42 protein-coding genes and 2 tRNA genes are annotated in these 57,671 nt (G+C 60.2%); 18 read left to right on the top strand and 26 right to left on the bottom strand.

The genetic code is table 11. The annotated features are described in order from the left end of the window. Window positions 1-28 precede the first annotated feature (28 nt). Complete coding sequence (locus G7Y52_RS00210) at window positions 29-2,962, top strand: molybdopterin cofactor-binding domain-containing protein (protein ID WP_165064282.1); 2,934 nt, start codon at window positions 29-31, stop codon at window positions 2,960-2,962. A 168-nt stretch (window positions 2,963-3,130) separates the two neighbouring features. On the opposite strand, the gene G7Y52_RS00205 is transcribed toward G7Y52_RS00210, so the two are convergent. The 13 genes from G7Y52_RS00205 to G7Y52_RS00145 all read right to left on the bottom strand — a co-directional run bounded on the left by G7Y52_RS00205 (window position 3,131) and on the right by G7Y52_RS00145 (window position 22,754). After that, window positions 3,131-3,207: transfer RNA gene (locus G7Y52_RS00205), tRNA-Pro, on the bottom strand. Between the two features lie 59 nt (window positions 3,208-3,266). Then, the gene (locus G7Y52_RS00200) at window positions 3,267-5,312 is read right to left on the bottom strand and encodes an alpha-amylase family glycosyl hydrolase (protein WP_165064279.1); all 2,046 of its coding nucleotides are present in this window, start codon (window positions 5,310-5,312) and stop codon (window positions 3,267-3,269) included. Between the two features lie 355 nt (window positions 5,313-5,667). Then, window positions 5,668-6,564 carry an NAD(P)-dependent oxidoreductase gene (locus G7Y52_RS00195; protein ID WP_241159536.1) on the bottom strand — a complete coding sequence of 299 codons (897 nt, stop codon included), beginning with the start codon at window positions 6,562-6,564 and terminating at the stop codon, window positions 5,668-5,670. 16 nt (window positions 6,565-6,580) lie between these two features. Continuing rightward, the gene (locus G7Y52_RS00190) at window positions 6,581-8,299 is read right to left on the bottom strand and encodes an SUMF1/EgtB/PvdO family nonheme iron enzyme (RefSeq protein ID WP_241159535.1); all 1,719 of its coding nucleotides are present in this window, start codon (window positions 8,297-8,299) and stop codon (window positions 6,581-6,583) included. A 94-nt stretch (window positions 8,300-8,393) separates the two neighbouring features. Next, window positions 8,394-9,674, bottom strand: coding sequence for an FtsX-like permease family protein (locus tag G7Y52_RS00185; RefSeq protein WP_165064271.1), 1,281 nt, complete (start codon window positions 9,672-9,674; stop codon window positions 8,394-8,396). Between the two features lie 3 nt (window positions 9,675-9,677). After that, window positions 9,678-10,493, bottom strand: a complete 816-nt coding sequence (locus G7Y52_RS00180; RefSeq protein WP_165064269.1) for an ABC transporter ATP-binding protein — start codon at window positions 10,491-10,493, stop codon at window positions 9,678-9,680. 18 nt (window positions 10,494-10,511) lie between these two features. Beyond that, on the bottom strand, window positions 10,512-12,503 hold the full coding sequence (locus G7Y52_RS00175; protein ID WP_165064266.1) for a vWA domain-containing protein: 1,992 nt from the start codon (window positions 12,501-12,503) through the stop codon (window positions 10,512-10,514). Between the two features lie 34 nt (window positions 12,504-12,537). Then, a complete protein-coding gene (locus tag G7Y52_RS00170) occupies window positions 12,538-13,575 on the bottom strand; it encodes a sel1 repeat family protein (protein WP_165064263.1) in 1,038 nt (345 codons plus the stop codon). Between the two features lie 3 nt (window positions 13,576-13,578). After that, on the bottom strand, window positions 13,579-16,209 hold the full coding sequence (locus G7Y52_RS00165) for a virulence factor SrfC family protein (protein WP_165064261.1): 2,631 nt from the start codon (window positions 16,207-16,209) through the stop codon (window positions 13,579-13,581). A gap of 12 nt (window positions 16,210-16,221) precedes the next feature. Further along, complete coding sequence (locus tag G7Y52_RS00160) at window positions 16,222-19,386, bottom strand: virulence factor SrfB (RefSeq protein WP_165064259.1); 3,165 nt, start codon at window positions 19,384-19,386, stop codon at window positions 16,222-16,224. Between the two features lie 2 nt (window positions 19,387-19,388). Then, complete coding sequence (locus G7Y52_RS00155; protein WP_165064256.1) at window positions 19,389-20,756, bottom strand: SrfA family protein; 1,368 nt, start codon at window positions 20,754-20,756, stop codon at window positions 19,389-19,391. Then, entirely contained in the window at window positions 20,753-21,838 is a 1,086-nt protein-coding gene (locus G7Y52_RS00150; protein WP_165064253.1) for a serine protease, read from the bottom strand. Before G7Y52_RS00150 ends, G7Y52_RS00155 begins: the two co-directional genes overlap by 4 nt. 91 nt (window positions 21,839-21,929) lie before the next feature. Then, on the bottom strand, window positions 21,930-22,754 hold the full coding sequence (locus G7Y52_RS00145) for a glycine zipper domain-containing protein (RefSeq protein ID WP_165064250.1): 825 nt from the start codon (window positions 22,752-22,754) through the stop codon (window positions 21,930-21,932). Window positions 22,755-23,063: 309 nt separating this feature from the next. Here G7Y52_RS00145 and G7Y52_RS00140 point away from each other — a divergent pair, with 309 nt between their 5' ends. The 3 genes from G7Y52_RS00140 to G7Y52_RS00130 all read left to right on the top strand — a co-directional run bounded on the left by G7Y52_RS00140 (window position 23,064) and on the right by G7Y52_RS00130 (window position 26,962). Beyond that, a complete protein-coding gene (locus tag G7Y52_RS00140) occupies window positions 23,064-24,014 on the top strand; it encodes a TAXI family TRAP transporter solute-binding subunit (RefSeq protein WP_165064247.1) in 951 nt (316 codons plus the stop codon). Between the two features lie 124 nt (window positions 24,015-24,138). Continuing rightward, on the top strand, window positions 24,139-24,690 hold the full coding sequence (locus G7Y52_RS00135; RefSeq protein ID WP_241159534.1) for a DUF1850 domain-containing protein: 552 nt from the start codon (window positions 24,139-24,141) through the stop codon (window positions 24,688-24,690). Between the two features lie 169 nt (window positions 24,691-24,859). Beyond that, a complete protein-coding gene (locus G7Y52_RS00130; protein ID WP_165064244.1) occupies window positions 24,860-26,962 on the top strand; it encodes a TRAP transporter permease in 2,103 nt (700 codons plus the stop codon). Window positions 26,963-27,007: 45 nt separating this feature from the next. On the opposite strand, the gene G7Y52_RS00125 is transcribed toward G7Y52_RS00130, so the two are convergent. From G7Y52_RS00125 to G7Y52_RS00100, 7 genes are all read right to left on the bottom strand, one after another. Beyond that, on the bottom strand, window positions 27,008-28,453 hold the full coding sequence (locus G7Y52_RS00125; RefSeq protein ID WP_165064241.1) for a sodium:solute symporter family protein: 1,446 nt from the start codon (window positions 28,451-28,453) through the stop codon (window positions 27,008-27,010). A 2-nt stretch (window positions 28,454-28,455) separates the two neighbouring features. Further along, window positions 28,456-28,578: a hypothetical protein gene (locus G7Y52_RS15445; RefSeq protein ID WP_277424269.1), complete on the bottom strand. Its 123-nt coding sequence runs from the start codon at window positions 28,576-28,578 to the stop codon at window positions 28,456-28,458. Window positions 28,579-28,904: 326 nt separating this feature from the next. Beyond that, window positions 28,905-29,480: a TetR/AcrR family transcriptional regulator gene (locus G7Y52_RS00120; protein WP_165064238.1), complete on the bottom strand. Its 576-nt coding sequence runs from the start codon at window positions 29,478-29,480 to the stop codon at window positions 28,905-28,907. Between the two features lie 136 nt (window positions 29,481-29,616). After that, entirely contained in the window at window positions 29,617-32,058 is a 2,442-nt protein-coding gene (locus tag G7Y52_RS00115; RefSeq protein WP_165064235.1) for an ATP-binding protein, read from the bottom strand. An 11-nt stretch (window positions 32,059-32,069) separates the two neighbouring features. After that, window positions 32,070-33,005: a hydroxymethylbilane synthase gene (gene hemC, locus G7Y52_RS00110; protein ID WP_165064232.1), complete on the bottom strand. Its 936-nt coding sequence runs from the start codon at window positions 33,003-33,005 to the stop codon at window positions 32,070-32,072. Window positions 33,006-33,143: 138 nt separating this feature from the next. Further along, window positions 33,144-33,377 (bottom strand): zinc ribbon domain-containing protein, encoded by a 234-nt coding sequence (locus G7Y52_RS00105; RefSeq protein ID WP_165064229.1) that lies wholly within the window; start codon window positions 33,375-33,377, stop codon window positions 33,144-33,146. A 2-nt stretch (window positions 33,378-33,379) separates the two neighbouring features. Further along, entirely contained in the window at window positions 33,380-34,012 is a 633-nt protein-coding gene (locus G7Y52_RS00100) for a D-sedoheptulose 7-phosphate isomerase (protein WP_165064226.1), read from the bottom strand. A gap of 347 nt (window positions 34,013-34,359) precedes the next feature. Between G7Y52_RS00100 and G7Y52_RS00095 the strand changes: the two genes are divergently transcribed. From G7Y52_RS00095 to gatB, 3 genes are read left to right on the top strand one after another with little or no spacing between them, the layout of a single operon-like run. Beyond that, the gene (locus G7Y52_RS00095; protein ID WP_165064223.1) at window positions 34,360-35,232 is read left to right on the top strand and encodes an NAD(+)/NADH kinase; all 873 of its coding nucleotides are present in this window, start codon (window positions 34,360-34,362) and stop codon (window positions 35,230-35,232) included. Then, window positions 35,229-36,980, top strand: a complete 1,752-nt coding sequence (locus G7Y52_RS00090; protein WP_165064220.1) for a hypothetical protein — start codon at window positions 35,229-35,231, stop codon at window positions 36,978-36,980. The genes G7Y52_RS00095 and G7Y52_RS00090 overlap by 4 nt, the downstream gene beginning before the upstream one ends. A gap of 51 nt (window positions 36,981-37,031) precedes the next feature. After that, window positions 37,032-38,468 (top strand): Asp-tRNA(Asn)/Glu-tRNA(Gln) amidotransferase subunit GatB, encoded by a 1,437-nt coding sequence (gene gatB, locus G7Y52_RS00085; RefSeq protein WP_165064217.1) that lies wholly within the window; start codon window positions 37,032-37,034, stop codon window positions 38,466-38,468. Between the two features lie 93 nt (window positions 38,469-38,561). Here the strand turns inward: gatB and G7Y52_RS00080 are convergent, their stop codons facing one another. The 6 genes from G7Y52_RS00080 to G7Y52_RS00055 all read right to left on the bottom strand — a co-directional run bounded on the left by G7Y52_RS00080 (window position 38,562) and on the right by G7Y52_RS00055 (window position 44,940). Next, window positions 38,562-40,589: a methyl-accepting chemotaxis protein gene (locus G7Y52_RS00080; protein WP_165064214.1), complete on the bottom strand. Its 2,028-nt coding sequence runs from the start codon at window positions 40,587-40,589 to the stop codon at window positions 38,562-38,564. 14 nt (window positions 40,590-40,603) lie between these two features. Further along, entirely contained in the window at window positions 40,604-40,870 is a 267-nt protein-coding gene (locus tag G7Y52_RS00075; protein ID WP_165064211.1) for a hypothetical protein, read from the bottom strand. Window positions 40,871-41,040: 170 nt separating this feature from the next. Further along, window positions 41,041-41,781, bottom strand: a complete 741-nt coding sequence (locus tag G7Y52_RS00070) for an RNA methyltransferase (protein ID WP_165064208.1) — start codon at window positions 41,779-41,781, stop codon at window positions 41,041-41,043. 7 nt (window positions 41,782-41,788) lie between these two features. Further along, window positions 41,789-42,400, bottom strand: a complete 612-nt coding sequence (locus G7Y52_RS00065) for a DUF456 domain-containing protein (RefSeq protein ID WP_165064205.1) — start codon at window positions 42,398-42,400, stop codon at window positions 41,789-41,791. A gap of 22 nt (window positions 42,401-42,422) precedes the next feature. Then, on the bottom strand, window positions 42,423-43,721 hold the full coding sequence (locus G7Y52_RS00060) for a phenylacetate--CoA ligase (protein ID WP_165064202.1): 1,299 nt from the start codon (window positions 43,719-43,721) through the stop codon (window positions 42,423-42,425). 130 nt (window positions 43,722-43,851) lie between these two features. Then, window positions 43,852-44,940 carry a DUF1786 domain-containing protein gene (locus G7Y52_RS00055; RefSeq protein WP_165064199.1) on the bottom strand — a complete coding sequence of 363 codons (1,089 nt, stop codon included), beginning with the start codon at window positions 44,938-44,940 and terminating at the stop codon, window positions 43,852-43,854. Between the two features lie 121 nt (window positions 44,941-45,061). Between G7Y52_RS00055 and G7Y52_RS00050 the strand changes: the two genes are divergently transcribed. The 11 genes from G7Y52_RS00050 to G7Y52_RS00005 all read left to right on the top strand — a co-directional run bounded on the left by G7Y52_RS00050 (window position 45,062) and on the right by G7Y52_RS00005 (window position 57,547). Further along, window positions 45,062-45,146 (top strand) — tRNA-Leu (locus G7Y52_RS00050). A 474-nt stretch (window positions 45,147-45,620) separates the two neighbouring features. Continuing rightward, window positions 45,621-47,165, top strand: a complete 1,545-nt coding sequence (locus tag G7Y52_RS00045) for a class I SAM-dependent DNA methyltransferase (RefSeq protein ID WP_165064196.1) — start codon at window positions 45,621-45,623, stop codon at window positions 47,163-47,165. Continuing rightward, window positions 47,162-48,196 carry a restriction endonuclease subunit S gene (locus tag G7Y52_RS00040; RefSeq protein WP_165064193.1) on the top strand — a complete coding sequence of 345 codons (1,035 nt, stop codon included), beginning with the start codon at window positions 47,162-47,164 and terminating at the stop codon, window positions 48,194-48,196. Before G7Y52_RS00045 ends, G7Y52_RS00040 begins: the two co-directional genes overlap by 4 nt. Window positions 48,197-48,218: 22 nt before the next feature. Continuing rightward, the gene (locus G7Y52_RS00035; RefSeq protein WP_165064191.1) at window positions 48,219-49,352 is read left to right on the top strand and encodes a Fic/DOC family N-terminal domain-containing protein; all 1,134 of its coding nucleotides are present in this window, start codon (window positions 48,219-48,221) and stop codon (window positions 49,350-49,352) included. A 567-nt stretch (window positions 49,353-49,919) separates the two neighbouring features. Then, window positions 49,920-50,186 (top strand): hypothetical protein, encoded by a 267-nt coding sequence (locus tag G7Y52_RS14800; protein ID WP_206215145.1) that lies wholly within the window; start codon window positions 49,920-49,922, stop codon window positions 50,184-50,186. Continuing rightward, on the top strand, window positions 50,183-50,416 hold the full coding sequence (locus G7Y52_RS00025) for a hypothetical protein (RefSeq protein WP_165064174.1): 234 nt from the start codon (window positions 50,183-50,185) through the stop codon (window positions 50,414-50,416). Before G7Y52_RS14800 ends, G7Y52_RS00025 begins: the two co-directional genes overlap by 4 nt. A 9-nt stretch (window positions 50,417-50,425) precedes the next feature. After that, a complete protein-coding gene (locus tag G7Y52_RS00020) occupies window positions 50,426-53,581 on the top strand; it encodes a type I restriction endonuclease subunit R (protein ID WP_165064185.1) in 3,156 nt (1,051 codons plus the stop codon). Between the two features lie 27 nt (window positions 53,582-53,608). Beyond that, complete coding sequence (locus G7Y52_RS14795; RefSeq protein ID WP_206215144.1) at window positions 53,609-53,767, top strand: hypothetical protein; 159 nt, start codon at window positions 53,609-53,611, stop codon at window positions 53,765-53,767. 56 nt (window positions 53,768-53,823) lie between these two features. Continuing rightward, window positions 53,824-55,104 (top strand): diaminopimelate decarboxylase, encoded by a 1,281-nt coding sequence (lysA, locus tag G7Y52_RS00015; RefSeq protein ID WP_165064545.1) that lies wholly within the window; start codon window positions 53,824-53,826, stop codon window positions 55,102-55,104. 82 nt (window positions 55,105-55,186) lie between these two features. Beyond that, window positions 55,187-56,587, top strand: coding sequence for an MATE family efflux transporter (locus G7Y52_RS00010; RefSeq protein WP_165064183.1), 1,401 nt, complete (start codon window positions 55,187-55,189; stop codon window positions 56,585-56,587). Between the two features lie 66 nt (window positions 56,588-56,653). Then, window positions 56,654-57,547 carry a phosphatidylglycerol lysyltransferase domain-containing protein gene (locus tag G7Y52_RS00005; RefSeq protein ID WP_165064180.1) on the top strand — a complete coding sequence of 298 codons (894 nt, stop codon included), beginning with the start codon at window positions 56,654-56,656 and terminating at the stop codon, window positions 57,545-57,547. Window positions 57,548-57,671 lie beyond the last annotated feature (124 nt).

Here is a 57,671-nt window from a genome sequence, read left to right as displayed (position 1 = left end):
CGCAGGGTTTTCGGATAGGAGAAAGATAATGACAATTGATATTTCGCGCCGCAATTTCATCAAAATCGGCACCATTGCCGGTATTTCCGTGTTGATCGGGCGCTTGCCGACCGCGCATGCGCTGGAGGCGCATTCGGGCCCCAGCGCGCCGGGCTGGCTGTCGCCGGACGGCAAGGCGCGCTACCGGTGGGATGCCGTGCGCAAGGTGACCGGACAGAAAGAATTCGCCCTGGACTTTCGCGCGCGCGATCTGCCCGGCTGGCCCAGGGAGCAGGCGCACGCCTTCTTCATCAAGGCGACGCGGGCCGACCGGATTTTTGAAGGCGTTGATCCGGGCATTCTGGGGCCCGATTTGCAGCCCGACCGCCTTGTGCTGCATGAGGATCTGGCCCGCGACGGCCTGACTGTCCCTCAGCCTGAGGGTTTTTCGGTCGAGTTTTACGGCAAAAATTTTTTGGTTCCCACAGGGCAGACCCCGCCAATGCTCGGGCATCCCGTGGCCCTGCTGGTATATCGCGATTTCGACAGATACGAGGCAGCCAGGCGCATGCTGCGCTTTGAAACAAAAGTGGTGAAATACGGCGCGGTCACCGGCCCGAAGACTCTGCCCAACTATGGCGCGGCACGCTATGTGCGTATCGGCGGCAGCAGCCCCACGGCCTCATCGGCGTTTTCGCCCATGCAGGATGCGGTTATCTGGGGCGCTTTTGACGGCGATAAACCGGTTTGGCCGCCGGACAGTCCCACAGGCGTTTTCGTGCCCGCCTGCGTGAGAAGAAAAAATCGAGGCGGCGGCGGCGTGCGCGATCCGCGTGCGGTGGCGCGCGAAACCTATGAGCCCATGCGGCGCGGCATGGCCGCGGCCGCGGAAATCGAAAAGGCCATCGAAGCGGCGCGCCATGACAGGAGCAAGCTGGTGCTGGAGCGGCACGGTTTCTCGCAATCCATCGACCCTAGCGCCCTGGAGCCGGACAACGGCAATGCCTGGTATGACGCGAAAACGCGCACCCTGCACCTGATCACTTCGACGCAGTCGCCGTATGAGGTCGCCCGCGCCGCCGCGGTGATGGTCAAGGACAATACGCGCTTCCCGGTCAAGACCATCAAACTGCTGACCGGCACAACGGTCGGCTATGGTTCCAAGGATCATTCCATCTTTCCGTTCTATGCCGTTGCGGCGTGCTTTTACGGCGACGGCCTGCCGGTGAGGCTGGCCAACAACCGCTACGAACAGTTTCAGCTCGGCATAAAGCGCCACTCCATCGAAATGGATGTGACCATCGTGGCCGACCGTCAGAGCGGCAGGTTTGAAATCCTGAAAGGCTTTTACAATCTCAACGGCGGCGGGCGCGCCAATTTCTCCTTCTCGGTGGCGCAGGTGGCCGCAACGGCCGCGCAGTCGATTTATTATTTTCCCAAATCCGATCTGGCGACCATTGCGCTGGCAAGCCGCGCGGTGGAGGCCGGGTCCATGCGCGGCTACGGGACTCTTCAGGCAATGAGCATCACGGAGCTGATGGTCGATGAAGTCGCGGCTGAGCTGGGCATGGATCAGATCGAGCTGCGTCGTCGCAATGCCCTGCAGGCCGGGTTTGAAAACTCCCAGGGCGCGCAGCCGCAGGGCGAACTGCGCAACATTGCCATTCTCGATCTCGCGGCAAAGCATCCGCTGTGGGTGAACCGGCACAAGACCAAGGCGGCATTCGACAAGGCCAACCCCGGCAAACTGTACGGCGTGGGCTTCGCGCAGGTGCAGAAGGATTACGGCACCGGCGCGGATACCAGCGCGCTGGCGCTGCAATTCGATGCTGACGGCACAATGCGGATGCGCCATTGCGTACAGGAGATCGGCAGCGGCGCGACCACGGCGCAGCAGGTCATTGTCCGCGAGATGCTGGGCAAGGCGCCCGATTTCGTTGAATTCGGGGTCACGAAATTCGCCGAACTGCCGGTTGTCAGCAATTGCTCTCCCTACGCAACCACGCAAAAAGAGCAGGATGAACTCCAGAAGAATCCTTACTGGGTTCCGTTCGTGCTACCGGCCATGAGCGCTTCCAACAGCGCGTATTTCATCGGCTTTGCCACACGGCAGGCGGCCCGCTTTCTGTTTGAGAACACGCTCTGGCCCGCGGCGCGCGCCATCTGGAGCGAGGGACCGAGCGGCGGGCAGATCGCCGGCGGCTTCATGACTGTGGACAAGCTGCGTGTGGTGGAGGGTGGCATCGGCGGCGACGGCCTGGAAACCCTGCCCTTTGAGCGGCTTGCCCGAAAAGCGCACGAGCTGGGGTTGGTGACCGGGGTTGCCTTGCACTGCTTCAGCCGCTGGGAATGGGCCACGGCCACATTCGACATTCCGACCGTCGGTTCCGTTGAAATGCCGGCGGATGCGCTCTCCGTGCGGTACGGCGATGGCGCTCCCGCCAAACTCAAGCGGCGTATGAGCAACGGCGGGTATCATTTCATCAGGAGAAGCAGCGTGAAGTTTCCGCCGGTGCAGCGCAATGACGCCGGCGTGACGACCTATACGCCCGCGGGCTGCATCGTGGAGCTCAACGTCAATACCTTCACGGGCGAGGTGAAACTTATGCGCCACCATTATATACTTGACCCCGGCAGCGTGATTGTGCCCGAACTCGTGTCCGGCCAGTTGCAGGGCGGTTTGGCCATGGGCATCGGCCATGCCCTGATGGAAGAATTGCCGCTTTACGAAGACGGGCCGGGCAACGGCACATGGAACTTCAACCGCTACACCCTGCCGCGAGCCAGGGATGTGGCGGTCTGGAATCAGACGGTCGAATATCTTGCGCCCCTGTCCGAAAGCTCGCCGCCAAAAGGCATGGCGGAATTGGCGATGATCCCCATTGTTGCGGCCATCGGCAACGCGATCACCCATGCCACCGGCAAGCGTTTTTACCGGCTGCCCGTGACGCCGGAAAAGATCAAGAACGCTCTGGCTTCGTAAACCGCGCCAAAGCCTTCCGGCGGGAGAGAAGAGCATGGGGCCCGCGTTCATGCTTCCGGGAACCTGGAGCGTTGAGCTGATTTCATGAGCAAAACGCTCTCAGCGCCGGAAAACGAGAAAGGGAACCAACGTTCGCTGGTTCCCTTTGTGAAAAAAACTTGGAATTTCTGGTCGGGATGAAAGGATTTGAACCTTCGACCCCTTGAACCCCATTCAAGTGCGCTCCCAGACTGCGCTACATCCCGACGCGGAAAGAATAACTACGCGGGCAGAGGCGATCTGTCAAGGTTTTTTTGGCGCGTGGTCAATCTTCGCGCCGCAGCACAAGCGCGACGAGAGGCGGCAGGTACAGGGTCACATCCTGCTCCTGGCGCTGGGGCAGCACGCGGGTAAAGTGCTCCACAGGGCGCGGGGCAACGACAAGATTGCCGTGCCCGGCAAAGCGCGTTTCATCGGAAGAGAGCATTTCCACATACTTGCCCGGGGTGACGGCGAAAGCCAGATCCTGTTGCGCGTCGAGTTCATGGAAATTAAAGGCAAAGAGCAGCCGCCCGCGCTCAAAGGCCAGCAGGCGTTTTTCCTCATGGATGAAGCGGAAAAGCGGGGCCTGTTGAAAGTCCTCCAGATGTGCGGCAACCAGATCTCGCAACTGAGCTTTGTCCCAGGCGGCCAGTTGCGCGTATTTGAGATCCGCGCGCTCGGCCAGATGCCATTGGCGGTGCGCGTAGGCTTCCGCATCCAGCCATTCCGGGTGTCCGAATTCATTGCCCATGAAATTCAAGTAACCCGCGTCCGCGGTCGCAAGGGTGATCAGCCGCATCAGACGGTAAAAGGCCAGCCCGCGCGAGACCTTCCAGGTATCTGTGAACACGGACATGCTGGCGTACATGTCGTCGCCCAGAAGCCGCCAGATCATCGCGTCGTCGCCGTTGATGCACTGGTCGTGGCACTCCACATAGCTGATGGTGCGATCATAGGGGCGGTGGTTGGTCATTTCATGCCAAAGGCTGCCCATGTCGCGCGGGGCCTCAATGCATTTGCCCCAATAATCCGGAATGCCCATGGCAAAACGGTAGTCAAAGCCCAGACCGCCTTGCGCGGGCGGGCAGGTCAGGCCGGGCATGCCGGAAAACTCCTCGGCTATGCTTGTGGAATGCGGCGCAAGCTCGTGGATCAGGGCATTGGCCAGGCAAAGGTACAGCTCGCCCGGCTCGTCGCCGCGCGGCAGGCCGTCCTTGCCGTAAAAGCAGCGGCCCACATGTGAAAAATCGTCGTCAACGCCATGATCGCGGTACAGCATATTGCCCACCGCGTCAAAGCGAAAGCCGTCCACACGGTATTCCTCAAGCCAGTAACGGCAGTTGGACAGCAGAAAGCGCCGCGTCATTTCCTGGCTGTAGTCAAAAGAAGGCGTGCCCCATTGATTATATTTTTCACTGAAGAAATATGTGCTGCCGTCATAGCGAGCGAGACCCTGCTCCGTATTGGGGCAGGCGTGGCCATGGGTGATGTCCAGAATCACGGCAAGGCCCAGGCCGTGAGCGGTGTCCACCAGCTCCCTGAATTGATCCGGGGTGCCGTAACGGGAGCTGGGCGCAAAGTAGCTGCTGACCTGATAGCCGAAAGAGCGATATAACGGATGCTCCAGAATGCCCATAAGCTGCACGGCCGTATACCCGTCAGCCTTGATGCGCGGCAGGATCATCCCGGTGAAGTCCGCGTAGCTGCCCACGCTTTCTCCCTTGTGGGTCAGGGCTGGCTGCGCCATGCCCACATGGGCTTCGTAGATACGGGGAAAAACCAGCGCGCGCGGGCGGCGGTGCCTGAAACGGTAGGGTGTGTCCGGGGCCCAGAGACGGGCGCACCATTGGGCAGGCACGATCGGATCCTGCTCGACCCATTGGGCAAAAGCGGGCACCCGCCGCAGCGGAGGGTTGGCGCTCTCCGGCCCGGCGCTCTCGGGCCGGGCAGCGCGGCTGAGCACGCGCAGTTCCAGATAGACGCCGTGAGACAGTGCTTCTTCAGGCAGCGTAAGCTCAAAGATATCGTTTTCAAGCCGGGTAAAGCGATAGTCGGCATGGCGCTGAAAGTTAAGCCGATTCGTGGTCAGCCAGACAGCCTCGGCGCAGGGCAGGTATTCCCGCACTCGCCAGCGGGTTTGGCCGGCGGCATTGGTGACGCGGTGAATGCCGAGATCTTTGTGCAGATTCGCGTAGGCGCGCAATGAGCCGTAATGGGCGATGATGCGATCCAGCTCTTCGGTAAAACGGCGGCTGCGCCGCAGCAAAAAGTCGTGGTACGCTTCCAGCGCCGGGTCTTCCAGGGGATTTTGGGGGATAAGCTGTGACATGGGGCCTCGCAGGGCAGGGGAGAGGTTGCCCCAACAAGAGCAGGGCAGAGGCGCAGCAGGCAAAGGATATCCATTGCGGCGGCTGCAAAGGCCGCAATGAGCGGCAGGATACGGCAGATCTCTTCTGTGGCGGCGGCGTGAGGAGCACAAGGCAAAAATCGCGTTTTTTGCCTTGCTCCGACCGCTGCCAGTGGCGCCGGGCATTCTCTTCCTGCGCCGGATCACGCGCCAGCGAGACCGGAGCAGAGCGCGGTTGCAATACCGCCCCCGGTGCTGTGGGCGAAAGCCGGTTCCGCCGCAACGGCTGCGCAGTCGCTGCTCGTCAGGGCATTTTCAACGTGGAAATGCTCAGACGCTACTTGCGCCACTCCTTGCCCGAGAGCGCCGCAAGGCATTGGATCAGGGATTGAGTGCCCTGGCGGCCCTGGCCTCGGGCCTGCATCATGCGGTAAAATTCTTCGGCCAGGGTCACGCCCGGCAGCACCAGTTGCATGCGACGGCACTCCTCAAGGCACAGGCCCAGATCCTTGACAAAATGCTCAATATAGAAGCCGGGCGCGTAATCGCACTGCAAGAGGCGGGGGCCCAGGCTGGCCATAGCCGCGCTGCCGGCCGCGCCGGGTATCACCAGCTCCAGCCATTGCGCCACGTCCAGACCGGCTTCTTGGGCAAAAAGCATGGATTCGCAGACGCTGAACATCACCCCGGCCACGGCAACCTGATTGGCCAGTTTGGCTTTCTGCCCGGAACCGGCCGGACCGCAATGCAGCACGCGCTGGCCCATGGCGTCAAGGCAGGGCCGGGCCTGTTGCAAGGCCGCTGCGTCCCCGCCCACAAAAATGGAAAGCCGGGCTTCACGCGCTCCCACGTCGCCCCCGGTCACGGGCGCGTCCAGGGCGGCGCAGCCGCGGGCAGCGGCCGCCTCGGCTATGCGCCTGGCCAGAGCCGGGCTTGAGGTGGTCATATCGCAAAGAATGCCGCCCGGGGCAAGCCCGCGCAAGGCGCCCTGCTCGCCCAGCAGCACTTCTTCCACATCTCTGGGGTAGCCTACCATGGAAAAGACCAGATCAGAGGCCGCGGCCACCTCGCGCGGGCTGTCGGCCCAGCGCGCGCCTTTGGAAAGAAGGGGCTCGGCTTTGGCCCTGGTGCGGCTGTAAACCGTCAGGGGCATGCCCGCGGCCAACAGATGCCCGGCCATGGACAGGCCCATGACGCCGGTGCCGATCCAGCCGAGACGCTTGTTGTCAGCCATAACTACCTCACTTGTGCTACTGGAAGCGGCGTTCCAGAATTTCTTTTTGCAGGTTTTTGCGCGACAGGGGTTTGTTTTTCCGAAAAAGATGCACATGCCGCCCATATAATTCCAGATTGCGGCGCATGTTCTCGTTAAAGGGATCGTCGCCGCTGAAGTCCCTGGCCAGCGAGGCAAAGGCCGCGTCCAGCGTTTCCGGCGTCGATTGCGCCCCGTCTTCCACCTTGCTGCGGTAGAAGACGAGGGATTTGTCAAGACTGGTATCCAGCATGACAAGCCCTCTGCGCGCAGTATCCATGATTCGGCGCAGTTTTTCAAGCGCCGCGCCTTTGGCGCTTTTGGCGTCGCGCTCCATGCTGGCCAGTTGGGTCTTGAGACTGTTGCGACGGCTGGCATAATTTCGGATGGTTTCAATCATGTAGACCCCGGTGCGCAACAAGGTCAGGGCTTCCAGCTGCTTTTGGCGCTCCAGGGCGATATTGTTTTCCTTTATGGTGTCGCGCAGTTTTTGCAAATTGTTCTTGATTTCGGCAGTGGGAGCCAGAGCAAGCAGGCGGTCCAGTTCTTCCAGGGGATTGCGGGCGGCCCGCAGGGCGGGGGCCATGCTCTCGCCGGCCTTGTTCCATTCCGCCAGAAGTTCTTGCGGGCGATTGCCGCCGGGCGTGTTGATCCCGGAAATGACGGGTCTGAAGCCGAGATCGCGGGCATGGGCCGGGCCGTCGGCCATGAAAAAGGGCACTTCTTCGCGGCGGCCCGGCAGTATTTCAGCCGCGCCGGAAAGAAAGGAACCGCCTTTGCGCACAAAACCGCCGGCCGAGCCGTGCAGACGCCCGGCCACGGAGAAGCGAAAGGCGTCCAGCGCCATTTCAGCGGCATTGCCCGCCATGTCATACAAGCCCAGGGGGTTGGGCTTGCGCGAACCGATCCGGGCCAGGCTTTCAACGCCGTGGGCCGCGCCCTCGGGCCGGTAGACCGCGTAATCGGCCTTGGAGGCTCCCGGCGGCAGGGCGAAAAAATCCTCCTGCAGCAATTGCTGGCTGCCTGCGGTCTGGCCGCCGCGCGCGGCATATTCCCATTCCGTTTCCGTAGGCAGGCGCACGAAACCCACATTGCGGCTGTCGCCCGCAAAGCGGGGCAGGGCTTCGGGCGCGTTTTTCAAGAGCCAGGCGGTGTAGCGACGGGTAAAGTCAACGGCGTCATACCAGCTCACGTCCGTCACGGGCAGCGCGGCGTCAGGCGGCGGATTCTGCGTATCCGGGCAGGCCGCGTCCATAACGGCCCGCCATTGCAGCCTGCTGACCTCGTATTTGGCGATCAGATAAAAGTAATGCTTGCCCTGCGGCGCATGCTTTTGCCATTCCGGGGGCAGATCCGCCAGGGCAAAGGGGCCGGAAAGAGCCGCATTGAAGCGCCGGTCATAAAAGGCCCGCTCGGCATTGGCGCTGTCGTCCACACCGGGACGCATGGGCATATCCCAAAGAAAGCCCCTGGACGGCACGGCTGCCAGCTTGAATGTCATGGAAAGGCCGCAGGGCATGGGCAGCACGATGTCGTCCCGCGCCGGTCGGGGATTGCAGGCATCGGCCAGGCTTGCGCCGCCTTTGGCCTTGAGCGCGGCCCATGCCGGGGAAGGGGGAAAGCCCGCGAGAACCGCCAGCAGAAGCAGGCAGAGGGGGAGGCGGAACGCAAAACCCTCAAAACGGATCAGGGCAGTAACGCGCCGGAGGCATTGCAACACTGCCTCTCGGCGGCGTGGGCCGGAAAATCCGGCTTTGTGTTTCGGCTGGGGGCAACGGCGGCCCTGCTTCCTCCGCCAGGGAGGTTCAGGCTCAGACATCACGGATTACCTCCGAAGGTTGGATGCGCGCGGCGCGTAGCGCAGGGCCCAGCGCGGCCGCAAGGGAAAGCGCGACGACAGCCGCCAACGCCAGCAAAAAATGTTCGGGCAGGAGACGGCAGACTTGCTCCAGACCGCGCAAATCCGCGCTGAACAGACGGTTGATCACCGTTGCGGCCGCCATGTAGATTCCCGAGGCCAGCGCAGTGCCCAGAATGGCGGTGCACAGGGCCTGGACCAGTGGAAAGAGCATCAGCGCGCCCGTGGAAAAGCCCGTGAGCCGCAAGAGCCCCAAAATTCTTTCCTTGCGCTTGACTCCGGCCAGGGCGCTGCTGGCCGTGGACGCCAGAAAGCCCGCGGCCGCGGCCGCGCAGATCAGGGCAAAAATCAGATCCAAGGCTCGGGCCAGGGTGGTGACCTGCTCGATCTCTTCCGCGTGGGTGTAGACATCCAGATTTTGCGCGGCAAAAGCCCGGCGCAGAGTCATGACGGCGTCCAGATTGCGCGCATAGAGCCTGAAACCCGGATACACGCGTGGCTCTGCGGGGCGCGCTTCGCCAGTCCAGCCGTTGTGAGCGCCCAGCTCGGGCACGGCGCGGCCGTCGCGAAAATCCTCGGTGGCTTCCAGCAAAGCAAGGGGAACATAGGCTGCGTCTTTTTGCTGCGCGGCCAGAGGCAGAACAGAGATGACCCGCAAGGTTGCCTCGGCGCTTTGGGTGCGGCCCTGGTAGCGGCGTTCCACCCGGCCCCGCAAAACTGCGCCCCGGCGCACGTCCAGTTTTTCGGCCGCGGTGGCCGAAAGCGTCACGCCGATGGGTTCCCTGAGCGCGGCAGCGCCGCTCTGCGCGCCCGCAGGCTTGCCGGGCAACGGCATGTCCCGAATCTGCGCGCCGTGCCGGAGCAGCAAAGGATCGCCCGGAGCTGTCGGCTCCAGTGAAACCAAAAGATGCCTGCCCTGGCCGCTGCCGAGGTTCATGGTGGCGGCAATGGCGCGGGTGCGCGGCAGCACAAAGGCCACATCCGGATGCGCGGCCAGACCGGCCAGATATTCGGCAGTATACCGGCCGCTGGTCACGGGCGAAATTTCCAGAGTAGCCGGGTCTTCGCGCAGGCGCTCGGTCAGGGTCTGGACCACGCCGAACTTGACCCCGTAGAGAACCAGCAACGGCGTGAGCACGGCGGCCAGCCCCAGAACCGCGCAGGCCGAAAGCAGACCTTCATGCGCATAATCCCTGAGCGCCAAACGGCAGGCGTGCAGCCGGGTCCGCGGCATGGCTCAGTCCTGCCCCGCATAGTCGATGCGGGCTGCAATGCCGTCCGCCCGGGGCTGCACGGCCACGCGGGCCACAGTAAAACCCGCGGCCTGGGCCATGTCCGCATTGTGCGTAACCATAATCATGCTGATTCCCATCTCGCGCGCCAGTTCTCCGAAGAGATCCAGCACCGCGCGGGCGTGCAGGGGGTCAAGAGCGGCGGTAGGCTCGTCGGCCAGCACCACGCCGGGCCCGTGGGCCAGGGCGCAGGCCACGGCCACGCGCTGACGTTCGCCCACGGAAAGCGTGGCCGGATAGTGCGCAAGCAGGTGAGTGATGCCCAGCCGTGCCGTCAGATCGGCTATGGCTTCCCTGCGTTGTTCGGCAATGCCCAGGCTTTTGCAGCGCAGCAAAATATTCTCGCGCGCCGAAAGAAAGGGCAGCAGGCCGCCGGTCTGCAAGACATAGCCCAGATGGCGCAGGCGCAGGCTTGCCAGCCTGTCCGTGTCGCCGCTTTTCCAGGCGGCCAGCACGTCTGTTTTGTGTTCCGGCACGGGGGAAAAGACAAAGCGGGTTGCAGCCTCCGGAGCATCCGGCGCGTGCTCTGCGCAAAGATCCGCTTTGGCGACGGTCTGTCCGGTTCTGCCCGGCCCCGCCATATCCGGCTTGAGCACGCAGGCCAGCAGGTCCAAGGCCGTGCTTTTGCCGCAGCCGCTGGGCCCGGCCAGCGCAAGCAAGCGGCCACGCGGCAGATCAAAGGCCGTCAGCCGCAGATGAAAGCCCTCCGCGCCGGGACGGCGCTTGCTGACTCCCCGCAGGGAAAAGACCAAATCTTCCATACTCTTGAAAGCCCGCACTCAGGGCAGCATGCTCAGAGGCACGCGGTAGACCCAGTCTCCGGCATTGGCCTGGCCGAAACTCTCCCAGTTGGCCCGATCCTTGTCGTATTCCTCATAGCGGGCCAGGCGCGACTTCAGACGATTGATAAAAGCCGTCTGCTCGCCGATGCTCATGCGGTACCAGTCTTCCTCGCGCAAAAGCATGATGTCGCTCTTGTAGGGCAGACCTTCCAGAAATTCAGCCAGTACGCCCAATTCCGCAAGGCTTTTGCCGCGCGTGGGCAGATTGGGATCCCGGGCCATGCGCGTGGAAGCCGAGAGAATGCCCTGGAAAAAATCGTGCGAATCCGTTTTTTTGGTCCGCTCCGCATTGTCGATAATTGCCTTGAGCTGCGCGCTGAGGTCATTGAGCTGATTCTTGGTCAGCAGCACAGCCACTTCAACGCTGGGGCTCTGCTCATGCCGCGCCAGCCGTTTGAGATCCATGTCCGCAATCCAGGAATTTACCACCGACGGCGCCTGATTTTCGCGCGCCCGGCCTAAATATTCCAGTTGCATGGCATATCCCAGGGTGGCGGCCAGCCGGGCAGCCGCCTGTTCGGGCGTCAGGTTCTGCGGTTTTTCATCCCGGGGCCGGGTCATGACCTTGCCCTCGGCCGTATTTTTGACCATTGCCACCATGCCTTCAGCCAGGGTTTTGGCCACAGCCGCGAACTGGCGCGCGCCTTCGGCCGGAGTGGGCGCGGACACGGCCTGATAATTGGATCTTTGGCCCGAAAGCCTGCCCAAAGCCCTGTAGCTCTGTTCGGCATAGCCATGATTCTTGACGCCGCCCGGGCTTTTGATATGCAGCACCGTGATCCAGATGCCTTTTTGCCGGGCCAGATCATTGAGCTCATTGACGCCCATGGCGACAGAAGCATACGGATCGCCGCTTTTCAGGGGGCCCGCGTCCGTGATGACCAGAATCAGACGCGAGGAATACTCTTCCCAGTTCAGATCCTGGACGGCCTTATAGACGCCGGCCAGAGAATCCTCATTGAAGTCATGGCTGGAAATTTTGGCTTCCTGCGCCTGCGCCAGCTTTTCTTCCAGACTTTTACGATTTTTGGCCGTGGCAAAATCGCTGACGACCTTTGCTACATATTCCAGGCCGGGCGTGGCCCTGGTGCTGCTGCGAAAAGCCACCACCGCAAAGCCCACCTTGTCGGCCAGCTTGTCTTTTTCAATTGTGTCGTAAATCCGGCGCACCACATTCAGGCTTTGATCAATATACGGCTTCATGGAAATGGAGGTGTCGATGACCAGGGCAATGCCGGTTTTGGGCGGCCCGTTTCTGCCCTTGCCGCCTTTTCCGTATTGGCCGGGGTCAATGGAAGCCACGCGCAGGAATTTGACGCCTTCAAAAGGATCTTTCATGTCCAGAATGGGCATCAGATAAAAGCGTTTTTCCGAGACCGCGCCTTGGGCTCCCGCGGGTTCGCTGGCCAGAATCGGCAAGTCGGCGGCTGCGGCGGGCGGCGTGCCGGAATCGGCGGGCGAGAGCCGGGCGGCCGCGGCCAGCAGGGCGTCCAATTGCTTTTCCATGTCCTCGGCTGCGCACAACGCGCTCAAATCCTGCTCGGTCTTGAAGAAAAGCACCGGCTCACGGCCTGCGCGCGGGGCAAAAAGCAGAGTGAGAGACTGGTTCCAGTCCGTGGCCTGGCCCGCCTCCAGCCAGCCTTCGGGTGCAACGGCGGAAAGGCCCGCCTGCAGCCAGTTCCCGTTACGCGCAAAGACATAGAATGCCGTGAAAGGCACAACATTTTCCCGCACGGTTTTGGCGTCGGCTTTCGGCTCGGCCAGGAGCTTTGCGCCGGGATGGCTGACCACCCGCTGAAAAAGCGATGTTTTTCCTTCCTGCAGCAAGGGCGCGGCATGTGACGCAACGGGCGGCAATGCAGCGCCCTGGCTCAGGCAAAGGGCAAGAAGCAGCAGCAGAAAGGGACGGACCGGCAATCCGGAAGTCATGATCATCTCCTTGAGCCACGCGCAGGGCCGCGGCTCATTTCCAGGTTTGCAGCAGGCTGCGGGCCTCAACGTCGCCTTTGTCCGCCGCGGCCCGGACATGGGCGCGCAGCTTGTCCAGGGCCGCGCGCGCCTCGGCCTGCCCCTTGGCCAGAGCCATGTCATACCAGCGCCTGGCCTGGCTGATGTCCACGGGAATGCTGCCGCGCGGCAAGGCGCTGACAGGATCATAAAACTGCCCCACCAGAAGCATGGCTTCGGCATTGCCTTTCTGGGCCGCGTCTTCCAACAGCAAAAAGGCCGCGTCCCCTTCTTCGGCGCTGGCGTCGGCCTTGCGCAGGGGCTTGGCCAGGGCAAGGCTGACCTCGGGGCGCGCTTCGCCGCGCAACTGTTCGCGGGCCAGAGCCAGCGCGGACGGGCCGGAAGGCGTGTTTCGCGCTGCACCCTCGGAGGTTTGCGGCGGCACGGGGGGCAGGGGCGTTGCATCAGGCGCGCGCCACACAAACCACCAGAGCGCCCCGGCCGCCAGCAGCAGTAAAAGCAGCAGCCCGGCAAGCAGGCCGGTTCTGCCCTGCTTTTTGGCGCTGCTTTGCGAGGGCAGTTGCAGCGGCTCTTCCATCGGCGCGGGCGGGGTTTCCACCGGTTCGGGAGCAGGGCTCGGCTCCGGCTCAGGTTCCGGGCCGGGCCCGGGCGAGGCTTGCGGCTGTACGGGCGCGGGATCGGGCCGGGGAGCGCGCGCGCCGATGCCCTGGCCTCCGCCCATATGCGAATAAACCAGGTTTTGAACCACCAGCGGGCAAAGGCCGGGCCCGGGCAGGCTGAGCCGATAGGATTCCAGGTTGTCCATCTCGTTGACCACAGCCGGGCCCACGGCAAGACGCAGGATGCCGTCCTTGTTCTCCCAGGCGTCGGGCCTGAGCGTGCTTTCGCTCTCCTGCCAGCCGCCGCCGGAAAGGCTTTTGCCGTCCGAGCGGTAAATCACGAAAACGGGATTCGGCATGTGGCCGGCGCCCTGCACTTCAATGAGGCCGTATCCGGGACCGCGCATGGGGTCGGCTGTAAGTGTGGCGCGCATGGCTTATTCCTTAATGATCTGCAGAATATGGCGCAGGCGGTTGTTTTGTTCGGGATTGACGGTCTGCTCGCCGTCAAAGTTCACGTTGGCGATCACCGCATAGGCCAGGGCGCGCAGCCAGTCCGTATACCAGAGGCGATCGTAGGGCGACTCTTCTTCGGCGATCTGCGGCTCGCCGGAGATTGCCGGCGGCGGGGCAAAAAGGCTGAGGCTCCTGCCCCCGAAGAAAATGGTGCGCGCCGCCTGATCCTTGAAGCGGGGGTCAAAGCCCAGCCAGTCCACAAAAGCGTTAATGGCGTCGGCCGCCAGACTGACCTGCTTCCAGACCAGCCTTTCGCGCGCCATATTGCTGTAGGCCGCGCCGCGCCGCAACTCGGACTCCAGATTTTCGCGCACCCGGCAGCGCCCTGCGGCGGCGATCAGTTCGTGGCAGAATTGATCAAGTTCCCTGGCGGGCAGGCCGTAACGGCTGCGGGCCTCTGCGTCGCCCGCCAGTTCGCGCAGGCGGCTGATCCAATGTTCCAGGGCCAGTCCGGCGAAAACAGCGGCCGTGTCCCTGGCGCTGCTTTCGGTCGCTTCAGCCGGGGCAGGGGCCGGGGGGGGCGCGTCGCCGAAAATGTCGCCCAGAATATCATCCGCCGAAACGCGCGTGCCCACCACATCCGCGGGCAGGGCCGCGGCCTCCTGGGCAGGGCTCTGGCGGGCGTTGAAGCAGATTTCGTAGAGATCAAAGTCCCGCACCTGCAGGCGTTGCAAAAATTCGCCGAAAAGCTGCTTTTCCGCCACGCGGGCCAGGAGGGCCACCAATGTGCGCGAGAGCTGCTCTTTTTGCCGGCGCAGTTCCTCGCTGTCGTCGCTTTTATAAAAAACGCCCAGACAGGCAAGAACCTGTTCGCGCTTTTCGGCAAGGCTGACCGTAATCTGGCGGCGCTTGAGCTCGGGATTGCAGAGCGGCCGCAATTTTTCGCGCAACAGCGCCACACCGCCGTCGTTGAGCCGCATGGCCGCCTGCCAGACGCGCTCAGGCTCGGAGACATGGCGTTGCACCAGCGCTGATTGCAGAAAAGCGCGGCGCACCTCCTCCACGTACTCTTTCTGCTCCGGCCTGACGCCTGTTTCCTGATGCGTTTCCTTGTCAAAGCTGAAGATGGCTTCGCTGCGGAAATTGGGATTGCGCAGCAAAAACACATTGGCGAACGGCTTGCTGCCGTCCCAGTTTTCGGGCCAGTCGTGCTGTTTGCCGAAAAAGTCAAGCAGGGAAGACTGCAGGCGAATGTCCCAGCGTTTTTCCACCGACGGCGCGCCGTTTTTCTTTTCAAATTCCATGTCCATCTTGGTCAGCACAAAGAAAAGCGCAGGCGGCCTGCCCGCGCGGTGAACCGGCTTTTCGCCGTGGGTGGAGCAGATCCATTCATACACGGCGCGCGGCAGATCCTGCACTTCCTGATTGCCGGGACCGATGCAGAGCAGCATGCTGGTCAGCTCTTTTTCCTCGCAGTAGCGCTCGAACAGATAGGCCACCTTGCCGCGCAGAAAGAGATTTTCCAGGGTGCCGGGGCGTTGCAGCTCATTGTTGAGATCGCTGAGCTTGAGGCGGGAGCGGTAACCGGGAAAGTCGAGCAAATCCGTGTGATCAAAGAAGTCGTCCGGTTTTTCCCGCATGGGGATGGTGATTTCAGCCGTGAGCGCGGTGATCACGGCGCGCGGCAGCTCTGTGCGGCGTCCGTTGGCGCCGAGAATGGGCAGGGTCGCGGGGGTCTCGTCTGCCAGACCCCGCAGCAGCGTCACATCTATGATGCTCACGGAACGCGGGATCAATGCCTCAATGGGGCAGGCCGCTTCAGCGGGATTGCCCAGTTTTTCCAATGCGCCGCAAAGCTTGAGGTAGAGACTTTGAAATTCCGGCACATTGTCCCAGATCAGGCCCAGCAGCGCGGCCCGATCCGCAAGGCCAAGCCGCGGCGCAAGCTCCGCGGCTGCACGCCAATAGCCCTTTTGCAGCATCTGCACGCGCGGCCGGGAACTGAAATTTTTATTGACGTATTCGCGCAGATCCTCCAAATCATCTTCGCTCACCACGCCCGCGCCGGCTTGCGGAACCGCGGCGCGGCCGGCCAGATCGTCCAGAGCCGCGATCAGGGCTTCAGGCTGCGGCGCCTGCTTATGTTCACAGTCCGCGTAATAGGTGTTGGCCAGCACGCGGGCCACATCCGTCTCGGAAAGCAGCCGCAGGCGAATGGGAAAGCCGTCCGCAAGCCCTGCGGGCGGGGTGGTGGTGAAGCGGGTGACAAGGCCGGTGGACTCCTTGCCGCCTTCCGGGTTGATTTCGGTGAGGAAGTCGTAAGTCTTGCCGCCCAAATCCGCCGTTAGCGCTCCTTTGGCGTCTTTTGCCAGGGCCGAGATCAGGTAGGACTTGCCGGACTGGCTGGGGCCGAACACGCCCACGCACATTTTGCGCCGGGCGGCCTGCTCGCATTTGTTGAAAAAGCGGGCGGCGCGGCGCATGTCCTTTTGCAGTGCCGCGCATTCGCTGCCCACAAGCCCGCAATTATCCCGAAGCCAGTCCACAGCCTGCCGGGAAGCGTCCGCAAGCTCGCGGCAGTGTTGCGCAAGGTCATGATCCTGCTGCTGCATGATTATCCTCGTTTATCCGGCATCAGACACGATGCCGGTATCCAGCCAGTACCCTTCATCCAGTTTCAGGGTTTGCAGACGGATTTCCAGATCGCGGCGATCCACGCCGCGCCCCTGGTTGTCGGTAATGGCGTCAATGCTGAATTCGCCCTCGCTGCGGCGATCCTTTTCCTCTTCCGTGCGCGGCGCATCGTCCCAGACGTCCTCCACGCGCAGGCGCACGTCAACCGTATAGGGCAGACGCCCGGCAGCCCGCGCGCGGGCCTCTTCGCTGCTGAAGGCGAGCAGGTGGTAGCGGGTGGTAGGCCAGCGCTCGGCGTCCAGTTGGCGGTAACCGATGAAAAGCGGGCCGCTGAAAGCAACGGAGCGGTTCTGTTCCGTGCCTTCATTGCTTTCCACATCCACCTGAAACCAGACTTTGGGCCGCTTGAGCTGGCTGTTGATATCCATTTCGCCGATGTAGCGGGCCGTGGACGTCAGACGCAACGCCGCGGAATCAAAGGAAAAGCCCTCCAGATGGCCGTCGGCCAGGGCGCAGAGGATGGCCCCGACCACCACGGTTGTCTTGGGGTCGGTGATCCGTCCCAGGGCATCGGCAAAGGGATACCAGCTGCCCACATGGTATTGGCGCATGGGAATGATCCGATCCGGAGGCACAGGCAGCTTGGCAAGCACCGGCGCAATGACGCCCTGCCAGGCGCTGGGGCGACCGGTGAGCAAAAGCACATCGCTGTCATAGAGATGCACGATTTCGCACAGGGCGGACAATGTGGGGCCCAGCGTCGTCCTGATGGTGGCATTGACGGCCTGGGGCCGAACCTGGATGGGAACATCCAGGATGTTAAAGTGTTGGATAAATGGAGCAGCCCGGCGGACCAGAGCTTCCACGGCGCGCAGAACAGCCGGTTGCGGTCGCGGCGCCTGCCTGGGCGGGACAGGCACGCTTGGCTCGCCTGACGCCTCTGAAGTTGCGGATGAAGGCGGCAGCGCATTTTGCACATCAGCGGCCTGGGGCTTGAGGATTGCGGCAGTGGAAAGGGCAACCGGATCAGGCTCGAAAAAGTCGGCCAGCCGGCAGGTATAGGCGCGTTCCGGCTCCTCCTCGCTTTCACAGGCCGCCAGCAGACCCAGGGCCACGGGCACGGCAATCTGGCGCACCAGGCGCACGCGCGTATTGCGCTCCTCCTGGGACATGCCGATAAAGTCCCGCCCGAAAAGCTGGGCCAGCAACGCGCGGGGTTCCGCCAGCCCCTGACTGGTCAGGGCCTGGGCAATGGCCGGGATCACATGCTCGGCGATAACTTCACGCAGTACTTCATCCCCGGCGATATTGAAACCGTCGCGGAATTCCGTATGCGGCACGATGCGCGCCGTATCCCCCTCGCCGCTGGCCAGTTCATAGGTGGTAATGGAAAGATCCGTGGTGCCGCCGCCGATATCAATGGACGCCACGCGCACGCAGGGGTGATTGCCGCAGGACGGCCGCGGCCTGCCCAGCAGGCGGAAAAGGTGATGCGCGTCGCCGTGCTGCTTGACGGCCATTTCATTGTACAGCAGCACCAGTTGCGAGCAACTGGCCTCGTCCCAGTCGCAACGCACCTGCGGGCTCAGGCGATAGTCGCCGCCCGGGCTCTTGCTCTGCTGGCTGCCCGGCAGGTACCATTGGCTCCAGCCCAGGGCGTCCCAGACCACGCGCACGGCCCAGAGCACCCAGCGTCGGAAAATACGTTTTTCAGCCACGGGCATGGCCGTGGGCACGGTGAAGATCAGCCGCCGCAAGCGCCGCGGCAGGTTGGGCAGCTCACGGCGGGCACGGGTGGCCGGAGAATTGATGGTCACCAGAGCCTGCGTGAGGATCTCGCCCATCATGAACAGCATCAGGGACGAGCGGGTGAAGAGCGATTCAAAAATGGGTTCAGGCTCCTGCTTCTGAAGCGCCGGGCTTTTTTTGAACAGAGGATCGTCAAAACAGGCCAGGGGCGTGCCCTGGGGATTGAGCCGGCGGGGGAACAAGCCCCGGCTGACCATGGGCTCGGTGTTGCCGCCGGTATTGTAGCGCCAGCTTTGTTGCCAGGGGCGTTCGTCCCAGAGATAGCGCTTGGGGCTGGACATGCCGGTAGTGCCTTCGGCGCAGACGGCCTGGGTGGCCAGACGCGCTGCCTCCGGCCCGATGCGCACGGCCGAGGGCCAGGCAAAGGCCGGGGTCTGACGGCCGGAACGACGGGAAAGGGCGTCATTGCCGAAAACGGCGTCCACAAATTCCACGCGGGTTTCAAAGGGATCGGCGTAAATCCGGTCCGGTTGGCTCAAATCCCGCAATTCCAGCAGATAACTGTCGTTGAGATTGGTGATCCGCTGGGGCAGGGTTTCCACCAAAATGCCGGTGGTGCGGGAATTGCCGATGTCCAGGATCAAATCCACGTCCACCGGCGTGTCCCGTTCGGGATTAATGACCTGGGCGGCGAGATTATTCAGCGCCAGGCGCACGATCTCCAGCCAGGTCAGATAGCTGGCCAGATGTTGCAGCACATAGGGCGTTTCCTCCTGCCAGGCGCCGCGGCCGTGGTGCGCATTCTGTCGCGAGGCGCCGTATATGCCGGACAGCCACTCGTCAACCCATGCCCCATTGAGAAACCAGGAGTTGTCGCGCACCAGGGGGGCGAGCATAAAGTGCCCGTGGGCCGCCACATCCTGCGGGGAAAGCGCGAAGTATTCCTCGCCCTCGGGCGGCCGCTCTTCAAGGTTGGTGTCGAAAGCCAGCACCACGCGCAGTTGGCCCGGAGTTTTTGCGGAGCGCATGACCTGCGCCCGCGCCCAGTTGGAAGGGCCGCATTCAAAACGACGTCCTCCGTCGGGCCACAGTTGATCCAGAGTGCGCAAAAAGGGCACGGGCAACCATTGGCCTTCCCATACAGCCAGTTCGCGGCGGGCGTCCATCTCATAATCATAGTCGCAGGCCTGGCCCGTGAGTTGGTCCACAAAGCCGTTTTCCGTCTCTACCAGGCAACGCAGGTAGTGGGTATAGCGGCCCTGGGCGTCGCCTTCCTGCTTTTTTTCCTCGCGGAAATAGCGGCGGATGCGCTTGAGCTCGTCTTCCGGCAAGGCGAAATCCAGAAATTGCGGGCAGCCCCCGGGGATGATGCTGACCGGCGAGAGATAACGGGGAATGGCATCCATAGTTACTTCCTTCTGAAGCGGGCATCCCATTTGTGGCGCGCCCCGCCCAGTTCCCTGCCCTTGCATTGGGTGCTGTTTTCGCTGCCCGTGCACTCCACCTTTTGCGGCACATAGGTGCCGCCGCGCGGGCAACGGGCGGGATTGGCGTCAAAGAGCAGGCGGTTGCCCGAAAAGCGCGCGACCGCGGAACCGCTGCACATCTGGCCGTTGCGTTCGCGCACAAAACGTCGGCCCTTGCCGTTCTTGTCAAAGCAGTATTCGGCAATGATCGGTTCGTTGGAAGGATGCGAGTAGAGCCCTGTTTCGCTGGTCCAGCAGCCTTCCAAAAAGGCCAGGTCTTTTTTCTTGGCCGCGTCCCTGGGAATGGTCAAGTCTTCGTTTTTTCGGGGCTTGGGTTTCTCGGGCTTGGGTTTCTCGGGCTTGGGTTTTTCGGGCTTGGGTTTTTCGGGCTTGGGTTTTTCGGGCTTGGGCGCTTCCGGCACGGGCGCTTTTTTTTCAGGCTGTTCCGTCACCTTCGGCGTGTCGGGTTTTGCAGGCTGCACCGGCGTCTCGCCCAGAAAAGGTTCTACAATCTCCGGCTCCACAGGCTTTGCTTGCGGCTCTTTAACCGCCTCGGGGGGCGTGACAGGCTTGCAGAGCGCCGCGCGTTCCCGCAATTGTTGCAGAAGCCCGGCCAGTTCGTCGTCCAGTTTGGCGGCGCGGTTTTTCTGGGCTTCCAGCGCCGCTGTATCGGTTTTGAAGCAGGAGGCGGGCAGCGGAGAAGGCAGAATGCCCAAGGCCGACAGCAAAAGCCAGAGCAGAAGCAGCAGCAGGAACAGAGGCAGAAGCCAGGGCAGGCAGCCGCCGCGCGTCGTGGAAACGGGCGCCGGCTCGGGAGGCGGGGGGGGCGGCAAAGCCGCGCCCAGTCGGGAAAGATCCTGAGGCTGCGCGCCTGCGGCGCCCGGCGCGAATCCCCAATTGATCAATACGGGCTTGCCGTCCACTGCCCAGAGATCCTCGGCAGCCGGATGCTGGAGCGCCAGTTGCAGCAAATGGCCGGAAAGCGCGTGACGGCTTTGAGCTTCCTCCGTAAGATTGTCGGAAAGAGCTTTGATGTCCCGCGCCAAATCCGCGGCTTTGGCGCGCAACAGCCGGGCGTCGGCCTCGGGCAGCCCGGCGACGGGCCGGGCCGGGCCGTTGCCTTCGGCGTACCAGTCCACATGCCGCCCCTCCGCGTCATGCTGCGGTTCGGCCAGCAAGGCAGCATGCTCCGGGCCGAGTTTTTGCAGCAGAACAGCGCGCAGTTGCCCGTAACAATCCGTGGCGAAAATGCCCTGGCTGGCCAGGGCCCGCATCTGGCCGCGCAGGCTGGAGGCAATGCGCGCGCTCATGGCTTTTCTCCTCCGGCGGGCCTGGCGGCCGCCCGGCTGAAGGGCACCTGCACGGAACGCAGATAATCGGCCAGGCTGTCGCTCACAATGGCCAGGCTGGATTGCCGATAGGATTCGTCGTCCAGCTTGATGAAGGTGTTGATGCCCACCACCTCGCCTCGCTCATTGACCAGCGGGCCGCCGCTGTTGCCCTGGGAAACCGTGGCCGTGTGCACGATCAGGGGCGGCGTGCGTTGCAGAATCACGCTGACCGCGCCGTCGGTATAGACCACTTCCGGCACGGCCTTGGCGTTGCCTTGAAGCAGGGCCGCAAACTTGGGGTCATCCGTGGTGATTGCGCCGGGAAAGCCCCAGGCGCTGACCCGTTCGGTGCGTTTTACGCCGCCGGCGAGCTTCAGCGGCGTGATGGCCGGGGCTCCGTCCACGGTGAGTACGGCGAAATCACGGCCCCGGCTTTGTGTGGAGCGCAGCACCGCAGCCCGAAGGGCCTTGTGGGTGGCTTTGTTGATCACCAGAGCTTCCGTGGCGTTGCCCACCACATGCCCGTTGGTGACGATGTAGCCGGGAGCCACAAAAAAGCCCGAACCCATGGAAAGTCCTTCCGGCCGTTGCGCCAGTATCAGCACAGTGGCCTGCTCCAGCAGCTCGGCAACGCTTTCCGGCTTGCGCGCGGGGGCGGCCGGAAGTTGCCTCAAAGCATCAGGCCCGTCGGACGGCGCGAGCGGGGGAACAGCCGGAAGAACTCGCAGATCCACGCCCGGCGGCGCTTCAAGGCTGCCCAGTTCCCGCTGGATGACACATGGATCTTTTTGCAGAAGCAGACGCAATTTTTGTAAAAAAGCCTCCAGGGCGTCATTGCGCTTTCGGCTTTCGGCGGTTTGCGCGGCCAGGCTCGCGCGGTATTGTTCGGCGACCTGCCATTGCTTCCAGACAAGCCAGGCCGCCAGCACAAACAGCAACAGAAAAAAGAGCATCCCCCAGAAAAAGGGGCGGCGATACCAGGGAACGGCTGCATCCGCAGCCGCGCCAGCCTGAGTCGGCCCCGCGCCGGAGTCGCTCGTGTTTTTTTCGCCTTCCGTCATGCCTCAGCTCCGCTGTTTCGGGCTGTCTGAATATGGAAAAAGCCGACTGATGATCCCGGCGCGCGTTGAGAGCGGCGGGCCGGCAATGGGCTCAGCCCAGCAGATTAGCAACGGTTTCCTCGTAGCTGTTCATACGCGCGTTCATATCCTGGCGCGTGCTTTCAAGCTCCTCACGCGAGTTTTTCCACTGCGAAGCCTGGGCCGTGACATTGCTTTGCTCTGCGGCGGCCTTGCGCGCCGGGCGGTTGCTGCCCTTGCTGCCTGCCGCGGAGCCGCTGCGGCCGCCGGACGCCGGCTCGGCCGCCGTGTATTGCGCGGCCAGAACCTTTTGATACTCGCTGTCTTTCTGGGCCATGGTCGTGGCCGTGCTGTTCAGAATAAAAGATGTTTCCTCAAGGCCGCTACGGATTTCATTATAGCGGTTCTGAAAATCCAGACGGGTGATTTGGCCGGCTTTGAACTGATTGGCGGCCAGTTGGAATTGCTCGTCATAACATTTTGCCGCAATTTTCGCCGCCGCGGTGGCGCGGTTCATGCTGGCGGACTCTGCGCCAAGCTGGCGGGAGTAGGCTTGAAGGTAGGCGGCGTCACGATCCCGGGCCTGAGATTTGCCGTAGACGTTTCCGGCCACAGCGCCGGTGGCCCCGCCCACGGCCGCGCCTGCCAGCGCGCCTTCGGCCTTGCCGGTGGCCAGGCCGCCGATCAACGCCCCCAGAAGGGCCCCGCCCACGGCTCCCACGGTCGTGCTCGTGCCCGCGCTGTTTTCATCCTGACGCAATTGGGCCACCGGCTGATAACACTGCGGATAATAATTGACCCGGGTTTTTTGCTGCCCGTAGCGGCTTGCGCAGCCTGCAAGCAGCAGGCTGCCCGCCAAAAGCAACGCCAGGCCCGGAAGAAAAGCACGCTGTTGCATGACGTGAACTCCTGAAATTGATTTCCGAAAAACCTGTATAGTATCGGATGTTACTGCAAAGCAGGGGGAAACGGCAAGGGCCAATCCGCCTCTGCGCCGTTGGCTCTGCGGCGGCAAGTCATGTCTGGCGCGTATTGTTTGCTTTTACGCTGGGCCTGTGCTAGAAAAATTTTTCAATTCATTGCTGGGCCATCTTTTTTCTTGCACGGGCCGTGACGCAGCGGGAATCCGATGTGCCGGGTCTTCGCGGGTTTCGTTTTTTCGGTGCGCGTTTTTTTTTAACCCTCGTTCTCAAGGAGTATCCCCACGATGAGAAAAATTTTCAGCCTTCTTCTGGCAGGCGCTCTGATTTTGGCTTCCAGCCTGGCCTTTGCCGATGCCAGGCGCCTCACGTTGGCCACAGGGGGCACCTCCGGGGTGTATTATCCCCTGGGCGGGGCCATCGGCCAGGTGCTGAGCTCCAAAAGCAACGGCGCTTTGTCCATAACCGCGCAGGCAACCGGCGCATCGGGCGAAAATATGCGTCTTGTGGAGGCCGGGGATGTGGATTTCGCCATTGTGCAAAACGACGTGGCTGACGCCGCCTACTTCGGCAAGGCGCCCTTCCGCATGAAGCTTGAGAATGTGCGCGCCATTGCCCGCCTGTATCCCGAATACCTGCATGTGGTCTCCAGTAAGGACAGCGGCGTGACCAAAATTGAGGATTTCAAGGGCAAAAAGGTTTCCGTGGGAGCTCGCGGCAGCGGCAATGAAGTGAACTGTCGCCAGCTTTTCGGTTTTTACGGCCTGGATTATAAAAACCTGAACCCCATTTTCCTGCCGTACGGCGAAACCGCGGATCAGTTCAAGGACCGTCAACTGGACGGTTTTGTTTTTACCATCGGCACGCCGAATCCCGCCATCCAGGACATCACCACAGCCCAGGAAGTGGTCTTTGTGCCCCTGGAGGGAGCCAAGGTTGATGAAATTGTGGCCAAGTTCCCGTATCTGGTGAAGGACGCCATTCCGGCCAACACCTATAAGGGGCAGGGCAAGGCGGTTCCCACGCTTTCCGTGCAGGCCATTCTGGTGGCCAACAAAAACATGCCCGACGATGTGGCGTATGCGCTGACCAGGACGCTTTTTGAAAATCTGGGGGATGTGGCCAAGGCGCACAACAAGGCCGCTGAAATCAGCATTGAGCACGCGGCTGACGGCGTAACCATTCCTTTCCACCCCGGCGCGGCCAGGTATCTCAAGGAAAAGGGCGTGTTGAACTAGCAGCGGACGGGGCGGGGGCTTGCGGTCTTCGCCCCTTTTTGCGGCGTCAGACCTGCGCCGGGCTGCTGCGTGGCCTGCCGGATCGCCCGCTTGCCGCCTGATGCGCCCGGACACGGAATATTTCATGCGCGGACATCATTATCAATATATAGCGGCACTGCTGCGCTGTTGTTGTCTGCTGCTGTGCATGGGGCAGTCAGCTCCGGTCTTTGCCCAGGAGGGGGACAGCGATTTGGTGCTGAAAGACGCGCGCGGCGCCGTGCTTTTTTCTTTCCCGGCGCCGGAGGGCTTTGTTTTCGGCATCCGCTACATCCACTCCGTGGCCAGGAGCCCTGTGGAAGACTGGTTCCAGGTCGTCAACAACGTCATTTTTCTGGAAAAGACCATATATCAGGATTTTGGGGCCGGCTTGCCGCATACTCCCCAACCGGGACAGACCATGACCACAGCTGACGGGCACATTGTCATCAAGGGCTACCATATGGCCTTGCCCTCTTTTGACGTGCGCGTGGGGCGGGTGGCGCAGCATGTGCTCTTGCTGCCCCAGGCGGCCGCAGGCTGCGAGGGCCTGACGCGCCAAATCCCTTTGGCCGAGCTGGCTGCGCCGGGAAGCGCGATCACCTTTGCCGTTGCCGCGCGCGGCCGGACACGGGCCGCAAAGGCGGCGCAACGCTGAGAATGGCTTGCGCAAGAAATTTTCGCGGCTGCACGAGACATTTACCTTTTCGTTGATTCTCTAAAAAATTCGTTTTGAATTTCAGGTGGTTGCAATATCATTTTCATTGAAAGCGTGAAAGTCTCGCTGCACACGCCCATTGACAACGTTTAGTTTGAGGCAGGTAAGGATGAGCCACAAAGAGCGGATGAAGGTTATCGAGCAGGAGGGAGCCGGCGGTTTCGCACTGGAGGAAGGGGCCAGGCTGGATGCCGAGACCGTGGAAAAAGTGCAGGGCACAGTCGATGTTTCGGAAATTGTGGCCAAATATGACAAAGAATCGGCCTACCGCACATTCAGAGGCTGGCTGCAAATTTTTATCCGCGTGCTCTGCATCGTCTTTTCCGCCTTTCATTTGTTCACTGCCGCCACCGGCGCATACCCTCCCCAAATCCAGCGCGCCGTGCACCTGGGTTTTGTGCTTGTGCTCATTTATCTGCTGTATCCGGCGCGCGCCACGGGCAACAAGCACAAGCTGGCCTGGTACGACGGCCTCCTGGCCGCTGCCGGGGCAGCCGTCTGCGCCTATATTGTCTGGAATTACGATGTGATTGTGCTGGACGCCGGCCCGCCCACCGAAATGGACTTTCTTTTCGGCTGCGCGTCCATTGTGCTCGTGCTGGAAGCCACCCGCCGGATCGTGGGGCTGCCCATCACCCTGGTGGCCGTGGCATTTCTGCTCTACGCCAAATTCGGCAACCTGATCCCCGGCATGATGGGCCATCCCGGCTTTTCAGTGAAACGCATCGTGGGGCACATGTATCTGACAACAGAGGGCCTCTTCGGCATGCCCCTGGGCGTTTCGGCCTCCTTTGTCTTTCTGTTCATTCTGTTCGGAGCATTTCTGCACAGCACGGGGCTGGGCAAGTTTTTCATCGATCTGGCCCTGGCGGCCGCCGGGCGCTATGTGGGCGGCCCGGCGAAAGTGGCGGTTCTGGCCAGCGGCTTTTTCGGCACTATTTCCGGTTCTTCGGTGGCCAATACCGTGTCCACCGGCACCTTCACCATCCCTTTGATGAAGAGCGTCGGCTACCGCGGCTCCTTTGCCGGGGCTGTGGAGGCCGCTTCCTCCACGGGCGGCCAGATCATGCCGCCGATCATGGGCGCGGCGGCTTTCATCATGGCCCAGTTCCTGGGCGTGGGCTATGTGGAGATCGCCAAGGCCGCCCTGATCCCTGCCTTGCTGTATTATCTCGCAGTGGGCTTTATGGTCCACATGGAAGCCAAACGGCTTGGCCTCAAAGGCATCCCCAGGGAACGCCTGCCGCGCGCCTGGCATGTGCTGCGCCAGGGGGGCTATCTGCTGATCCCGATTTTTGTGCTGATCTATCTGCTGATTCAGGGGTACACGCCGCTCAAGTCGGCCTATTACTGCATTTTGGCCACAGTGATTATATCCCTGGTGGCCAATAACTGGAAAGCCTGGGCCGGCGCAAATTCCAGCCGCATCCATGTCGGCCGGGCCCTTTGGCAGAGCAACCGGCAGAGCCTCAAGGATATTTTGCAGGCCATGGAAAACGGCGGTCGTCTGGCCCTGGGCGTGGCCGCGGCCTGCGCCTGCACGGGTTTTGTGATCGGCGTGGTGACGCTTACCGGCGTGGGCCTCAAACTGGCCAACGCCATCCTCACGCTCTCGGCGGGCAGCTTTGCCCTGACGCTCTTTTTTACCATGCTGGCTTCCATCGTTCTGGGCATGGGCCTGCCCACCACGGCCAAATACATTGTTTTGGCGACCATTGCGGCGCCTGCCATTCAAACTTTCGGCGTGCCCCAACTGGCGGCGCATCTTTTCATCATGTATTTCGGCATCCTGGCTGATCTGACGCCGCCCGTGGCCCTGGCCGCTTACGCGGCTGCGGGCATTGCCCGGTCAGAGCCCAACGCCACGGGCTTCATGGCCGTAAAGCTGGCTCTGGCAGGGTTTTTAATCCCCTATATTTTCTGCTACAATCCCGCGCTGCTGATGATTGGAGCGAGCAACGCGGAGATCATCTTCATCGTCTGCACCGCGGCTGTGGGCATTGCCGCGCTTTCCTTCGGCAGTGTGGGCTACTGGCTGCGAGAACTCTATTTCTGGGAACGCCTGCTGCTGGTAGCTGCCGCCATTACCCTGATTACGCCGGGGCCGGTGACGGATCTGATTGGACTCGGATTGATGGCTGCCGTTTATGTGATGCAGAAAATGACCAGGACCGGCCCTCAACGGCCTGTGGAGGACCCCAGGCCGGCATAAGCCGGTTCCCTGATTCTGGGAGGCAGGGGCATTTGTAAAGATGCTCTAAGCGTTGGGAGCCGGCCAGAAAGAGGAGGCCTTGCGTCCTTCCCGATCCAGGGCCCAGCCTCCAAGCCAGCCCAGCAGGGAAAGGGCGAAGCCCACAAAAAAAGGCGGAATCAGCGCGGCTTGTTCCCCCAGCAGAGGAGCGCCGGCAAGGCTTTTATGGGCCAGCAGATACCAGAGCATGCAGCTTGCAAAGCCCGCGATGCAACTTGTCCAGGCCGCCAGCGAGCTGCGCTTGCCGAAGCGCACCAGCGCCACGTAAGCCACCAGCACCGTGGCGCCCACAATACTCCAGCTCGTCGTGCAGAGCAGGGCAATAAGCTGCCCTTTGATCTGGGCGCAGCCGCCGGAAAGCAGGACGCAAAAGGCAATGCCCATAAGCCACATGGGCCGTGAGGCCTTGCGGCCCGGCAAATCCTCGGCAATTGCCGAAACCGCGATATGAAAAATGGCCGTGGCCGTGGAAAGCGAGGCTGAAACAATCGCCAGCACAAAAATCTGCAAGCCCACATTGGGCAGCAGCATTTTGACGAGCAGAGGCATCACGTCATCCGGCGAGGCCACTTCCGGCAGAATCAGGCGGGAAAGGGAAGCCACAAAATACGCGCCGCCTACCAGCACCGTCAGCACGAGCATGGCCAGGGGTGTGATTTTGTTCACCTGCCTGGCCGAGTTCAGGGCGAAATGACGCTGGATCATTTGCGGCTGCGCCCAGACGGCCACTGACGTGACCACCACCAAAGAGATGATGAACCACCCCTGCTCACCCCCGGAGAGCGCCAGAAATCCTTCATTGGCCTTGCCGGTCGGCGCAAGTTGCGCCAGAGCGGCAATGCCTTCAATGGGGCCGCCTGTTTTGCTGAACACGGCCCAGACCAGCATGCAGATGCCCACCAGCATGACAAAGCCCTGCATGGCTTCCGTGTACAGCACGCCGCGCAGTCCACCCACAAACACGGCAAAACCTACCAGGAGGGTTACCAGCCAGATCAGTATCCAGACGGGCAGCGGCAGGATCTGGGCCAGCAGGAGAGCTGCCCCCTTGATCACTGCGGAGGCATATACTCCAAGAAAAACCGCAAATAACAGCGCCAGAGTTTTGCCCAGCAGCGGGCTCTTATGCCCTTTGGCCAGGAGTTGGGTGGGGGTGCGGGCCTGGAGGTTGCGCTGGCAGACCCGCGTGGGCCACGCCAGAAAGCGATAGACCATCCAGGTGCCGAGCCAGACGTTGCCCGCAGCCACCAGCAGCATTTGCAGGCCGTAAGCGTAGGCAAGCCCGCCGAAACCCACCAGGGCCACCGCGGAAATATAGGTCGCAACGTAGGCAAAGGCTTGGATGCCGAAGCCCACGCGGCCGGTGGTCAGGGCGTCATGCCCCTTTCCCTTGCGGGCCAGCCAGACGAAAACAAGAATGTACGCCAGCCAGATCAGCGCGTCGAGCCACATGCTCATCCCCTGCGCCGGGCTTGACGCCCCAGGTGGAACAAGGCCAGCAGCAGAGAGCCTGCCAGGGAAAGAATGGCTGTGAGCACCGCGGCGTCAGCCAGCAAGAGAGTGGAAAAGATTTCCATAGCGACTCCTCGAAGTATGTTCAAGCGGCAAAGCTTTGCCAATCAAGCCGTGACCGGCCCGTTTGCGCCCGCCAGACCTGGGCTGCACGACAATCCTGAATGTGAGCGCGTTACGGCATAAAAAAACCGCCTGACCCTCTGGTCGGCGGCTGCTTCACTTGTCTGCGCTGCCTGCAAGCGCAACGCATACGGAGATCCGAACAGAGGTCAGTGACGGACTCTGACGGTAAAATATCGAAAGAGGCGGAAAGTCTCATCTGCGGCATTCATAATTTCTCAATATCCTGAGCAATTGATTTTTGTCAATCCCGCATCATCGCCAGATGTCAGGCTTTGATGGAGCGGGCCACAAAGTCAAGGACCTCGCTGTACAGGGTGGGCAGGGCGTAGGGCGTGAGCACCCGCGTCCGATTGGCGCCCACCATGAGCGAAATAATCACCTGAGCCGTGGCTTTGCTGTCCACATTGGCCAGGCTGCCGTCATTGACGCCGCGCGCGATCAAAGCTTCCAGCTCCTGATGCACCTGCGCGAACATGGAATCCATCAGATCGCAGTCCGTCTTGGTCTTCATGTCGCTGTACGGCGAACAGCGCACTAAAACCAGCCAGTTGGAATTTTTATCAATGGAAAAATCCAGATAGGCTTTGCAGAAGAGCATCACGGCTTCAAAGCCGGAATCCGCATCAAGCGTCGCTTCCCGCAGTTTGACCAGAAAGTGTTCCAGTACGTCCAGACCCGAGGCCAGGAAAAGCTTTTCCTTGTTGCCGTAGTGGTGGGTCAGCAGGCCCAGGGCCACGCCGGCGCGATCGGATATTTTTTTGAATGTGGTTTCCACATAGCCGTATTCGCCGAAAAGCTCCTTGGCCGCCTGGAGCAATGCTTCTTTTTTGCTTTTATTCATAAGTGTGCAGTGGGCGCTGGTTGGAGCGAATGTGTAACACGACCGGAGCGTATGGCTTACCGTCCGGTGGGCCCAAAGTCAATAAGGAACCGGCAGGGCTGACGCATTGTATGCGTCAGCCCTGAAAGAACCGGGCTCAGCCCTTGCGGCTGCGCCGGAAGGCGTTTTGCGCGTAGTCGCCAAGACGTTCCAGGCGTCTGTCCACAAGGGCATAGAGGCTGCCGGGCGTGAAACTGCCGTTTTTGCGCCGCCTGCCGGCGGGCATTCCCGTCAGCAGGGTAAGCGCCTCTTCAATGCGACGGACCGGGTAAATGGCGAACTGTTTCTTTTCCACAGCCTGAAGCACATCCGGGGCAAGCATCAAATGGTCCACATTGTCCCTGGGAATGATCACCCCTTGCGAGCCGGTAAGCCCGTGCCGGGCGCAGACTTTGTAAAAACCCTCAATCTTGCGCGTGACCCCGCCCACAGCCATGATCTGGCCGGAATGGCTGACCGCTCCGGTAAAAGCCAGATCCAGGCGCACGGGCACATCCGCCAGTGCCGAGAGCAAGGCCGCGAGCTCGGCCCCTGAGGCCGAATCGCCTTCAATGCCCGCGTAACTCTGTTCAAAATACAGCGATCCGGAAAGCACCAGAGGTTTTTTCCGGGCAAAAAGATCCGTCAAATAGCTTTTGAGGATCATCATGGCCTTGGTATGGATGGGGCCGCCCAGCTCAGCCTCGCGCTCCAGGTCAATGATGCCTTCATGGCCCACGCCCACAGTGCAGGAAATACGATGCGGCAGACCGAACTCAAAATCGCCGTGCCAGGTGACGGACAGGCCGTTGACCTGGCCCACGGCCGAGCCCGAGGTACGCACCTTGATCATCTCGCGGTCGTATTCTTCCATAAAGATTTCTTCGACCAGATTTACGCGATAGGTGCGCGCGGCATACGCTTCTTCCAGGATGGCGGCGCTGACGACCGGGATTTGGCGCATCTCGGCCAGGGCCGCCGCCTCGATCATCATCTCGCGCAACAAGGGGAATTTGAGTGAAAGGCGGCGTTGATCCTCACAGATATGGGAACCGAGGTCAATAAGCCAGGCCAGCGCCGTGCGATCAAAGGGGCGCAGCCTGTTTTCTTCGACGATCATGGCGATCTGGGTCAGATAGGCACGGATGCCCAGGGCATTGCGCTCGGTCACGTCGGCCATATGCGCTTTGATCCGGAAAAGCTTGGCAAAACGGTCGTCATTGACCAGCAGGCTTTCGTAGAGATCTTCAGCGCCGATCAAGACCACTTTGAGATCGAGAGCCAGGGGCTCGGGCATGATGCCCTTGGTGCGGATGGCCGTATCCGAGCTTTCGCCCGTGTCTTCAATGCGGGCCAGATTGGAACGCAGCGCCCGCAGCAAGCCTTCCCAGGCGTTGGGGTGCTGGAGCAGATCATCAATGTGCAGAATCAGAAAACCGCCGTTGGCTTTCTGCAGGCTGCCCGCCTTGATCAGCGTGAAGTCCGTGACCAGGGCGCCCATTTCCGATTCGCGCTCCACGCTGCCCAGCAGATTGACGGCCGTGGGATGATCCTCGACCACAATGGGCGCGCCGGAAAGCCCGGCGTTGTCCACCAGCAGATTGACCTCATAGCGATAGAAGATATTTTCCGGCGCGGGCAGCGGATGGCCTTCGCCGGGGCCCGGATTGGGCGGGCTTTCGCGGGGCAGAAAGGCCTCGGTGTTTTTCAGGATGTCTTCGCGCAGCGCGTCAAAATACTCCCGCAGGCCGGGAACCGGGCAGGCTTTGAGGATGCGCTGGCGCGCCGGGGCCAGCAATGCGTCCAGCACCTGGCTCATGACCTGGCGTTCCAGGCCGCGCTCGTCATCGTGAAAGGATTCTTCGGCACGGTTCAACTGGCGCATGAAACCGGCCATTGCCTGCACAAGATTGTCCCCGCGGCGTTTGAGGTTCAGGCGCACGGTATTGTCCAGCCGCTCGAACTCTTCTTCGCTCAGGCGTTTGCCTTCCACCAGCGGATACAGGGTCAGAGCGCCGCTTTCATCCATATCCAGGTTAAAGCCCTTGTGCACTGCCACGGAATTCATCTTATGCAGGAGGCCCATGCGCACGTTCTGGAACTGGTCCACCAGCTTGGCCCGCTGCTTGACATAGGTGGCCGCTTCAAAGCGGCGGCTCAGCTCTTTGCCGATGGCTTCCAGGGCTTCTTTCAACAACTGCTTGAATTTTTTGCCCTGTCCCGCAGGCAGGGAGAGCAGGGTGGGCCGATCGGGATCCGAGAAATTATGCACATAGACCAGATCCGGAGGCGTTGCCGCCTTGCGGGCCTGGGGCCGCAGATAGGACAGGAGCATGTAGCTGCGGCCAAGATCCGGCTCGCCGGAAAGGTAGACATTATATCCGCCCGCGCGGATTTGCAGCGCCAGATCCAGAGCCTGCATGGCGCGCGGCTGAAAAATATTTTTGCGGCCGTTACCGTTGCGCGGCAACGGAATGGCGCGGCTGTCGTCCCAGGGAATGCGCGCGGGATCAAATGTGGCGTGCAGGCGGGACGTGGGCAGGGGGGTGATGCTGGGCATAGAGTCTGTTTTCAGTGGTGTGGTTGATAGAGTTTTTCCAAAATGGCGCGACCGCCTTTGTCCAACAGGTCGCGGGCCAGTTCCTGCCCCAGATGGCGGGCCTCGGAGGCCGGGCCGCTTTTTTCTCCACGCAGAATCAGGCTGCCGTCCACCTCGGCCACCAGGCCGTCGAGGCGCACGGTCTCTGCGTCCGGCAGACGGGCGTGCCCGGCAATGGGCACCTGGCAGCCGCCCTCCAGGCCCGCGAGAAAGCCGCGTTCGGCCTCCACGCAGACGCGGGTTGCGCTGTCTTCCAGCAGGGCCAGCACGCCGAACAGATCATAATCATCGTCGCGGCATTCAATGCCCAGCGCGCCCTGGCCCACGGCGGGCACAAAATCGTGGGGATCAAGGGGCTGCATTTTCGGGGCGCTCAAGCCAAGGCGGGCCAGACCGGCTGAAGCCAGGATAATGGCGTCATAGTGGCCTTCCTGCAATCTGCGCAGCCGGGTATCGACATTGCCGCGCAGGCTCAGGATTTGCAGATCCGGCCGGGATGCCAGCAATTGGGCCTGCCGCCGCAGGCTGCTGGTGCCCACGCGCGCGCCCTGGGGCAAGTCCGCCAGGCTCTCATAGCTCATGGAAAGAAAACAGTCCGAGCATGCCTCGCGTTGCGGCACGCAGCCCAGAATCAGCCCGTCAGGCAGGAACATGGGCACGTCCTTGATGCTGTGCACCGCCAGATCCGCGCGACCGTCCAGCAGGGCCTCCTCAATTTCCTTGACGAAAAGGCCCTTGCCGCCCACCTTTGAGAGCGGCACATCCAGAATCACGTCGCCCCTGGTCTTGATGACGTTGAGCGAGATGTCCAGGCCCGGTTGCAGGGCGAGCAGACGGCTTTTGATGTATTCGGCCTGCCAGAGCGCCAGACGGCTGCCGCGGGTGGCAATAACGAGGGTGTCGCGCATGCTCACTTCCTAGAGCATATTGTTTTTGAAACGCTCGCTCCGGCGCTTAACGGCGAAAGTAAATTTCGCCTGCGCCTGCGCGGGCGGGTATGGCTTCGCCCTGCCAGAGCGTTTAGCTAATTTCATTAGCAAAACGCTCTAGTGGCCGCAGCTTGCGCAATTGCCGCCCGAACAACCGGCGCAGCCGCCGCCCGAGCTTCCGGAAGGAGCGTAGTCTCCGTCCCCGTGATGGCCCGCGCAGCGGGAGCAGCAAGACATCAGCTTATGCGTCTCGCGGGAACCGCAATGCGGGCAAATGGGCGCGTCCTCGCCAAATACCAGTTCTTCAAATTCGCGGTGGCATTTTTCGCAACTGTATTCATAGATGGGCATGCTCAATCCTCGGGTTCGCTTTCAGACGACAAATACGGCGTGAGTGCCGTGACGTTTTCAAAAAGATAATAATCCGTGAGCCGGCAGAAAAGATGCCCGGCGGCAATGTGCATCTCCTGAACGAGCGGCGTGAGGTCGCTCGGCACGTCCAGCAGAATCCGGCAAAATGAAGCCATCTGGCCCCCGCCCCGGCCGCTGAAGCCCAGGGTGAACAAACCGGCCTGCGCGGCGGTTTGCAGGGCCGCCAGCACATTGGGGCTGTTGCCTGAAGTGGAAATGCCCACCAGAACATCGCCCGGACGCCCCAGGGCTTCCACCTGCCGGGAGAAAACCTGGCTGAAGTCAGAATCGTTGCCGATGGCGGTCAGGGCGGAGCAGTCCGTGCTCAAAGCCACTGCGGGCAACGCGGGGCGATCCATGAGAAAGCGGTTGACAAACTCCGCGGCCAGATGCTGGGCGTCGGCAGCGCTGCCGCCGTTGCCGCACAGCAGGATCTTGCCCCCGCGCGCCAGACAGACCGCGGCCTGCAAGGCAGCGTCGCGCAATTTCCAGGCCTGGGCGCGAAAAAACTCCTCCCGCAGCAGCGCGCCGTCATGGGCATGTTGGGCGATGATCTCCAGGGCAGTGTCTTTCATGCGAATTTTTCCGTCGGGACATACATGGGCGCGTTGTAAATTCCCATTCTTATGCCAAAGAGCCCCGGTTGACAAGCAGGCCGCAGCCGCCAGCCTGGGGTCAGCCCTCATTACTCCACCTGCTGCAAAGCCGCCTTTTTCCGTCCGGCGGCGTTGCAAGGCAAACATTGACCTTGCGGTATGTTCAATACAGCTTCGCCCAATGTTTGCCTTGCGCCTTGCCGGCCGAAAAAAATCAGCTTTTCGCGGACGGTGTTTTCATGAGGGCTGACCCTGGGGCGCTGCGCTTTGAGAGCGGCCCGCGCCGAGCTTGCGGTAGGAGCTTTGATAACGTAGATTACGTCGTTATGCAAAAATCTGTCTGTCGGCATGTGCTTCTGGTCAGCAAGGCCCGCCATGAGCGCGCCTCGCGCCTGGCCTCGGAAATACTGGCCTGGCTGCGCGGGCAAGGGCATTCGGCGTCTGTGATTGATGCGGGCCGCGATGATCCGGCGTATGCCGCTCTTGACCTCTCCCTGGTGGTCGTGCTCGGCGGCGACGGCACCATGCTCGGCGTGGCCCGGCGGCTTGTGGGGCGCAATATTCCCCTGCTGGGCATCAATTTCGGCAGAGTGGGCTTTCTTACCGACGCGCAGCCCGAGCACTGGCGGGAAAAGCTGGCAACCTGCCTTGACGGCGGCATGCCGGTGCGCGCATGCCTTGCCTTGCGCTGGTCGCTCGCTCGCGCCGGCAAAACGCTGGTCCGGGGCACTGCCGTCAATGACGTGGTGCTCAGCCGCGGTTCGCTCTCCCGGCTTGTCTGCATGGATATTTCCGTGGACGGCCGGCACATGGGCGCGTTGCGCAGCGACGGGGTGATTCTCTCCACCCCTGTGGGCAGTTCCGGATACAGCGTTTCGGCAGGTGGTCCGTTGCTGTATCCTGCCCTTGAGGTTCTTGCGTTTACGCCGATTTGTCCGTTTTTGAACACCATTTCTCCCATGGTCTTTCCCGGTGTTTCTCGCTTTCGTCTGGAGATTCTGCAAGGTTCCACGGAATGTTTCATGACTGTGGACGGGCAGGAAGGCCAGCGCCTGGAAATAGGCGATTATGTCGAAGTGACGGGCCTGCCCGGGGCCGTGCATTTTCTTGGCGACGAGCCGTCTTTTTTTGAGCGGCTGCGCTCGCGCGGTTTTGTCCTGCCGAACGCCTCAGGGGCCGGGAATACGGAGAAGGCATGACAACAAGCCCGGAACCGAGCAGCGTGCGGGATATCCGCCTGGGCCGGAACGTCTGTTTTGACGCCTGGCTGTACAGCATGCTCATGGACAACAATCTGGCCTACCAGATGAATCCCGACATTATCGCCAGCCCCGAGCAATTGGCGTTCATGGTCCATCTGGCTGAGCATCAGGTTTATCTGCCCTGTTCGGACGCCACATTTGCCATGTTGCGCGCTCGCGACATGCCCAGGGCCCTTCAGGAGCAATACAACCGGGCCTGGCGGATCATCGTGCGCCTGATCCGTTCCCTTGAGCCGGATCGCGCGGAGCGGACGCGGATTCTGCATTTTTGCCGCTACCGTTTCTCGCAGTACATCGGCTGGCATACGCTTATTCCTTCCCGCCTGGTCAAAAGAATGACCAGTCTGGTGCTGGCCCAGAGCCATGCGCCTGACGATCCCTGGCGCGAGCATCGGCGCGCCTCGAATCTTCGGCAGGAGCATATCCTGGAACTGCCGGAGATCAAGGCAAATCTGGCGGCAATGCCGCGGCATGGACTGCCTGCCCACATGGGGCAGGCCCGTCTGCTTCTTGATACTCTGGAGGTCAGCCGCCTGTTGTGCCTTTCCTGCATGGCCAAGGAATGGCAGAAAGCCCTGCCCACGCGCAGAGGCATTCGCCGGGCCATGCTGCGCGCCGAAAAAACAGCCGCGCCCCTGCGTGAATACTTTGAGCACAGCGCCGGGCGGGCAGGCACAGTGCTTTTTCTGTGCGACGCCGACGGCGGCACGGTTTTTGACCTGGCCTTGCTGCACTGCCTGATGCGCATGGGCCACAGGGTTATCTGCGCGGTCAAGAACGGCTTTTATTTTTTCGCGCCCACCATTGACGATATGGAGACGGACCCGGTTCTCATGCGCCTGCTGCGCGGCGGCATTGTGCTGCGCGAGACCAGGTTGAGCAAAAACGAGCTGCTGCGTCATCTGCGCGAGCACCGTCTGGTGATCATTGACGACGGCACCCGTGAGCGGCTGAATCTCTACCGGGTCTCCGTGACCTTCTCCAGAGCCTGGAAAGAGGCTGACGTCATTTTGTGCAAAGGCTGGCGCACGGCCGACATTCTGCTTGGCGCCAGCCAGGAATTTACCCGCGACATTGTCTGCTACTGGCAGGAAGGGGCAGACTTTCATATTCAGTTGCGCAGACATGCCGCCGGGGCCCGCAAGTTCAGCGAAAGCGACATTGCCGCGCAAGCGGGAGCGCTCATCACTCGTATGCGCGAGGCCCATGCCGCAGGGCGCTCGGTCATGTTTTACAGTTGCATCATCGGCAGCATTCCCGGAGAAACCGGCACAGCCGTCTGTTTGGCGCGGACCTTTGTGGACAATTTGCGAAAAAAAATGGATAATATTCTGATTATCAACCCGGCCGAGCATTTTGTGGAGGGCATGGACGGCGACGATCTCATGTTCATGTGGGAGCGCGTGCAACGCAGCGGTTTGATCGATATCTGGCGTTTTCAGACTGTGGAAGATATTGAGGAAAGCTTCGCCCTGCTGGGGCGCAAGGTGCCGCCGCCCTGGTCCGGCAAGGACGCCACCTATTCCACCGGCTGCACCAAGGAAATGCGCATCGCCCTGGATATGCAGGGCAAGAACCGCGAAATGCAGATTATCGGCCCGGAGCCGCGCCTTTTTTTCCGCCGCGGCGAGTACGGGGTAGGCAAGTATTTTGACGCCAGCATCAGTCGCAGGACCGGGCGCTGACGGCAACAACTAGGGGCCTGCGGGTTCCGCCCAGAGGGAGTGCTTTGAATTATGGCCGCGTATGAAGCCGTCATCGGCCTGGAAGTGCATGTGCAACTGGCCACGGCCTCCAAACTTTTCTGTTCGTGCTCCGCCACCTTCGGCCAGGCGCCCAATACGAATGTCTGCGAAGTCTGCGCGGGCATGCCCGGAGCGTTGCCCCAGCCCAACCGGCAGGCAGTGCATTACGCGGCCCTGGTGGGCCTGGCCGTCAACTGCGCCATAAACCGCCGCTCCGTTTTTGCCCGCAAAAATTATTTTTACCCGGATCTCCCGGCAGGTTACCAGATTTCGCAATTCGACCTGCCCCTCTGCGAGCACGGCTACCTGGATATAGAGACTGACGGCAAGAGCAAGCGCGTGGGCATTACCCGCATCCATATGGAAAACGACGCGGGTAAAAACATTCATGCCCAGGGTGAAAACGCCAGCTATGTGGATCTGAACCGCGCCGGCACCCCGCTGGTGGAAATCGTCTCCGAGCCGGACATGCGCTCCGCGGTCGAGGCCGTGGCGTATCTCAAGACGCTGTACGGCATAGTGACCTATCTGGGCGTGTGCGACGGCAATATGGAGGAGGGCAGCTTCCGCTGTGACGCCAACGTCTCCCTGCGTCCGGCAGGCTCGGCTGCTCTCGGCACGCGTACCGAGCTCAAGAACCTCAATTCCTTCCGCAACGTGCAGCGGGCCATTGAGTATGAAATCGGCCGCCAGCAGGACGTGCTGGACGATGGGGAAAAAGTCGTCCAGGAAACGCGGCTCTATGATGCGGTAAAAAATATCACGGCTTCCATGCGCAGCAAGGAAGAGGCCCATGATTACAGGTACTTCCCGGACCCGGATCTCCTGCCGGTGGAAATCGGCGCTGAAGAGCTGGAACGCTGGCGGGCCGAGCTGCCCGAGTTGCCGCGGGAGCGCGTGCGGCGTTTTGTGCGCATGACCGCTTTGCCGGAGCCCGAGGCGGAAGTGTTGGTGCAAAGCCGGGCTTTGGCCGACTTTTTTGAGGCTGCCGCGCAACAGGCCGATGCCCGCAAGGTGGCCAATATGATGCTCGGCCCCCTGCTGCGGGAGTGCAACGCCCGCAATGCAAGCCTTGCCGAGTGCGCGCGCTGGCCCATGCGGCCCGCGGCCCTGGCGGAACTGGTGCGCATTGTGGATCAGGGACTGATCAGCGCCAAGATCGCCAATGATATTTTCGGCGAGCTTTTTGAGAGCGGAGCCATGCCCGAAGCCTATGTGCGGGAAAAGGGCCTGGCGCAGATTTCCGACTCCTCGGCTCTGGAAGCGGCCGTGGACGCGGTTCTTGTCGACAATCCCGCTGAAGTGGCGGCGTATAAGGGCGGCAAGACAAAGCTGATCAGCTTTTTTGTGGGCCAGATTATGCGCGCGACCAGGGGCAAGGCCAATCCGGCCCTGGTCAACGAGCTTCTGAAGAAAAAATTGCAGTAATGCCGCCCCGGCTGCCTCTTTTCCGCCTCGGGCACTCCAAGGCATAAAAAAACCGGCTTGCGCCGGTTTTTATCGTTCTCTGCAAGGTCCGGATCAGGCCTTTTTCAGCTTTTCTATGAGCTCGATCAGATCGTGCGAGCGCCCGCGCAGAGCTTCCAGACCGTGGGCCGCCGTGCGCATGGCCTGTGAGGTGGCGGATGTGATGTCGTTGACCTCGCTGAGGGATCTGGTTATTTGCTCGCTGGCTGCGGACTGCTCCTCGCCCGCCGCGGCAATGGCGCGCACCTCGTCGGCCGTATGTTCCACCATCTGCAGGATCTCGGCAAGCGATGCGCCGGACTTGTTGGAGAGCTCCGTTGTCTGCGCGATATGGCGCACGGCCAGCTCCACCTGTTGCGCGCTCTGCTCCGCGCTCTTCTGAATGGCATTGACGGCCGCGCCCACTTCCGTGGTCGAAGTCATAGTTTTTTCCGCCAGTTTGCGCACTTCATCCGCAACCACCGCAAAGCCGCGGCCCGCGTCGCCGGCCCGGGCCGCCTCAATGGCGGCATTGAGCGCCAGCAGATTGGTCTGATCCGCAATATCGGAAATGACGCCCATAATCTGGGTGATGGCACGGGCATGCTCATCCAGCCTGGCCATATCGTCCTTAAGCGCAAGGGACTGGCGCTGCACCTCCTGAATGCCTGCCACGGACTCGCTGACAATGGCAGCGCCGTCCGTGGCCTTTTGTCGGGCGGCAGTGGACACGTCCGACGCCAGTTCCGCGTTTTTCGCCACTTCCAGCACGGTGGAATTCATTTCTTCCATGGCCGTGGCCGTTTCGGCCAGCCTGGACGCGGCATTGTGCAAAGCCCCGTCGGACTGCTCCACCTGCGCGGCAATATCATTGATGGCCGCGTTCAGTCTGTTCACCACATCTTCAATCTGCGCGGCGGCGCCGGTCATGCCGTCGCGTTTGGCTTGTTCTGCCTGCTGCCGGGCATGCTGGGCCTCTTCCATAGCCGTGGCGGCCTCAGCGGCTTTTTTACGGGCTTCTTCAGTTTTATCGGCAGCTTCCAGCATCAATTGTTCCTGCTTCTGTACCATGTCGCGCAGGGCTTGCGCCAGTTCGCCCATATCGTCGCGGCTGTGAATGTCAAGGGCGGCGTCCTTTTTGCCTCCCGCCACGTCCAGCACATAGCGGGTGATTTTCCGCACGGGCGCGCTGACCCTCAGGCCGAGCACCACGGAAATGAGCAATTGCACGGCCAGCAATGCCCCTGCCACCCACACGGCCGTGAGAATTGCCTCCTTTTCAAGCTGCATGAGCGTGTTCAACGGCATGCCCACGAACCACATGCCCGCATTGCTGCCGTCAGCGGCCTTTACCGGCCAGTATGCGGATTTGTATTCAACGCCGAGAATATTGTTTTGCGCAAAACGCAATTCGCCGCGCCCAAGAACGGCCTCCACAATCTCCGGGGACTGCAGTCTGGTGCCCACCACCCGCTTGCCATCCTTCTCGATGGTGGTCATGGCCCGTGTGTCGCCCTTGAAAATGGTCACATGCATGCCGCTCAGCTTTTTGAGCCAGTCCAGATAGGGGGGCGCCACCAGAGAAGTGCCGATGGACAATGTGCCCACCAGTTTGCCTTCGTGGACGACAGGCTGGCTGGCGCGAAGGGTGAACGGCACCACTGTCCCGGCCACCACGGCCACCGCAGGCGTGCCTTGCAGGGCCTTGACCACGGTTTCCTGATTGAGGACGCTGTCCTGCCATTTTTTGGAATGTCCCCGGCCCACGACAATGCCTTTCGCGTCCGTGACGGTCATGAAGTCCGAGCCGCTCTCTTTCATGGCTTTGGCCGCCAGCGACATGATTTGCTCATGATCCCGGGCGATCATGGCCTGGGCCAGATCCTCATTTTGCGCCAGGAGCGTGGCGGATTGCGCAAAACGCTGCGCCGTAATTTCATTGGCTGTTTGTATAACATTCTGCATGCGGCGGATGTTGCCGTCCAGCTCTTCCTCTATGGGTTCCTTCATGAAATGGATGGTGGCAAAAAGCACCACGGCGCAGCAGGTGATCAGCGCCCCGAAAAGGGAGCCGACATATTTATGGGTCAGGGTCAAGCGCATCGCTTCCTCCACGGCTAGAAAATTCCAAAGTGCAAAAACTGCTTTTCTATCGTCCTTGAAGCCTGTTGCCGGCCCAGGTGCGCGCCGCAGTTCTGGAGCATTTTGCTAATGAAATCAGCTAAACGCTCCGGCAGAGCGAAACCATACAAGCCGTGAAGGCGCAGGCAAAATTTACTTGCGCCGTTACGCGCCGAAGCGAGCGTTTCAAAAGCAATATGCTCTAAAATGCCGCAAAGGCTGCAGAAGAAAGAATCGACCTCCAGAAGCAAAGGTTTAGGCACGCACGCATATTTGCCGCAGCGCCTGGCATACCTGACGGTTGTCTATGCCGCTGCACATATACTGGCATGTCTGAAGAAAATAAAGACGCAAATCGTGGCAGCGCGGCGTCCACTGTCTCCCTTGACGTGAGGAGGGGGAAGGACTGCCGCCGGGCTGCGCCGGGGCGCACTCAATTCAGTTTGTGCCGCACCTGGCGGCACAGGCCCATCAGCGCGTCGTACTCGTGACGTCTGAGCCCGGCGCGATTGAGCAGGCGTCGCCAGGGCAACATAAAGTAGTCGGGATTGTCGCCATGCAGATAATCCAGGCTGAGCAGCATGCTCTTGAGCGCGGCCATGAGCCGTTCCTGCTCGTCGGCAGTGACGGCGCGACCGCCCGCGGTTCCGGCCTTTTTCGCGCCGGGCGGCGCGCGGAAAGCGCGCACGGCATTGGCGCACTCATAGAGCATGAGCAGCACGGCCTGGGCCAGGTTAAGGGAACTGGCCGCCGCATCCGTGGGAATGGTCACCAGCCGTTGGCAATGGATGATTTCCTCATTATTCAGCCCCCGATCTTCCGGGCCGAACACGAGCGAGACGCGTTCGCCGCGGGACAGGGCCGCGGCCGCCTCCCGCGCCGCCTGAGCCGGCGCGAGCAAAGCCTGCCGCCAACCGCCGGTACGGGCGGTTGTGCCCAGCACCAGAGTGCTGGAAGCCACGGCTTCAGCCAGCGTGGAGCTGAGCTGCACACTGTCCAAAAGGTCTTGCCCTTTGGGAGTGGCCAAAGGAGCGGCTTTTTCCCGATTCCAGCGTTCCGGGTCCACCAGGCGCATGCAAGGGCAGCCCATATTGGCGCAGGCGCGCGCGGCCATGCCGATATTTTCGGGAAAGCGGGTCTTGACCAGCACGATTTCCACGCCCTCAAGCAACATGGCAGCCTCAGCACAGGCCCTGGAGCAGCAGGAGGACCACCTGGGCCGGAGCGTCAGGCGTTTCAGGCGGCAGAGGCGCAAGCGCGGGAGCCTGCGGCCAGATCCTCCGGGCAGTGAGCGCAATCATGACGCCGCCTGCGCCGATTTTGCAGACAGTGCCCAGAAAACGCCCCACCATGGCGCCGAAAGCAGCGTCCAGGGCTTCCTTGAGTGGCCGGTTGTTGATCATCTCCATGACGAAACAGCCGATCCACGCGCCGGCCAAAGCGCCGATCAGCGCGCCCAGGCCAAAAAAGAGCGGCGCCAGCAGGATGGCTCCGGCAATGGCTCCCAGCATGCCCGCCCAGGTGCCGGACGAGCTGGAGCCGTAGCGTCGGGCTTTGAGAACCTGCAGGCCCAGCTCAAGGCCCTCGCCGAGCAGCGCCAGTGCCGCCATCATGACCCAGAACCAGGTATCCAGCGCCGCAGCGTCGGGATGAACCAGCTTCCAGAGCGCCACCAGCCCCAGCAGCAGCCAGTTGGCAGGCAGCCCGAAAATATTCAGCAACAGGACAAAGGCAAGCAGCGTGATAAACGCGCCCGCCAGCGCATAGCTCAGAGAAAAAGGCAGAAATTCCATGCTCGCCCCTGCGAGTTGTGTTTTATTTTTTCGCCCTCTCGTCCCGCACGCGCACGGCCTTGCCCTCGGAGCAGGGCAGGCTGTTGCTTTCCACCAGCTCGACCCTGGGCGTCACCAGAATCTCATCGCGCAGGCGCTGGGCAATGGCTTTTTGCAGATTCTGGAGGATGCGCATGTCTTCCACGAAATACTCATCGCGGATTTCCACCTGCACGCGCAGCACATCTCCGATGCCGTCGTTTTCCAGCAGGATCAGGTAATTTTGCCCCACTTCGGGAAAAGCCATGATTACCTGCTCAATCTGCATGGGATACACATTGACGCCCTTGATGATAAACATGTCGTCCGCCCGGCCGAGGATGCGGTCCATGCGCCGGTGCACGCGGCCGCAGGCGCAATCGCCCGGCAAAAAGCGGGTCAGATCCCGCGTGCGGTACCGCAAAACAGGCATGCCCTGACGGCAGAGGCTGGTCATGACCAGTTCGCCCACCTGACCGTCGGGCACGGGCTCGCCGCTTTCCGGCTCCACGATTTCCGGAATATATGCATCTTCCCAGATATGCAGGCCGTTTTGCTCCAGGCATTCAAAGCCCACGCCAGGGCCGTTCATTTCCGACAAGCCATAGGAATTGTAGGCCTTCATGGCAAAGAGATCTTCAATGCGCCTGCGGAATTCCTCGGTATAGGGCTCGGCCCCCACCAGGGCGATGCGCAGGGGGAAGTCGCGCGGGTCCTCGCCCATGCTGCGCAAATGCTCGCCCAGAATCAGGGCGTAGGAGGGCAGAATATGGGCCACGGTGGTATGAAAATCCCTGGCCAGCTTGATCTGGCGGCGCGAATTGCCCGGCCCGGCCGGAATGGTCATGCAGCCCAGGCGTTCCGCGCCAAAATGAATGCCAAGACCGCCCGTGAATAATCCGTAGCCCGACATGTTCTGAAATACGTCGTCACGCCGCACGCCCACCATATACATGCAACGGGCCATCAGATCGGCCCAGCTGTTGATGTCGTTCTGCGTATGGCAGATGGCCACGGGCGTGCCCGTGGTGCCGCTGGAGCAATGCATGCGCACTATCTCGGACTGCGGCACGCACAACAGGCCCGTGGGATACTGCGAGCGCAAATCGTTCTTGGTGGTAAAGGGAATACGCCGCAAATCATCCAGACTGCGGACGGAATCAGGCCCGATGCCCGCTTCGTCCAGGCGCTCGCGGTAAAAGGAACATTTGCGCGCCTGGGCCAGCGTGGACTTGAGACGCGTCAACTGGGTTTCCGCGATACGTTCGCGATCCCATAATTCCGCTGCGTCAAAGACTTCCATTCCCTTCTCCTCGGTTATGGCGCCGCATGTGGCCCCGCCGGACATGCCCGGCCAAAAGCCCATTGCGCAAAAGGTATTTCCCGCTTCGGCAAAGCGGCTCCTGCCGCTTGCAGCGCATGCTTTTTCCGCCTCAGTGCGGGCGTGCGCCGTCATCAAGGCCCGGGCCTGCCGGGTGGGCATGCGCCCAGCCCCAGAGCAGGCCGAAACAGCCCGCCAGCATCATGTCGCCGTGCGGAGCCAGAAACCGGCCCTCACCTTGCAGCAGGGCACGGCGCGGCCCCAGAATATAGGTGGGCGCATATCCGGCGGCTTCTTCGCAATACGGCCCGAAAGCCGTGCCGTGGCCGCCGCTGGCCTGCACCTCTTCCGAAGGAAGCCAGCTCAACCGGAACTGTTTCAGATCCTCCAGCAAATGAGCGCGATCGCGCATACCCGTATGATGCTCGTACATGCCGCGCACCTTGCCCCGGTAGACCAGAGCCGCCACCGTATGGCTGTTGCCCGCGTTGATGATGGTGATGCCCTCCCGGAAGCTGCGATCCAGCACCTCAGGCTCGCAGAGCGCGCCCAGCAGGGCGCAGGTTCCGGTATCGGCCACCGGGCCGCCTGTTTTTTCATGCAGCGCCACTAAACGGGTCAGCGCAGGAGCAGGCGCGTCATAAATCCAGGCAGAGGGATCAGAGGAGGCAGCCAGAAGATCGCGCCAGGCCTGCATGCGCCCCTGACGATTGCCCTGAGGGTGGAAGCCGTGATCCTGCGCCGCGGCCAGCACCAGATGCGGTTGCGGCAAACCGGAAAGACGCAGCAGCGCGGCCCAGAATTCAGGCGCATAGTCAGCCAGAGAAACGGGCACGCAGTTTTCCGGACAAAGGGGACGAATCTCCAGGCCCATGCCGCGCACGACATCCCGATTGTCATGGATGGCGCACGCGGCCTCCGCCGTGCAGGCCGCCGGAAGCCCCTCTGCCAGATGCTCCTTGAGAGCCTGACTGAAGCCGCCGCCCATATTGCCGCCGTGCAGCCAGACCCCGCGGCGCAGCAGGGTCAGCTCACGGATGCGCCGGGCTGTCAGACGCGCGGGCGAAGGCAGGACGAAGCGAGGCCAGTTTTCATATTCAAGCCCGGGCCTGGCCAGGAGCGCATCCTGCGTGCCGCTGCCGATATCCAGACAGAGCACGGGCCCCACCGTCTGCAAAAAATGTTGTACCGCGCTGTCCATGAATCCATGCCCTCACTGCGCTTTGATGTACCCGTAAGAGGGCATGAGCGCAAGCCTCCGGACCTGAAACGCAAAAAAACGCTTGCCAAGGCAAACGGCTTGGTATAGAGGAGAAAACCATGCCGAGGTGGTGGAACTGGTAGACACGCTATCTTGAGGGGGTAGTGGCAATTGCTGTGCGGGTTCGAGTCCCGCCCTCGGCACCAGGTAAGAATCCAACTGAGTCCCGCAAGGTCTGAAAAGCCTTGCGGGACTTGGCGTTTTGGGAAATGTCATGTCCAGCGAGGTGTCGTAAAAAGCAGGGAGAACCAACAAAAATGACGGTATTTATTGCGGTATGAGCCAACATGGAGGAAACGCGGCCCGAAAAATACCGTCACCCCGTAACCCCTTGCCAGCAAAGGATTTTAGCCATGCCACTGACCGACACCATGCTCAGGAATGTGAAGTCCAACGGTACTCCGGCAAAACTGGCCGAATCTCGACTTCCTGAATCGCAAGCGGGCCGAACTGCTCCAGCGCCAGAGCGAGCGTGTGGATTTACCATCAGGTCGGATACCTCGCCGGATGAGCTGTAAAGACAGGGAATGTCCGTAGTCTGTTCGGGCATTCCTGCTCTTGCCATCTCACTTTCATGCATCTATCATCAGACCGAATACACCATTGACCAAGGACAAAGCATGGCCCGCCCCAAAAAGGAAACGCCGCAGGAGCCGCTGGAAAAACAGCTCTGGAGCGCGGCGGACAAGCTGCGCAAAAACATAGACGCCGCCGAGTACAAGCATGTGGTGCTTGGGCTGATTTTTCTGAAATACATTTCAGATTCCTTTGAGAGCCTGTTTGTCCGGCTACAGGAGGGCAAGGGAGAATTTGAAGACGCCGATCCGGAAGATCGGGATGAATACACGGCCAAGAATGTTTTTTTCGTGCCCCGGCCCGCGCGTTGGAACTGGTTGCGCGACAATGCCAAAAAACCGGAAATCGGCGTTTTGGTCGATGCCGCCATGGACGCCATCGAGAAGGAAAACGCCGCACTCAGGGGCGTTTTGCCCAAGGTGTACGCCAGGGAGAATCTGGACCCGGCCAGTCTTGGCGCGTTGATCGACCTTGTTTCCGGCATTGCCCTGGGCGATGCCAAAGCCCGCAGCGCCGATGTGCTGGGGCATGTCTTCGAGTATTTCCTTGGCGAGTTCGCCCTGGCCGAAGGCAAAAAGGGCGGTCAGTTCTATACGCCGCGATCCATTGTGGAATTGCTGGTCGCCATGCTGGAGCCGTTCAAGGGGCGGGTCATGGACCCCTGCTGCGGCAGCGGCGGCATGTTCGTGCAAAGTGAAAAATTCGTGCGCGAGCATCAGGGCCGGATCAAGGACATCAGCATCTACGGGCAGGAGAGCAACCAGACCACCTGGCGGCTGGCAAAAATGAACCTTGCCATTCGCGGCATCGAAAGTTCGCAGGTGAAATGGAACAACGAAGGCTCTTTTCTCAACGATGCGCTCAAGGATGTGCGGGCTGACTACATTCTTGCCAATCCGCCCTTCAATGACAGCGACTGGAGCGGCGACATGCTCCGCAAGGACGCCCGCTGGCAATATGGCGTGCCGCCGGCCGGCAGCGCCAATTTTGCCTGGCTCCAGCATTTCGCCTTCCACCTTGCCCCGGCGGGGCAGGCCGGCATTGTGCTTGCCAAGGGCGCGCTGACCAGCAAGAGCAGCGGCGAGGGTGAGATCCGCCGCCGCATGATTGAGGAAGGCAATCTGATTGACTGCATTGTCAATCTGCCTGCCAAGCTCTTTTTGAATACCCAGATTCCGGCGGCCCTGTGGTTTCTGGCCCGTGACCGGACAAACCACAGATTCCGCAACCGCAGCGGCGAAATCCTGTTTATTGACGCCCGCAACATGGGCACGCTCATCAATCGCCGTACCCGCGTGCTGACGCCGGAAGACATCACAACCATCAGCGAAACCTACCACAACTGGCGCAATGTGGACGGCAACTATGCGGATGTGAAAGGTTTTTGCGCCTCGGTGCCGCTTTCCGAAGTGGCGGCAAAGGACTATGTGCTTACCCCGGGCCGTTATGTGGGCTTGCCCGATGAAGAGGATGCCTTCGACTTTGCCCAACGCTTTGCGAGCCTGCAAAAAGACTTTGCCGGACAACTGGAGGAAGAGAAAAAGCTGAACGCGGCAATTCTGGAGAGTCTCGGGAAGGTGAAGATATGAATTCTGTTTGGCGGAATTTATATTGGGGAGATATTGTATCTTTAGAATATGGTAAAGCCTTACGTGCAGATCAGCGAAAATACGGTGATTACCCTGTATATGGGACAAATGGTCAAATCGGAAAATGTAACACTGTTTTATGCAATGAAGCTGGAATAATTATCGGAAGGAAAGGTGAATATAGAGAAGTGCATTATTCATCAATTCCTTTTTTTGTAATTGATACAGCTTTTTATATTAAAAAGAAAGAAAATTTTGATGTAAAATGGGCTTATTATTATTTAAAAACACAGGATATTAATGAGTTAGATAGTGGATCAGCTATCCCATCAACAAGTCGTGAAGATTTTTATCAACTGCCAGTCTCAGTCCCCCCTCTCCAAGAGCAACACGCCATCGCCGCCGTCCTCAGCAGTCTTGACGACAAAATTGACCTGCTCAATCGCCAGAATGTCACTCTGGAGGCAATGGCTGAAGCGTTGTTTCGGCAATGGTTTGCCATAACGTCAGGCGAGAGAAATAATAAAACTAAGATTGGTGATTTGTTCGATATCTCTAGCGGTAAAGGCTTAAAGAAAGAAGCTTTTTTAGAAAATGGTACTTACCCAATTTTAGGTGCGAATGGCAAAATTGGAACAACGAATGAGTTTTTATATGATGAAAAAATAATATACACCGGTAGAGTTGGAACTTTAGGAAATATTTTTACTTTTTTTGAAAAAGCATGGTATTCTGATAATACATTAGTTTTTACAGAAATTAAATATTTTTACTTTACATACTTCCTTTTAAAATTTTTGCATCTTGAAGATTATAATGTTGGGAGCACTCAGCCATTGATACGTCAATCAGATATAAAAAATATTGAAATTTTTTTACCGCATAAGATTAGAATAGAAAAATTTGAAGGTATTGCTGAAAACATATTCGCTAAAATTCGTTCCAACCAAACTCAAATTATCACCCTTGAAAAACTCCGCGACACGCTCCTGCCCAAACTCATGAGCGGCGAAGTGCGGGTGACATACTAATACAAGAGAAAAGGTACCAGCCATGCAAAAAAGGAGCACTCCCCCTGCGCAATATCACTATCAATGTTTTCCGCCAGTGGAGTTGCAGTGGGAAAAGATAATCCCCTATATTGGCCCCGCAAGCAGGGCCATTGCCTATTATGATGGAGTTCTCAGCGTCATACCGAACGCCAATGTGCTTCTTACACCATTGACCACACAGGAAGCTGTTCTCTCTTCCCGCATTGAAGGCACACAGGCAACGATGGGTGAGGTTTTGGAGTATGAAGCAAGCGGCGACAATGGCCAATATGACGAAAATCGCAAAGCGGATATCTACGAAATACTGAACTATCGTCAGGCCATGCACGAGGCGGAAACACTCCTTGAAACGCTCCCGCTGTCGCAAAGAGTTATCAAGGAATTGCATAAAACTCTCCTGTCTGGAGTACGGGGACAAAACCGATCGCCTGGAGAGTACCGGAAAATCCCCAACTGGATTGGACCATATGGCTGTACTCTTGAAGAAGCTCATTTTATACCTGTCAGCGCCGACAAATTGCAGGCAGGGATGAATACCTGGGAAAACTTTATTCACGCTGATTTTCCTGACAAACTTGTCCAGCTTGCGCTCCTGCATGTGGAGTTTGAAGCATTGCATCCCTTCCTTGACGGCAATGGACGCCTTGGCCGCATGTTTATCCCTCTTTTTCTCTGGCAGAAAGAAATCATATCACGTCCAGCCTTTTATATAAGTTCTGTATTTGAGAGTAATCGTGACGGGTATTACCAAAAATTGCGCGCGGTTTCCCAGTATGGGCAATGGACGGAATGGATTATCTTTTTTCTTCAGTCCCTGGACACACAGGCAAAGGAAAATATAGCGAAAGCCAAAGGGATTCTTGACCTGTACGATACAATGAAGAATCGTATTCCGGAGCTTCTTAACTCCCAATTTGCGATAAAAACAGTGGACTGGATTTTTAAAGTTCCAACATTCTCCAGTTCTGATTTTGTGAGCAAGGCTGACATTCCCGAGGCCACCGCGCGCCGTATTCTCCCTTTGCTTGTGGAAAAAGGCTTCCTCAGGATCGCGCGGCCCGCCAGCGGCAGAAGGGCTGCCGTCTACAGTTTTCTGAAGCTGCTCAATCTTGTGGAAGGCCAGGCCTCTTCGTGAACCCGCATCCGTTTGTTGCGCAAAAACAGCAAAAAATGCGCAACAAAAAAGCTTGTCTCGCACAGATGCGCAACAAACCGAGGGTCGCCCATGCCGAAACTGACCGAAGCCGCCATTGAGGAACTCGCCCTGAACCGATTGGAGCAGCTCGGCTATTCCCGCGTTTACGGCCCGGATATTGCGCCGGGCGGCTCCAATCCCCAATTGTAAAAGTACCAAGCAAAAAAGAAATATATACCATGTCAGATATTATAGAACCATATTTAAATAAACTTATGCAAAATAAAGCACAAATTACTACCCTTGAAAAACTCCGCGACACGCTCCTGCCCAAACTCATGAGCGGCGAAGTGCGGGTGGCCATAAACTAAACAGTATGGTGGTTTTATGTTGAGGATATACCTGGACACATGCTGTTTCAACAGACCGTATGACGATCAGTCTCCTATACGAAATTCCCTGGAGGCGCAGGCAAAGCTCCATATCCAGTCACGCATCAGGGCAGGCCATATTCAGTTGGTGACATCGTATATTTTGTGGTATGAGAACAGTCAAAATCCGTTCCTTATGCGAAAAACAGCCATAAGCGTTTTTTTACGCCAATATGGCAGTCTGTATGTTTCCAGCAAACGCGCGGCAATCGTGCAAAAGTTGGCCGCGGACATCATGCGGGGCGGCATGAAGGCCAAGGACGCCTTGCATGTGGCCTGCGCGCTTGATGCCGGCTGCGATTATTTGCTGTCCACAGATGATCGCCTGTTGCGATATAAACATGAAAACCTTCTCTTGCTGAACCCCATGGATTTTATCCGTATGGAGGTTGATAAACAATGAATACAAGCACCGCGGAACTGATGGACAGAGGCATGCGTTATCTGGTGGAAAAACTGGGCGCCGTTGATGCGGAACATTTTATTGCGGCCATCCTGAGGGAACGCTTCGATTATACACAGTGGCAGCGTGCTCGTTTTGACGATGAGGATCTGGAAAGCCTCAATGCCGCCGCAACAGCCTGGGCAACGGAATACGAAGCAAACCATGACATGAAGCAGTCAACGACATGAGGAAAAACCGTGAGCCGGATATGTGAAGCCGCCATTGAGGAACTCGCCCTGAACCGATTGGAGCAGCTCGGCTATTCCCGCGTTTACGGCCCGGATATTGCGCCGGGCGGCTCCAATCCCCTCCGCTCTTCCCTGACAGGCCCGATCCTGGAAGGCGTCTTGCAAGAAGCCGTGGATCGCCTCAATCCCTCCATTCCCGCCACCGCGCGGCAGGAGGCCGTGCGTCAGGTTCTGCGCCTTTCCAGCCCGGATTTGATCAGCGCCAATGAGTCTTTTCACAAGCTCCTGACGCAAGGCGTGCCGGTAAGCTATCAAAAGGAGGGCGCAACACGCGGCGATCTGGTCTGGCTGGTGGATTTCACGACTCCGGAAAACAACGAGTTCACAGCCGTCAATCAATTCTCGTTTGTGGAAAACAACCTGAACAGGCGCCCGGATATCGTGTTGTTTGTCAACGGTCTGCCTCTGGTTGTCATTGAGCTCAAAAACGCGGCGGATGCATCGGCCACAATCACAACAGCCTTTCAGCAGTTGCAGACGTACAAGCAGGATATCCCCTCGCTCATGGCGTACAACGCTTTGCTTGTCATCTCGGACGGGCTGGAAGCCAGAGCCGGTTCGCTTTCAGCGGATTTTTCCCGCTTTTCAGTCTGGAAAAGCGAGGATGGAGCGCGCGAAGCGCCGCGCCTGAAAAGTCAGCTTGAAGTGCTTGTCAACGGCATGTTGAACAAGGCCACGCTGCTGGATCTTCTCCGCTTCTTCACCGTGTTTGAAAAGGTCAAAAAACAGGATGAGCAGGGGCTGGTCAGCGTAACCACCGTGAAAAAGACCGCCGCCTATCATCAATACTATGCGGTAAACAAGGCGGTCGCCTCCACAATGCGGGCCGCGGGGCGCAATGATGCACAGCGCGGCAAGGGCGGGGTCGTCTGGCATACACAGGGAAGCGGCAAGTCGCTTTCCATGGTTTTCTTTTCCGCCAAGATTGTGCATCGCCTGGATAACCCGACCATTGTCGTGCTTACGGACAGAAACGATCTGGACGATCAGCTTTTCGACACATTTGCCGCTTCCGCTCAGGTCCTGGGGCAGGAACCAAAACAGGCGGCGGACAGGGATCAACTGAAACGCCTGCTCAAGGTGGCTTCGGGCGGCATCGTGTTTTCCACCATGCAGAAATTCATGCCCGAGGAAGGCAATATCCACGAACTGCTGTCGGAACGGCGCAATATTGTCGTCATCACAGATGAGGCGCACCGCACGCAATACGGATTCAAGGCCCATGAAGTCAATGTAAAGGACAGCGAAGGAAGGGTTATCGGCAAAAAAACCGTGTACGGCCTGGCCAAATATCTGCGGGATGCCTTGCCAAACGCGACCTATCTTGGCTTTACCGGCACTCCCATTGAAAAAACAGACGCCAATACCCGCACAGTGTTCGGCGATTATATTGACGTGTACGATATTGCCCGCGCGGTGGATGATCAGGCTACTGTCCCCATCTTCTATGAAAGCCGCATGGCCCGGATCGATCTGCCGGAAGAAGGCAAACGGCTTATCCGCGAGCTTGACGCGGAGCTGGAGGAAGATGACGCGGAACAGGCGGAAAAGGCCAGAAGCAAACGCGCGCGCCTGGAAGCGTTGATCGGAAGCAAGAAACGCCTTGCCAACATCGCGCGTGATATTGTGGAGCACTTTGAGGCGCGGCAGAAAGTATTTTCCGGCAAGGGGCTGATCGTGTGCATGTCTCGCCCCATTGCGGCCGCTCTTTACGACCGGATCATCGCCTTGCGCCCCGACTGGCACAATGAGGATCTGAAAAAAGGCGCAATCAAGGTGGTGATGACGGCCAGTTCCGCCGATGGCCCGGAATTGACGAAATTTCACACCAGCAAGGCGCAGCGCAAAGTGCTTGCCGAGCGCATGAAAAACCCTGCTGACCCGCTTCAGCTTGTTCTTGTCTGTGATATGTGGCTGACAGGTTTTGACGTGCCCTGCCTGCATACCATGTATCTGGACAAGCCCATGCAGGGCCATACCCTCATGCAGGCCATTGCGCGCGTCAACCGCGTCTATGCCGACAAGCCCGGCGGCCTGATCGTGGATTATCTGGGCATCGCGGCGGATCTGAAAAAAGCCCTGGCTTTCTACGGCGACGCTGGAGGCAAGGGAGAACCCGTCCATACCCAGGAACAGGCGCTGGACATCATGCGGGAAAAGCTGGAGGTGACAGCGGCGATTCTGCACGCTTTCCCCTATACGGAATATTTTACGGCTGACACCTCCCGCAAGCTGGGCATTCTTCTTGAAGCTGAAGAGCATATCCTTGGACTGGAGAACGGCAAAAAACGGTTTACAGATGCGGTCGTTGCCCTTTCCGCCGCGTTTGCCCTGGCCGTGCCCCATCCCCAGGCCCTCGCCGTTGCGGATGAAGTGGCCTTCTTTCAGGCCGTAAAAGCCAGACTGACCAAGTTTGACGGCGGAAGCTCCAGCGCGGGCAGCAGCGCGGAGATGGAAAGCGCCATCAAACAGGTGATTGACAAGGCGCTTGTGTCCGAACAGGTCATTGATGTCTTCGACGCGGCGGGCATCAAAAAGCCCGACATTTCCATCCTCTCTGACGAGTTCATGCTGGAAATGAAAAATATGCCGCACAGAAATATTGCGCTGGAAGTGCTCAAAAAGCTGATCAATGACGAGCTGAAAACACGCGCGCGCAAAAATCTGCTGCAAAGCAAAAAACTGCTGGAATTGCTGGAAGGCGCGCTCAAACGATATCATAACAAAATTCTTTCCGCCGCCGAAGTCATTGACGAAGTCATCAACATCGGCAGGCAGATACGCGAATCCGACAAGGAAGCCGGAGAACTGGGGCTGACCGAATACGAATACGCCTTTTACATGGCGGTAGCCGATAATGAATCCGCCCGCGAACTGATGGGTAAGGACAAATTGCGCGAACTTGCCGTTGTGCTGACGGAAAAGGTGCGCGCCAATGCGTCCATTGACTGGAATGTCAGGGAAAATGTGCAGGCTCAATTACGGGTCATCATCAAACGCACCTTGCGCAAATACGGCTACCCTCCGGATATGCAGGCATTGGCGACTGAAACGGTGATGAAACAGGCCGAGATGATGGCGGAGGATATTTACGCTATTGTATAATATTTTCTCCATTCGGAGTGAACATATATGTCTGAACTGCATGAATATACGTTAAAAGGAGCAACCCGAATCAAGTTGATAATATGGATTTGTATTATTTCATATTTTATTGACGGTAAGGCGGTCATCGGCCTTCCGCGCTTGACAGCGCGCGGCGCGGCAAGGATAATCAATATTTGTGCGTAATCAAAAGCCGTCTGCTTTTGCTGCAAACGGCCCAGCAGCTCTTTTTCGAGGTACTTATGTCCGACATCCGCTCCACGTATACCGACAGCCTGAACTTCTACGGCAGCCATACGCCTCTCGAACTTGCCGAAACCTACGGCACGCCGCTCTACGTTTATAATGAAGGCATCCTGCGCGAGCGTTGCCGGGATTTGATGACGCTGACGAGCCACCCCGGCTTCGGGGTCAACTATTCGGTCAAGGCCAATGCCAATCCCGCGCTGTTGCGGATTATCCGCCAGGAAGGCCTGGTAGTGGACGCCATGAGCCCCGGCGAATTGTTCATGGATGAGCTGGCGGGCTTCACGGCCAGGGAGATTCTCTATATCTCCAACAACAATTCGCCCGAAGAGCTGCAAAATGCCCTGGCACACGGGCTTTTGGTCAGCGTGGATTCCCTCTCCCAGTTGGATGCCCTGGGGCGGCTCAACCCTGGCGGCAAGGTCATGGTGCGTTTTAATCCCGGCATCGGCGCCGGGCATCACGCCAAGGTGATCACCGCGGGCAAGGAAACCAAATTCGGCGTCACGCCCGACAAGATGGATGAGGTCTTTGCCTTGCTGGCAGAGCATCGCATGACCCTGGCCGGGGTCAACCAGCATATCGGCTCCCTGTTCATGGAGCCTGACGGCTATCTGGAAGCGGCCGCGGTATTGCTGCGCCTTGCGCAAAGCCTGCCCGGCAATGCCTTGGAAAAACTGGAGATTATTGACTTCGGCGGCGGATTCGGCATTCCTTACCGCAAATATGAGCAGCAGCCGCGCCTGGATCTTGCCGAACTGGGCCGCCGCCTGCACGAACTGCTCAGCGGCTGGGCCCGCAAGACCGGCTACGCCGGGCGCTTTCTCATTGAACCGGGCCGCTATGTGGCCGCCGAGTGCGGCGTTTTGCTGGGCCGGGTCCATGCCGTGAAAAAGAACGGCGACAAGCGCTATGTGGGCACGGATCTGGGCTTCAACGTTCTGGTGCGCCCGGCCATGTACGACTCTTTTCACGATCTGGAAATTTACCGCCGCCCCGGCGAGCGCGCGCCGTCGCAGGAGCCGCAGCTCCAGACCGTTGTGGGCAACATCTGCGAGAGCGGCGATATCCTGGCGAAAGACCGCCTCTTGCCCGTCATGCGCGAAGGGGATGTGCTGGGCGTCCTGGATGCCGGAGCCTATGGCTTTGTGATGGCCTCCAATTACAATCAGCGCCGCCTTCCGGCAGAAGTGCTGATTCAAAGCAACGGCACGGCGCGGCTGATCCGTCGCCGGGAGACGCTTGAAGACCTTGCGCGCGGCTTTGCAGGCCTGTGACGCAGGCCGGGCGTGATCGCAGCCCGGCGGGAAATGACGATGATAACGGATGCCACGCTTTTGCCTCCCCCGGGCGGTCGTGATGCCCAGGCCTGATTTAAGCACCTCGCCGCGCGCGGTCTGGCGGCTGACTTGGCCGCAGATGCTCATGATGTACCTTGTGTTCTTCATGGGCTTCATCACTGTCTGGGTGGCCGGGCGGATCAACGCTGAGGTGCAGGCGGCCCTGGGCATGGTGACGCAATGCGCCGTCTTCCTGATGGCCGTGATCATGGCCGTCTCCAGCGGGGCCACGGCCGCTGTGAGCCAATCCCTGGGCGCGCTCAAGCTGCTCCGGGCACAGCGTTATGTGAGCGCCACGGTGATCGGCAGTCTGGGCCTGGGCCTGCTGGTGGCCCTGATCGGGTGGCTGCTCGGAGACGATATTCTGCGCCTGCTCATGGTGCCGGAAAGCATTCTGCCCATTGCCCGCGAACTCTGGCAGGTCACCATGCTGGCCCTGCCCGCTCAGTATGTTTATTCCGCCACGGGCGTCATGTTCCGCGCCACCCGGCAGGTCTTGCCGCCGCTCTGGGTGGCCGCCGTGGTTTGCGCGGCCAACCTTGTGGCCTGCCTGGGCTTCGGCCTGGGCTGGTTCGGCCTGCCCGCCTGCGGCTATATGGGCCTGGCCTGGGCCACCTTCGGCGCGCAATGCCTGGGGGCCGTCTGCAACTGCCTGCTGCTGGCCCGCTCCGGCTATCTGCAGCGCCGCGCCCTGCCCAGCCTGCGCTGGCTCAAGGCCGGCCTGCCCTATCTGCTGCGGGTCGCCCTGCCCGCGGGCGCGGCCCAGATTGTCTGGCAGTCGGGCTATCTGACGCTTTTTGTGCTGGTGGCCTCGCTGCCCGCGGACAGCGTCAACGCCCTGGCCGGTCTCACGGCCGGGCTGCGGGCGGAAGCTCTGCTTTTCCTGCCGGGCATGGCCTTCAACATGAGCGTGGCCGTGCTGGTGGGCAACAGCCTGGGCGCCGGCCAACCCGCGGAGGCCAAACGGGTGGCCCTGAACATGGTCGGCGTGGCCGCTGTGGTCATGAGCCTTATGGCCGCCGCGCTCTGGCCCTTCCGCCGGGAAATCGCGGAGCTGCTTTCGCAAGAACCGGGCACGCAGGCCCAGATCATCAGCTATTTGACGTATAATCTGCTTTCCACGCCCTTTTCCATTGCCAGCACGGTCATGGGCGGCATCATGATCGGCGCCGGGGCAACCCAGTATAATCTGATGATTTACGGAGGCACGTTCTGGCTGGTGCGTCTGCCTCTGGGCTGGCTTCTGGGCCACAAGCTCTGGGGCACGGCCTCGGGCGTTTTTGTGGCCATGCTGTTTTCGCAGTGTCTGCAAACCGGCATCATGCTCTATGTAGTGCTCTTCCGCGACTGGACGCGCTTTGCCATGAACCGTCTGCGCAAAACGCCTCCACAGGGCGAAAAGCCCGCGCTGCGGGCCTGACGTCGCCTGAGCGGCGCCGCGGCCCCTGCCGCGGATGGGCACGCGAGTTTTGAAAGGAGAAAGTCAATGAACAAGGATTTTACGCCCGTAAGCCTGGACGGCCGCCGGGATTTTTATGCTCTCTGGCAGCGCACGCCGCGCCGCTCCCTGGACTACACACTGCCCAACCTCTGGGGCTGGCAGGATTATTACGGCCTGGAATGGTGTTTTGACGATCAGCTCTGTTGGATCCGCCAGACGCGCCCGCACCGGGTCTGCTGGGCTCCGGTGGGCGACTGGAACGCCGTGGACTGGCAAAGTATTCTGCCCCTGGCTTTCAGTCAGGACGAGCACCATTTCGCACGCGTGCCCGAAGAATTGCTGCGCATCTGGGAACAGGCCCTGCCCGGGCAGATCCAGCCGCAGGAAGACCGCGGCCAGTGGGAATACCTTTACAGGCAGGAAGATCTGGCCGAGCTGCCCGGCAACCGTTTTCATAAAAAGCGCAATCACCTGAACAGCTTCATCAAGGCGTATGGCGAGCCTGACTATCGTGCCCTGGACGACGCCATGATCGAGGACGTGCTTGCCGTGCAGGACGACTGGTGTCAATGGCATGAATGCGAGGGCTCCCGTTCGCTTCAGGCCGAAAATGAAGCCATCAACCGCGTGCTCTCGCACTGGAACTGCTTCAGCGGGCTCTCGGGCGGCTCTCTCTACGTGGACAAGCGGATGGTGGCTTTCAGCGTGGGCGAAAAGCTGGACGAGCTCAGTCTGGGCGTGCACTACGAAAAAGGCCTCAACGGCTTTAAGGGCGTGTACCAGACCATCAACTGCCTGTTCGCGCGGCGCGCGGGCCAGGGCGTTGCGTATATCAACCGGGCGCAGGATCTGGATGAAGAAGGTCTGCGCCAGGCCAAAATGACCTACCAGCCCACGGACTTCCTGCGCAAATACAAGGTGCGCGTGCGCAAGGGCTAGAGCATTTTCACTTTGAAAATGCTCTGCTGACGCGAAAGCGGCAGCCGCCGCAACGCGGCGTACATTCAGGCGAAAACCGCGTTTTTCGCCTGAATGCCACCTTTGACTTTCATAAAAAGTCAAA

This window comes from Desulfovibrio sp. ZJ200 (assembly GCF_011039095.1).
Classification (GTDB): Bacteria; Desulfobacterota; Desulfovibrionia; order Desulfovibrionales; family Desulfovibrionaceae; genus Desulfovibrio.
The sequence above is the reverse complement of the archived record's forward strand: the minus strand, read 5'-3'. Positions and strand labels throughout refer to the sequence as shown.

Bases quoted from the DNA above. Each gene is read 5' to 3' on its own strand.
- G7Y52_RS00045 (WP_165064196.1), top strand. From the start codon at position 45,621: ATGGCCCGCCCCAAAAAGGAAACGCCGCAGGAGCCGCTGGAAAAACAG.
- G7Y52_RS00130 (WP_165064244.1), top strand. From the start codon at position 24,860: ATGAGCCACAAAGAGCGGATGAAGGTTATCGAGCAGGAGGGAGCCGGC.
- G7Y52_RS00195 (WP_241159536.1), bottom strand. From the start codon at position 6,564: ATGGCTGACAACAAGCGTCTCGGCTGGATCGGCACCGGCGTCATGGGC.
- G7Y52_RS00005 (WP_165064180.1), top strand. From the start codon at position 56,654: ATGAACAAGGATTTTACGCCCGTAAGCCTGGACGGCCGCCGGGATTTT.
- G7Y52_RS00160 (WP_165064259.1), bottom strand. From the start codon at position 19,386: ATGGATGCCATTCCCCGTTATCTCTCGCCGGTCAGCATCATCCCCGGG.
- G7Y52_RS00125 (WP_165064241.1), bottom strand. From the start codon at position 28,453: ATGTGGCTCGACGCGCTGATCTGGCTGGCGTACATTCTTGTTTTCGTC.
- G7Y52_RS00070 (WP_165064208.1), bottom strand. From the start codon at position 41,781: ATGTTGCTTGAGGGCGTGGAAATCGTGCTGGTCAAGACCCGCTTTCCC.
- G7Y52_RS00080 (WP_165064214.1), bottom strand. From the start codon at position 40,589: ATGCGCTTGACCCTGACCCATAAATATGTCGGCTCCCTTTTCGGGGCG.
- gatB (WP_165064217.1), top strand. From the start codon at position 37,032: ATGGCCGCGTATGAAGCCGTCATCGGCCTGGAAGTGCATGTGCAACTG.
- G7Y52_RS15445 (WP_277424269.1), bottom strand. From the start codon at position 28,578: ATGGAAATCTTTTCCACTCTCTTGCTGGCTGACGCCGCGGTGCTCACA.
- G7Y52_RS00055 (WP_165064199.1), bottom strand. From the start codon at position 44,940: ATGGACAGCGCGGTACAACATTTTTTGCAGACGGTGGGGCCCGTGCTC.
- G7Y52_RS00150 (WP_165064253.1), bottom strand. From the start codon at position 21,838: ATGACGGAAGGCGAAAAAAACACGAGCGACTCCGGCGCGGGGCCGACT.
- G7Y52_RS00035 (WP_165064191.1), top strand. From the start codon at position 48,219: ATGCAAAAAAGGAGCACTCCCCCTGCGCAATATCACTATCAATGTTTT.
- G7Y52_RS00060 (WP_165064202.1), bottom strand. From the start codon at position 43,721: ATGGAAGTCTTTGACGCAGCGGAATTATGGGATCGCGAACGTATCGCG.
- G7Y52_RS14800 (WP_206215145.1), top strand. From the start codon at position 49,920: ATGCGAAAAACAGCCATAAGCGTTTTTTTACGCCAATATGGCAGTCTG.
- G7Y52_RS00140 (WP_165064247.1), top strand. From the start codon at position 23,064: ATGAGAAAAATTTTCAGCCTTCTTCTGGCAGGCGCTCTGATTTTGGCT.
- G7Y52_RS00120 (WP_165064238.1), bottom strand. From the start codon at position 29,480: ATGAATAAAAGCAAAAAAGAAGCATTGCTCCAGGCGGCCAAGGAGCTT.
- G7Y52_RS00200 (WP_165064279.1), bottom strand. From the start codon at position 5,312: ATGTCACAGCTTATCCCCCAAAATCCCCTGGAAGACCCGGCGCTGGAA.
- G7Y52_RS00175 (WP_165064266.1), bottom strand. From the start codon at position 12,503: ATGACTTCCGGATTGCCGGTCCGTCCCTTTCTGCTGCTGCTTCTTGCC.
- G7Y52_RS00135 (WP_241159534.1), top strand. From the start codon at position 24,139: ATGCGCGGACATCATTATCAATATATAGCGGCACTGCTGCGCTGTTGT.
- G7Y52_RS00185 (WP_165064271.1), bottom strand. From the start codon at position 9,674: ATGCCGCGGACCCGGCTGCACGCCTGCCGTTTGGCGCTCAGGGATTAT.
- G7Y52_RS00155 (WP_165064256.1), bottom strand. From the start codon at position 20,756: ATGAGCGCGCGCATTGCCTCCAGCCTGCGCGGCCAGATGCGGGCCCTG.
- hemC (WP_165064232.1), bottom strand. From the start codon at position 33,005: ATGCGCGACACCCTCGTTATTGCCACCCGCGGCAGCCGTCTGGCGCTC.
- G7Y52_RS00025 (WP_165064174.1), top strand. From the start codon at position 50,183: ATGAATACAAGCACCGCGGAACTGATGGACAGAGGCATGCGTTATCTG.
- lysA (WP_165064545.1), top strand. From the start codon at position 53,824: ATGTCCGACATCCGCTCCACGTATACCGACAGCCTGAACTTCTACGGC.
- G7Y52_RS00010 (WP_165064183.1), top strand. From the start codon at position 55,187: ATGCCCAGGCCTGATTTAAGCACCTCGCCGCGCGCGGTCTGGCGGCTG.
- G7Y52_RS00115 (WP_165064235.1), bottom strand. From the start codon at position 32,058: ATGCCCAGCATCACCCCCCTGCCCACGTCCCGCCTGCACGCCACATTT.
- G7Y52_RS00180 (WP_165064269.1), bottom strand. From the start codon at position 10,493: ATGGAAGATTTGGTCTTTTCCCTGCGGGGAGTCAGCAAGCGCCGTCCC.
- G7Y52_RS00100 (WP_165064226.1), bottom strand. From the start codon at position 34,012: ATGAAAGACACTGCCCTGGAGATCATCGCCCAACATGCCCATGACGGC.
- G7Y52_RS00210 (WP_165064282.1), top strand. From the start codon at position 29: ATGACAATTGATATTTCGCGCCGCAATTTCATCAAAATCGGCACCATT.
- G7Y52_RS00105 (WP_165064229.1), bottom strand. From the start codon at position 33,377: ATGCCCATCTATGAATACAGTTGCGAAAAATGCCACCGCGAATTTGAA.
- G7Y52_RS00065 (WP_165064205.1), bottom strand. From the start codon at position 42,400: ATGGAATTTCTGCCTTTTTCTCTGAGCTATGCGCTGGCGGGCGCGTTT.
- G7Y52_RS00090 (WP_165064220.1), top strand. From the start codon at position 35,229: ATGACAACAAGCCCGGAACCGAGCAGCGTGCGGGATATCCGCCTGGGC.
- G7Y52_RS00040 (WP_165064193.1), top strand. From the start codon at position 47,162: ATGAATTCTGTTTGGCGGAATTTATATTGGGGAGATATTGTATCTTTA.
- G7Y52_RS00165 (WP_165064261.1), bottom strand. From the start codon at position 16,209: ATGCAGCAGCAGGATCATGACCTTGCGCAACACTGCCGCGAGCTTGCG.
- G7Y52_RS00095 (WP_165064223.1), top strand. From the start codon at position 34,360: ATGCAAAAATCTGTCTGTCGGCATGTGCTTCTGGTCAGCAAGGCCCGC.
- G7Y52_RS00170 (WP_165064263.1), bottom strand. From the start codon at position 13,575: ATGCGCGCCACACTTACAGCCGACCCCATGCGCGGTCCCGGATACGGC.
- G7Y52_RS00145 (WP_165064250.1), bottom strand. From the start codon at position 22,754: ATGCAACAGCGTGCTTTTCTTCCGGGCCTGGCGTTGCTTTTGGCGGGC.
- G7Y52_RS14795 (WP_206215144.1), top strand. From the start codon at position 53,609: ATGTCTGAACTGCATGAATATACGTTAAAAGGAGCAACCCGAATCAAG.